Source organism: Acinetobacter sp. C26M, from assembly GCF_023702675.1.
GTDB lineage: Bacteria > Pseudomonadota > Gammaproteobacteria > Pseudomonadales > Moraxellaceae > Acinetobacter.
Map to the genome: position 1 here is coordinate 1,497,307 of NZ_CP098478.1, position 57,671 is coordinate 1,554,977.

Here is a 57,671-nt window from a genome sequence, read left to right on the forward strand (position 1 = left end):
ACTGCTAATAGGATTTCTTTTATCGATTGTGGGCCCAATGATTTAAAAAACTGTGGACCACTTTCAAAACCAACAGCATAAATAAACAATGCAAACAGAATGGCTTTGACCCCATTGTCTACTGGAACACCAATTAGACTGAGTACAACTGCAACAAGTAGGGAACCTGCTACACCACCGAACTGAAATTTTCCGAATTGAAACTGACCGATCCAGAACCCTATTGCCAAGGATAAGAACAATAGAATTTCTGGGCTATGTTTTAATTCGCCTTGTAACCATTCAATCATTTTTCGATCTCACTTTTATTATTCGATCTATCTTTAGGTTTGAAATTTATTTATTTTTCATGTTTTTTTAAGATACCCCCTAGAACTAATCCGTGCAAATTCTTTGATTTTATTGTGTTTTTATTATTTCTTTCTAAGTTGCTAGAAAAACTAAACTTTTTTATTTTAAAATGTTTTTATAAAAACTTAACTTAACGAAATATAAAATAAAGTTACACAAAGAAACAGGTTTAAATTTGAATGATTACTGGTTGTTTGTGTTATTTAATTAATTTTAAAATAATAAATAAGTTTTTATAATGAGTGGTTAGTACTATGATTTAAAATGATTATTTTATTTGTTAATTATAATTAATGACTAGATTTTAAATAATTAAAAAATAAATTGTATTTTTGTAAATTACATTTAAAAAACAAAAGTATAAATAAAGGATTACTTGAAGTTACCAAGGGTTTGGTGGGTTTCTGTTTATATTTTATTCAAACTAAATACTTTAAAAATATACATAAAACCATAAGGTGAAATAATCATGAATAAAGTCTATAAACTGGTGTGGAATGCTTCAATAGGTGTTTGGGTCGCGGTCTCAGAGCTAGCTAAATCCAAAGTAAAATCAAAGACAATTAAAGTTTCAGCTGCTGTCATACTGGTCAATTTTACAGTGGGGATGGGGACAAGCTATGCTGATGACGTGATTCAAGGAAGTAATATACAAGTCGTTACAGATAATAGTGATCCACTGAATATAAAGCATACGATCTCTACATCGGATAATGTTGTATTTAAGAATGTCACCGTGGGTTCGGTGGTGGTTGATAGTACAAGCAATAAAATCTCTGGATTGAGTGATGGGGTAAATAATAATGATGCTGCAACTTTTGGGCAGCTGAAAACGGTTGATGATAAAGTCAGTCAAAATAGTTCAGATATTTCATCATTAAATTCGAGTGTTTCAAAAAACACAGGGGATATCTCTACATTAAACTCGAATGTTTCAAAAAATACGGGTGATATTTCTTCGCTAAATAATCGGGTTACGGTCAATGAGGGAGATATTGCAAACTTACAATCATCGGTCGGTGGAATATCAAATCAGACGTGGAAAATTCAAGCAAATGGTGATGCTGCAAGCTCGGTAAAAGCCTCAGACACGGTTCAGTTTTTAGATGGTACAAATATCGCCATTACCCGATCAGGAAATAATCTGACTGTTGCTACAAAGCCAGAAGTTAGTTTTGACAAAGTTACAGTCGATGGCGTTGTGATCGATAATGGTCAAATTACAGTGACTAAAAATGCCACTGTAGGTTCTGGATCGAAGGAGGTCGTGACTGGTGATCAACTGTATAAAGTTGAGCAAGATCTGTTAAATGCTGGGATTGAACGTGCTAAATACTTTCATGCAACTTCAGTTTTAGATGATTCTGTCGCTGATGGAACAGACTCAGTGGCGGTGGGACCAAAAGCTGTTACCAATAGTGCTGCAACAGATGCAGTAGCGATTGGCAATAATGCTGTTGTTGGAACAGCAACGGTTGGTGGTACACCTGCTACCGATGGTATTGAGTCAATTGCGATTGGCAAAGATACCAAAGCATTAGGCAATAAAAATACAGTGATTGGGCAAGCGGCAACAACTGATACGAAGGAAATTACCAGTTCAATTGCGATTGGTGATGGAGCAAAAATTAGTGGCACTAACACTAAAAATGCCATAGCTGTAGGTTCTAACTCTATTGCCAGTGCCGAAAATGCGAGTGCATTCGGTACAAGTGCGGAAGCTTCTGCATCGAATGCCACAGCGGTTGGTAAAGGGGCGAAAGCAGCATCTGGTTCAGCCACGGCTTTGGGCGATAGTGCAATTGCGAGTGGTGCAAATTCAACTGCACTTGGTTCAGGTGCACAAGCGAATAGTACCAGTGCAATTTCTTTAGGTGCAAATGCGGGTGTGGGTACAGTCAATAATGCAGGAAATAGTAATCAAAACCATATTGCAATTGGTACCAGTGCAGGACAAAACATCAAAGGCAATGAAAATATTGCCATTGGTTTAGAAGCATCCAATGGGACTTCAGGCAATTATAATATTGCGATTGGTTCGAAGTCGGGGCAAGCTTCCACGGGTGAAGAAAATGTCAGTATTGGTTATTTATCCAATCAAAATGCTAAAGAAACTGACCATACTACAGCGATCGGTGGGCGCTCAATCTCTGGTCAAGCTGCTGTTGCTGTCGGTTATTTAGCGAGTGCTGACAATCAAGGTGCAGTTGCGATTGGAGCTGCTTCAAAAGTAGAAGGTATTGATGATGGTTCAGGCACAGGAACCAAGAAAAATGCAGATAATGGTGTTGCTGTCGGGATTAATGCGTGGTCTAAAGACAACAGTATTGCATTGGGTTCTAACTCAGTCGCTTCAAAAGATTTAGCGGAAACACAAACAGGCTATTTGACCTCATCTAAAACCAGTAATCAAGGTGTCATCTCAGTTGGTTCGGATGGGTCAGGAGGGGTGGCTGCATTTAACCGCCGAATTGCTCATGTGGATGATGGTGCGGATGGTTATGATGCAGTTAACGTCAGACAGTTAAAAATTGCTCAAGAAAAAGTAGGTAATTTAATTGGTGGTGATGTCAGTGTAGACAACAACGGCAATTATTCACAAATCACACTGAAAGATAATAATGGCAAGGAATATAAATACAACACCGTGGTTGACGCTTTAGGCGCAATCTCAAGTGGTGCGGTGCTTCCAAGCGTCGACAATGCTGTGACTTATACAGATGCAACCTCTAAGCAAATTAATCTAAGACCAAATACGGTAATTAGTGGTTTGGCACCAGGTAAAGTGGGTACAGATGCGGTGAATCTGGCTCAAATGCAAGAAGCCGTTGAGGCAAGCCGAGTTAAATATATCAGTGTTAAATCTGAGGCGATTGGTAACAAAAATAATGAAGGTGCTTCTGGGGTCGATGCGGTTGCAATTGGGCCTGAAGCCATTGCCCAGAATAAAAACAGTACCGCCATTGGTTCGCAGGTCTATGCGCTTGGTGATAATGCGACCACGATTGGTTCAACAGGAACGATTGCATATGATGCAGCAGGTGTTGCGATCGGCCAGCATGCAATTAGCCGTGGTGAGAACAGTATTGTGATTGGTAAAGATGCGAAATCTGAACCACAAACCAGCAATGATAAAGTAAATGATGCGATTGCTGTAGGTACCAATGCATTGGTGACCAACAATAAAGGAATTGCGATTGGTAAAGAAACGATTGCTCGCGGGGAGGAAAGTATTGCGCAAGGTTATGATGCTCGGGCTAGTGCAGATCGTGCGCTTGCTGTTGGGGTCAGCAGTCGTTCCTCAAGTACAGATGCACTGGCTTTGGGTACGCAAGCATCGGCATCTGGAACCAATGCTTTAGCGACAGGTAAACAAGCCAATGCAAATGCCCGTGACTCAATTGCAACTGGGACTCAAGCCACAAGCTATGCGACTAATGCGATTGCATTAGGAAATAATGCCATCTCAGGGAAAGCCAATCCGACCAAAGATGAAATTGATAATAATCTCAATTCAAATACCATCGCTATTGGTACAGATAGTTTTGCCAAGATCCAAAGTGCGATTGCTTTAGGAAATACAGCTCGAGCAACTGAAGAAAATACTATTGCAGTAGGTAAAAACAGTAAGGTAGAAGCAAAAGATGCGATTGCAATTGGTCTCGATGCTCAGACGATTGGAGCGAATGGGGTTGCTTTAGGTAAACAAGCAAAAGCAGATGGGGAAAATGCGCTTGCCCAAGGTGTTTCGGCCAAGGCACTAAATACCAATGCAATTGCACAAGGGAATAATGCCCAAGCGATTGCGGATAATGCAACTGCAATTGGTGCAAATGCTTTGGCGACAGGTAGTGCAGCAATTTCACAAGGTTTCAATGCCAAAGCGTTAAATACCAATACCATTGCTCAAGGGACCAATGCACAAGCAACAGCCGAAGGTGCGACTGCCATAGGTGCAAATACAGTTGTTAATCATAATAATGCGGTTGCCCTTGGTAATGGTTCGCAATCTGCCGATTATGTACAAACAACCAGTACGGTAATTAATGGCAAGACCTATAATTTTGCTGGTACACCTACCAATTCTTCAAGTGTAAGTGTGGGCAGTGCAGGGAATGAACGTACCATCGTCAATGTCGCTGCAGGTCGAATCAGTTCCACCAGTACGGATGCGATTAATGGTAGTCAGTTGCATCAAACCAATACTGCAATTGAAGATTTAGCTAATACAGCACTGACCTTTCAAGTAGATAGCGGTACCAATGTACAGCGTAAACTTGGAGAAACACTAAATGTCGTTGGTGGCGTAACAGATGCGAGCAAATTGACAGATAACAATATTGGCGTTATTGCCGATGGAAATAATAAGCTCACGGTTAAATTAGCCAAAGATGTAAAAGTCGATAGCGTCAACGCAGCAGGCACATTGATCAATAGTAATGGTCTTAGCTTTGTCGATGGTAGCGGGAATGCGATCGCAAACAGCCCAAGTATTAGCAAGAATGGAATTAGTGCAGGAAATCAAAAGATCACCAATGTCGCCAAAGGTGATGTAAATGCGACATCAACCGATGCGGTGAATGGCAGCCAGTTGAATGAAGTCCAGCAAATTGCCAATAAGGGTTGGAATCTCACTACCAATAACAATGCGGCAAGTAAGAGCAATGTTGCACCTGACGGCACTGTAGATATTTCCAATGCAGACAGCAACCTTGTGATCAGCAACCAAGGTAATAATGTAGATATCCGTCTCGCCAATCAAGTTACGATTGGATCAGGCACAGGCAGCAACCCTGTAACAGTGAATGGTGTAACAGGTCGAATCAATGGTTTGACCAATACCACATGGGATCCAAATACCACCTATAACAGTAAACAGGCTGCGACCGAGGAACAGTTAAAGTCAGTCAGTGATGTTGCACAGAATGCCAACAAGGGCTGGAATGTAAGATCAGACAGTAACTTAGCCGCAACGCAAGTGAAGCCAACGGATACGGTAGATATTGGTTTGGCGACAGGTGAAAGCAATCTTAAATCGACTGCGGTGAATGATGGTAAAGGTACCACCACGATTGATTTTAGCTTAAGCCGAGACCTGAATATTGATACGGTCACTGCGGGTACTGGAACAAATAAAACGGTGTTGAGTCAGACGGGCGTGAATATTGAAAATGGAACGACTCAAACGCAGCTTGAAGCAGGTAAAGTGGTTGTTAAAAACACAGCGAATACCCTGACTTTAGATGCAGGTAAAGGCACGCTTGAGGGTCTAAGCAATAAAGATATCAGCAGTGCCGACTTTGCCACTCAAGGTCGTGCAGCGACGGAAGAGCAATTGAAACAAATCCAGACGGGTTTGACGGATAGTGGCTTTGGTTTAACTGCGGCAGATGGTAATTCAGTACAGAAGAAACTGGGACAAACGGTCGATGTGGTGGGAGCCGACAGCAATATCACTACGAAGGTGGATCAAGGTAAGCTTGCCATAGAGTTATCCAAAGACTTGGCAGTGAATAGCGTCAACGCAGCTGGCACATTAATTAATAGCAATGGTCTCAGCTTTGTAGATGGCAGTGGTAATGCAATCGCAAATAGCCCAAGTATCAGCAAGAATGGAATTAGTGCAGGCAATCAAAAGATCACCAATGTGGCCAAAGGTGATGTAAATGCGACATCAACCGATGCGGTGAATGGCAGCCAGTTGAATGAAGTCCAGCAAATTGCCAATAAGGGTTGGAATCTCACCACCAATAACAATGCGGCAAGTAAGAGCAATGTTGCACCTGACGGCACTGTAGATATTTCCAATGCAGACAGCAACCTTGTGATCAGCAATCAAGGTAATAATGTAGATATCCGTCTCGCCAATCAGGTCACGATTGGATCAGGCACAGGCAGCAACCCTGTAACAGTGAATGGTGTAACAGGTCGAATCAATGGCTTGACCAATACCACATGGGATCCGAACGCAAGCTATAACAATAAACAGGCTGCGACCGAGGAACAATTAAAATCAGTGAGTGATGTTGCACAGAATGCGAATAAGGGCTGGAATGTAAAATCAGACAGTAACCTAGCCGCAACGCAAGTGAAGCCAACAGATACGGTCGATATTGGTTTGGCGACAGGTGAAAGCAATCTTAAATCGACTGCGGTGAATGATGGTAAAGGTACCACCACGATTGACTTTAGTTTAAGTAAAGATCTGAAAGTCGACAGCGTTAACGCAGCGGGCACATTAATCAATAGCAATGGTCTTAGCTTTGTCGATGGTAGCGGGAATGCGATCGCAAACAGCCCAAGTATTAGCAAGAATGGAATCAGTGCGGGCAATCAAAAGATCACCAATGTTGCCAAAGGTGATGTAAATGCGACGTCGACTGATGCGGTGAATGGTAGTCAGTTGAATGAAGTCCAGCAAATTGCCAATAAGGGTTGGAATCTCACCACCAATAACAATGCGGCAAGCAAGAGTAATGTTGCACCTGACGGCACTGTAGATATTTCCAATGCAGACAGCAACCTTGTGATCAGCAATCAAGGTAATAATGTAGATATCCGTCTCGCCAATCAAGTTACGATTGGATCAGGCACAGGCAGCAACCCTGTAACGGTGAATGGTGTAACAGGTCGAATCAATGGTTTGACCAACACCACATGGGATCCGAACGCGACTTATAACAGTAAACAGGCTGCGACAGAGGAACAGTTAAAATCAGTCAGTGATGTTGCACAGAATGCGAATAAGGGCTGGAATGTAAAATCAGACAGTAACCTAGCCGCAACGCAAGTGAAGCCAACGGATACGGTAGATATTGGCTTAGCCACAGGTGAAAGCAATCTTAAATCGACTGCGGTGAATGATGGTAAAGGCACGACTACGATTGATTTTAGTTTAAGCCGAGACCTGAATATTGATACGGTCACTGCGGGTACTGGAGCAAATAAAACCGTGTTGCGCCAGGCGGGCGTGAATATTGAAAATGGAACGACTCAAACGCAGCTTGAAGCAGGTAAAGTGGTTGTTAAAAACACAGCGAATACTCTGACTTTAGATGCAGGCAAAGGCACACTTGAAGGTCTAAGCAATAAAGATATCAGTAGTGCCGACTTTGCAACCCAAGGTCGTGCAGCGACAGAAGAGCAATTGAAACAAATCCAGACGGGTTTGACAGATAGTGGCTTTGGTTTAACTGCGGCAGATGGTAATTCAGTACAGAAGAAACTGGGACAAACGGTGGATGTAGTTGGTGCCGACAGCAACATCACCACGAAGGTGGATCAAGGTAAGCTTGCCATAGAGTTATCCAAAGACTTGGCAGTGAATAGCGTTAACGCAGCAGGCACATTGATCAATAGTAATGGTCTTAGCTTTGTCGATGGCAGTGGTAATACGATCGCAAACAGCCCAAGTATCAGCAAGAATGGAATCAGTGCAGGCAATCAAAAGATCACCAATGTGGCCAAAGGTGATGTAAATGCGACTTCAACTGAGGCAGTGAATGGTAGTCAATTATTTGCAGTTGGTGATGGAGTGAAAAACATCATTGGTGGCACAACGACTTATGATCCAAATACAGGCACATTTATCAATAACAATATTGGGAACACTGGTGAAAGTACTATCCATGATGCGATTAAATCAGTCAACAATACTGTGCAAACAGTGAGTAAAGGTTGGAACTTAACCACCAATGGGCAAAACTCAAGCCAAGTAAAACCAACAGATACCGTTGATTTTGCAAATAAAGATGGAAATATCAAAGTCAATAATACGGGGAATAACGTCACAGTTGATTTGGCGAAAGATATTAAAGTCGATAGTGTCCAAGCTGGAAATAGCACGCTTAATAATAATGGTCTAACCATTAAAGATGGGCCAAGTGTCACTCAGAACGGAATTGATGCAGGGAATAAAAAAATCACCAACGTTGCAGAGGGTAGTATTGCTAAAAACAGTAAAGATGCTGTGAATGGTAGTCAATTGCATGACATGTTGGGGGATGGGGCTTTTGTTGGTGGTGATGGAAATACCATTACTAATATTGGCGGGACAGGTGCGACCAATATCAATGATGCGATTAGTTCAATTAACCAAAAAGCGGGACAGCATTCTACAGTCGTTGCAGGTCAGAATATGACGGTCACACAAACTACAAATAGTTCAGGTGGTAAAGAGTTCAAAGTTGCAACAAATGATGATGTCACTTTTAAAACAGTCACTACTCAGAAAGTAACTGCGGATAATGTAACAGTAGGTGATGTTCAGATTACTAAAGCAGGGATTAATGCGGGCAACAAAGTCATTAGCAATGTTGCAGATGGAGCAGTCAATAGCACCTCAAAAGAAGCAGTGAATGGCTCGCAATTGAATACATCGAACCAATATATTACCAAATCACTTGGTGGTGGTGCGAAGTATGAAAATGGCAAATTTACTGAACCAACCTACAATGTAAATAATGGTTCTTATAACAACGTGGGAGATGCGCTAGGTGCATTGAATCAAGCTAACATTAACATAGGGAATCAAATTAATAACTTGGGTGATCGAATAGAGCAGGTTTTCTATGAAACCAACGGTCGTATCGATAATTTAGAAGAGAAAATGTCAGCGGGTATCGCTGCAAATGCGGCATTAGAACAAGCCCCATATGTAGCTGGTAAAGTCACCTTAGCCGTTGGTGCTGGTTATTATAATAATCAGAATGCTGTTGGTGTGACCTTAAGAAAAACAGCAGATAATGGTCGTTGGTCACTCACTAGTGGTGCTGCGCTTGGCAGTCAAGGTGGGGCATTGGTTCGTGTTGGCGTAAGCACCGTGCTTGATTAAAATAATGAAAAAAGGGAGAGCTGGGCTCTCCCAACATAAATTTATAATAATTTGGAGCAAGAAATGAAAAAAAATACATTATTGATGATCAGTATATTGGCGATAGGATTTTCTTCATTCTATTCACAAGCCGATGATATGAAACAGGTTCAGCAGGGTGAAGTTACTTTTCCTAATGTAGATAAAAGCTATCTAAAGCAAGTGAAGCGCTATGAATATGACAGCGTTGCTCGTTTAGATACAGGTTTAACCAAAGATCAAATCCGTCATTTATTGGGAAATCCACAATTTAGTGAAGGGATTTTTGCGGTTAAAACATGGAATTATGTACTTGATATCCGTATTCCCAAAACACAAAAATATCAACGTTGTCAGCTAAGAGTTGATTTTGATAAACAATATATTGCGGAAAAACTTTTCTGGAAAGGAGAAGCATGTGAAGGTTTGATTGCGTGGGGAGAGAATAATCAATTACCTGAAAAACCTGTCGTTGCTCCAGTATCTGCAACGAAGGCAGCCAGTATATTCTTTGCTTTTGATCGCTTTGATGAAACTGCAATTGAGATGGGTACAACCTCGATTGCGGAGATTGCTCAAAGAATAAAAGCAGAAAGTTCAAATACACCGATTATTGTCGCAGGCTTTACCGATCCTTTGGGTAAGTTCGCCTACAACTATCGTTTATCTTCGCAACGTGCCAATACAGTTGCGAAGTTATTGGTTGCTCAAGGTATTGATGGAAATCGTATTCAAATACAGGCCAATAGCAAAACCGATGTATATCAGCAATGTACAGGTGATCAGCATAATCAACAATTGATCGGCTGTCTTGCACCCAATCGACGTGTCAATGTGAGTTGGTAATCATGGGTCTGATTAAAGCAATCAGCTCGACTCCTGTTTACACACAGAGACACAAAACATAATGATCGTTAAAAACTTTAATGTTCATTTAAGCAAGGGTGGTTAATTTAAAGATACGGACATAAGCTGTAGCAGCAATACACCTTTCGCCACATTTCCAGATGTGGCTTTTTTTTGTCTGATTAAATGATTTGGCGTAAATCGCGAGCTGTTTCTTGTAGCAAAGGTAAAATATGGGCAATTAAATAATCCTTGGTGGTACGCATGGTTGGAGACACGATATTTAAGGCCGCAACAACGGCTGCATTGGAATCATAAATCGGTACAGCCACAGCATGCACCCCTAATTCATGTTCTTCGCAGGAATAACACCAATCTTGTTCTTTAATTTCATGCAGTAATTCTAAAAATAGATCAGTTTCGGTATGGGTATATTTGGTTAGACGTTTTAACGGGTATTTTTCTAACCATCGCTTTTGTTGTTCAGGTGTTAAATGTGCCAGCAGAATTTTGCCAGCAGAGGTGGCATGGGCAGGGAGTCGATTACCTAAATGTAAGCCATAAGGATTGACCCGATCGGTCTGTTGGTGAGCTGCACTACGGGCAATGGTAATCGCTTCATAACCATCTAAAACCATCACCGAATAAATCAACGAGGTTTGATTGGTTAAAAGATTTAATAAAGGCTGACATATTTTTGGAAGTGTGGAACCATCCAGATAAGCCCCAGAAAATTTAAGAATCTTGGGTGATAGATAATAATAATGCCCATCAAAATCTAAATAGCCTAAGTATTCTAAAGTGAGTAAATGGCGTCGCGCAGCCGCGCGGGTCATGCCCGTTTTTTCAGCGGCGGTACTCATATTTAAGCGATGTCGTTCAGGGCCGAAGCATTCCAAAATTGCTAAGCCTTTCGCGATTCCTGCAATAAAATCTTCATGCCGAATGGTCTTTTTATTTTCGTTATGATGAATCAAACGCGGATTCTTTTCCTGATCATTTTCCATAATTTAGACATCCTTGCTAAAACAGTTCCTTTATAAAAACATTCTAAGCGAAAGATGACTATTTTACTTGGAAAATGTTCGATGATCGAACTTATAAAATAATCATCGAACAAAATGCACTTCAAAGCCTAGAAGTGAGCGCAGAATTTATCAAGAATGAATAGAAGAAATCCGAACAAAGCACTCGACTTAATTTCATCGGTTTTCAGGATGAAAATACGAGTGATGCATCGTACAGGAAGTAGTCAGATGATTGATAAAAGTACCCTCACATTGACTGAGGCACTGTCACAGATCAAGGATGGCGCAACCATCATGATTGGTGGCTTTGGCACCGCAGGACAACCCGCTGAACTGATTGACGGATTGATCGAACTTGGCATCAAAGACCTTATCATTGTCAATAATAATGCCGGTAATGGTGATTATGGTTTGGCCAAACTGCTTAAAACAGGTGCGGTACGTAAAATCATCTGTTCCTTCCCCCGTCAGTCTGACTCATGGGTGTTCGATGAACTGTATCGTGCTGGCAAGATCGAACTGGAACTGGTGCCACAAGGTAATCTAGCGTGCCGTATTCAAGCTGCAGGTATGGGCTTAGGTGCTGTATTTACCCCAACTGGCTTTGGTACTTTATTGGCAGAAGGCAAGGAAACCCGTCATATCGAGGGTAAAGATTACGTGCTTGAATATCCGATCAAAGCCGACTTTGCCTTGATCAAAGCTCATCAAGGCGATCGTTGGGGCAATCTGGTTTATAACAAATCTGCACGTAATTTTGGCCCAATCATGTCCATGGCTGCGGATGTCACTATTGCTCAAGTTTCTGAACTGGTCGAACTGGGTCAGCTTGATCCTGAACACATTATTACCCCTGGGATTTTTGTACAGCATGTGGTCGCTGTCGATGCAGCCAATGGCATAGGAGCAGAGCAATGAGCTATCAAAAACTAAGCCGTGACCAAATTGCTGAACGTGTCGCACAAGATATTCCCGATGGTGCTTATGTCAATTTAGGCATTGGCCTACCAACCAAGATTTCCAATTATCTTCCTGCCGATAAAGATGTGTTCTTACATTCTGAAAATGGCTTGCTGGCATTCGGTCCACCGCCTGCCAAAGGTGAAGAAGATCCTGAACTGATCAATGCCGGTAAAGAGTATGTGACCATGCTGACGGGTGGCAGCTTTTTCCATCATGGTGATTCCTTTGCCATGATGCGTGGCGGGCATTTGGATATTGCAGTGCTTGGTGCCTTTCAAGTGGCAGCCAATGGTGATCTGGCCAATTGGCATACCGGTGCAGCAGATGCGATTCCTGCGGTGGGTGGTGCAATGGATTTGGCGGTAGGTGCCAAGAAAGTATTTATCACCACCGATCACAATACCAAGCAAGGTGAACCCAAGATTGTTGAAACGCTTTCATATCCAGCAACAGGGTTGAAATGTGTCGATCGTATTTATACCGACTTATGTGTGATTGATGTGACCACAGAAGGTTTAAAAGTGATTGAGAAAGTGGATGGTCTGAGCTTTGATGAGTTACAGGCATTGACGGGTGCGAAACTGATTGATGCGACGCAAGGATAATGAATCCCTCCCAACCTCCCTTTAAGAAAGGGAGGAGTCCCCCTCTTTATAAAGAGGGGTTAGGGGAGATTTTTAAGGATAAAAATTAACAAAAATCCTTTGTTACTCAGACACAACCTCCCTGTTGTGCTGAGTAACGAGGCGGCATCCATGCCGCTGCCGCGAAATATCGACGGAGAATGGCTGAAAGGCCCGAAGTAAAGGACAAGATTTAAAATGAAAAACGCTTATATCATCGATGCCATCCGTACCCCATTCGGTCGCTATGCCGGTGGTCTTGCACCTATACGTGCTGATGACCTGGGAGCCATTCCGATTCAGGCCTTGATGCAACGTAATCCTAGCGTGGATTGGCAACAAGTCGATGATCTGATCTATGGCTGTGCCAATCAGGCAGGTGAAGACAATCGCAATGTTGGACGTATGTCAGCACTATTGGCAGGTTTACCTTATCAAGTGCCTGCTACCACAGTGAACCGTTTATGTGGTTCATCACTGGATGCGATTGCCATGGCGGCACGTGCGATTAAAGCCAATGAAGCTGATTTGATTATTGCAGGCGGGGTCGAAAGCATGAGCCGTGCGCCCTATGTGATGGGCAAATCCGACAGTGCCTTTGGCCGTAGTCAAAAGATTGAAGACACCACCATGGGCTGGCGTTTTATCAATCCAAAACTCAAAGAGCTGCATGGTGTAGATACCATGCCACAAACGGCTGAAAACGTGGCGGAACAATTCAATATTAACCGTGCCGATCAAGACCAATTTGCGCTTAACAGCCAACAACGTACTGCAACCGCGCAAGTCAATGGCTTCTTCGCCAACGAAATTACTCCTGTGACGATTCCACAGCGTAAGGGTGATGCGATTGTGGTGGATACCGATGAGCATCCACGTGCTTCAACCACATTGGAAGCGTTGACTAAACTCAAAGGTGTGGTGAAAGCCGAAGGTACCGTCACAGCAGGTAATGCCTCTGGGATTAATGATGGTGCAGCAGCGTTGCTGATCGCTTCTGATGGAGCGGTAGAAAAATACCAGCTCAAGCCACGTGCCAAAATCATTGCCGCGACTACCGTTGGGGTTGAGCCACGGATTATGGGTTTTGCGCCTGCACCTGCAATCAAGAAATTACTGAAACAGGCCAATCTCACGCTAGAACAAATGGACGTGATTGAACTGAATGAAGCTTTTGCGGCACAGGCTTTAGCCGTGACCCGTGATTTAGGCTTAAGTGATGACGATGCACGAATTAACCCGAATGGTGGTGCAATTGCCTTGGGTCATCCTTTAGGTGCTTCAGGTGCGCGTATAGTCACCACCGCATTGAATCAGCTTGAACAGATCAAAGGTCAATATGCCTTGTGTTCGATGTGTATTGGTGTTGGTCAAGGCATTGCACTGATTATTGAACGTGTTGAGTGAGGTCTGCTATGAGCCAGTTATACGCCAGCTTATTTTACCAGCCTGAAGTCACTGCCATTTTTAGTGATCAAGCTTTATTGAGTTATATGATTCAAGCCGAAGTGGATTTAGCCAAAGCTCAGGCACAGGTTAATGTGATTCCTAGCTCTGCCGCAAGCATCATTGAACAGGTGGGTCAAAATGCTGTAGCACAAATCAATATGGATGCATTGGCTACAGCAGCTGGACTGGCAGGTAATGTGGCGATTCCATTAGTAAAACAATTCACCGCTTTGGTGAAACAGCATGATGAAGACGCTTCACGCTATGTGCATTGGGGTGCGACCAGTCAAGACATCATTGATACAGCAACGATTTTGCAGTGTCGTGATGCTTTGGCTTTGATCGAACAGCAATTACAGCAAGCGTATCAAATCTCCTTAAAGCAAGCTCAGCAATATCGCCATCAAGTCATGATTGGACGGACGTGGTTACAACAAGCTTTGCCGATTACTTTGGGACATAAGTTTGCACGTTGGGCGGCAGCTTTGAAGCGTGATCTTGATCGCTTACAGGCAATGAAAACTCGCGTATTGACTGCACAACTCGGTGGTGCAGTAGGTTCACTGGCATCTTTACAAGATCAAGGTTCGGCGGTGGTCGAAGCTTTTGCAGCACAACTCAAGTTAACAGCACCTGAGTGTACATGGCATGGTGAACGAGACCGTATGGTTGAAATTGCCAGTACCCTTGCTTTGGTTGTTGGCAATGTTGGCAAGATGGCAAAAGACTGGTCATTACTGATGCAAACCGAAATCGCAGAAGTTTTTGAACCAGCAGCAAAAGGGCGTGGTGGTTCATCGACCATGCCGCATAAGCGTAATCCTGTGGCAGCAGCTTCAATTCTTGCAGCAGCCAATCGTGTACCTGCCTTAATGGCGAGCGTCTATCAAAGTATGGTGCAAGAGCATGAACGTGCTTTGGGCGCTTGGCATGCAGAATGGCTGGCAATCCCAGAAATTTTTCAGTTATGTGCAGGTGCTTTAGAACGTAGTTGCGATGTGCTTGAGCACATGCAAGTCAATTCAGACGCGATGCGACGTAATCTTGAATGTACACAGGGTTTAATCATGGCAGAAGCTGTGATGATGGCACTTGCGCCCAAGATTGGTCGTTTAGATGCACACCATTTGGTTGAGCAAGCATGTCAGCAAGCAGTTACTCAACAGCAGCATTTAAAAACTATCTTGTCAGCGATGCATGAAGTTAGCACTCATTTTAATGATCAGGCATTGGATGAATTGTTCATGCCAGCATCTTACCTTGGCAATATTCAAGCCCAAATTGATGCTGTGCTACACGCAGCACAAGGAGAGTAAGCACATGATCACGCATATCAATAATCGTCAAGGACATCCACTTGCAGTTCAAGTGCAAGGGCTAAAAGATGCGCCAGTCATCATGTTCTCCAACTCTTTGGGAACCGATCATGGCATGTGGCAGGCACAAGTTGCAGCTTTGGCTGATCATTATCAAATTATTAGCTATGACACACGTGGGCATGGTGCAAGCGCAGTCATTGCCAATAGCACCCTGCAAAATCTGGCAGAAGATGTGGTTGATATCCTAGATGCCTTAGCCATTGAAAAAGTTCATTTCTGTGGCATTTCAATGGGCGGGATTACCGCATTGGCTTTAGCGATCTATCATGCCGAACGTTTTAACAGTATTAGCGTGGCGAACTCAGCTGCAAAAATTGGTACTGCCGAAGCGTGGAATACCCGTGCAGAGAGTGTTGAACAAAACGGTTTGGCTGACATTGTAAAGACCACGCATACACGTTGGTTTAGTGAACATTTTGATTATGCGCATGATGTTTTAGCGCAAAAGACCATTCAAAGTCTTGCAGTGACACCTGCACAAGGTTATGCCAATGCATGTCGTGCTTTAGCTGATGCAGATGTTCGAGATCAACTGCATCAAATTCAGATTCCAACGTTAATTATTGCAGGGCAGTACGATCCTGTCACAACGGTTCAAGATGCAGAGTTTATGCATCAACTCATTACAACCAGTCAGCTTGAAATCTTGGCAGCGTCGCATCTATCCAATATTGAACAACCACAAGTATTCAATCAGACATTGTCCAAGTTTATTCAAAACATATAACCATAAGGGTTAGAAAGGAATTCGCCTACAAGGAGGCAACTATGGCACAGGAATTTGCTGCCCAAAAAAACAGTATGGATGCACAGGCACTGATTAATGAGGCACCTGTAAGCAAGTATCAATGGATGATCGCAATTATTTGTTTTCTCATTGTATTTGTCGATGGAATCGATACTGCAGCAATGGGTTTTATTGCACCTGCTTTGGCTCAGGATTGGGGCATTGATCGCTCACAACTCGGGCCAGTAATGAGTGCTGCACTCGGTGGCATGATCATTGGAGCATTGGTTTCAGGACCAACAGCAGATCGGTTTGGACGAAAAATTGTTTTAACCATCTCCATGTTGATTTTTGGTGGTTTTACCTTGGCTTCGGCTTATGCGCCAGACTTAAATAGTTTGGTGGTATTGCGCTTTTTAACGGGTATTGGTTTAGGCGCAGCGATGCCGAATGCGACCACCTTGTTTTCAGAATACTGTCCGCAACGGAGTCGCTCTTTACTGGTGACTTGTATGTTCTGTGGTTACAACTTAGGTATGGCTACTGGTGGTTTTATCAGCAGTTGGCTTATTCCGACTTATGGTTGGCATAGTCTGTTTTTGTTGGGTGGATGGACACCATTAATTCTGATGGTGTTGGTAATTTTTTTATTACCTGAGTCTTATCGCTTCCTGATCGTGAAAGGTCAAGACCCTGCAAAAGTCCGCAAAATTTTAAGTCATATTGCACCTGAAAAAGTTCAAACAGTCGAGCATTTCCATATTCCAGAAGAACAGTCTGCTGTTGCAGAAAAGAAAAATGTGTTTGGCATGCTGTTCTCCAAACAATATGCCAAAGGCACGGTTTTATTGTGGTCGACCTATTTTATGGGTTTGGTGGTGATTTATTTGCTGACCAGTTGGTTACCAACCTTGATGCGTGAAACGGGCGCAACCATGGAGCGTGCCGCATTTATCGGTGGATTGTTCCAATTCGGTGGCGTACTCAGTGCCTTGTTCATTGGTTGGGCAATGGATCGCTTTAATCCAAATCGCATTATTTCGGGCTTCTATTTTATTGCAGGTTTATTTGCTGTTGCTGTTGGGCAAAGCCTGAGCAATCCAACTCTATTGGCCGTGTTGGTGCTTTGTGCAGGGATTGCCATTAATGGTGCGCAATCGTCTATGCCAGCCTTAAGTGCGCGCTTCTATCCAACCCAATGTCGTGCAACTGGTATTGCATGGATGACAGGAATTGGTCGTTTTGGTGCCGTGTTTGGTGCATGGATTGGTGCCGTGTTATTGGGCAATGACTGGTCATTTACCGCAATTCTCAGTTTATTGATGATTCCTGCTACGGCAGCGGCCATCGCAATTTTTGTTAAATCGCTAGTTGCTCATACCGATGCAACCTAAGGCTCATATTTTCAAGATGAGGAGCAACGTTCATGAATGATGAACAACGTTATCAACAAGGACTGAAAGTCCGTACCGAAGTGTTGGGTGAAAAACATGTCGGCCGCTCTTTAGCGAACCTCAATGATTTCAATCAGGATTTCCAGAACTTTATTAGTCGTTTTGCTTGGGGCGAAGTGTGGTCACGTGAAGGCTTGCCACGTCATACCCGTAGTTTGGTCACCATTGCCATCTTATTGGCGTTGGGGCGAGAAGATGAACTCAGAATGCATTTGCGTGCTTGCTTCAACAATGGTGTCACCAAGGACGAGCTGAAAGAACTGATTTTGCATAGTTCTTTATATGCAGGTTTGCCAGCAGCTAATGCAGCCATGCATATGGCCGAAGAAGTTTTTAAAGAACTTGGCATTGACGTGCAGCCCGTTGCAGCACAACCACAGGATTAAGGAGACAGGCATGTTAAAGCATACATTAGGTGCATACCCACAACGTAATACCGATGATCATCCACCAGCATATACACCCGGTTATAAGACCAGTGTATTACGCTCGCCAAAGAATGCATTGATCTCAATTAATGAAACCTTGACTGAAGTCACTTCACCACATTTTTCACCGAGTATTTTTGGTCCTAAAGACAATGACTTGATCCTGAACTATGCCAAAGAAGGTCTACCTGTGGGCGAACGTATCATTGTGCATGGTTATGTGCGTGATCAGTTCGGCCGTCCTGTGAAAAATGCCTTATTGGAAGTGTGGCAGGCCAATGCATCAGGTCGTTATCGTCACCCAAATGACAAATTTATTGGTGCGATGGATCCTAACTTTGGTGGTTGTGGCCGTACCTTAACCGATGAAAATGGTTTCTTTATTTTCCGTACCATTAAACCAGGTCCATACCCGTGGCGTAACCGAATTAATGAATGGCGCCCAGCACATATTCATTTTTCCTTGATCGCAGATGGTTGGGCACAGCGTCTGATTTCGCAGTTCTATTTTGAAGGCGATACCTTGATTGATACTTGCCCGATTTTAAAAACCATTCCATCTGAAGATCAGCGTCGTGCCTTGATCGCATTGGAAGATAAAAACAATTTCATTGAAGCAGATAGCCGTTGTTATCGCTTTGATATTCATCTTCGTGGTCGTCGTGCGACTTATTTTGAAAATGATTTGACTTAAGGGAGTCATACGATGAATGCATGGAATTTTCAGGAATTAAAGGAAACCCCATCACAAACGGGTGGCCCTTATGTTCATATCGGTTTACTACCACAACAAGCCAATATCGAAGTATTTGAGCATAACTTTGATAACCAGTTAGTCAATGAGCAAACGCAAGGACAACGTATTCGTCTCGAAGGTCAAGTATTTGATGGTCTTGGTTTGCCATTAAGAGATGTATTGCTGGAAATCTGGCAGGCGGATGCCAATGGGGTTTATCCAAGTCAGGCAGACACCCAAGGTAAAACTGCCGATCCACATTTTCTGGGCTGGGGCCGTACAGGTGCCAATTTTGAAACAGGCTTCTGGAGTTTTAATACGGTAAAACCAGGCGCTGTTGCAGGCCGTAAAGGTTCAATTCAGGCACCGCATATCGCAGTCGCAGTGTTTGCCCGCGGTATCAATATTGGTTTGCATACGCGTATTTATTTTGAAGATGAAGTGGATGCCAATGCCAATGATCCTGTTTTAAACAGCATTGAATGGGCGGTACGTCGCCAGACTTTAATCGCCAAACGCAGTGAAGTGGATGGTGAAGTGGTTTATCGCTTTGATATCCGTATTCAGGGTGATGATGAAACAGTGTTCTTTGATATTTAAATATATTAAAGAAACGTATGTAGAAATTAGCTATTTGGGAATGTCATCTGCAACCTGAGCGAAGATAAACAAAGCAACGCTTTGTCTGAGCGCAAGACGAGTAGCTATGCTACGAATGTGGTATCAGAAGTGAACTTTACGGGATGACAATGCTTTTGCCCTTACGAAGCTTCAAGCGCTTCTCAGGGCGAAACCAAAGTAAGTCCAGCTGAAAGCTTATCCGAAAATTGGATGAGAACCTAGCAAGACGCCGCAGTGTAACAACACAATAATTTCGACTAAGGAAAATATTCATGGATATGAAAACATTGGCAGCGTTAATGCTGCTGGTCAGCCCTTTATTTACGGTTCAAATGACCCAAGCTCAAGTGAATTTGTCAAATTCAGTTGAATTAGCTGAACTGGCAAAGTTGCCTGTGAAAACTATTGTACCAATCACAGCCAAAACCAAAGAACAGGCAATTGCTCAGGCAAAAGTGATTGCAGCGAATGCCGATGCAGATCTCGCGGAGTTTCGGATTGATTTACTGAGCTTTGCCAGTGATAGCAAGCAAGTGATTGCCTTGGGACATGAATTAAAACAGATTCTAGGTACTAAGCCGATGATTGCCACCATTCGTACTCATAACGAAGGTGGGCAATTGACCATTAGCGATGCAAATTATGGCAAGACCTATCAAGCGTATTTACAGCAGCCATTTATGGACATGCTCGATGTGGAAATGTTCCGTGATCAGCACATTGTGAAGAATACCGTCAAATTGGCACATGCGAAAAAAGTGCTGATTGTGATGTCGAATCATGATTTTCAAAAAACACCATCTGAGGCCGAAATCATCAAGCGCTTACTTAAACAGGATGAGTTAGGCGCCGATATTCTTAAAATTGCAGTGATGCCGCAAAGCAAACAGGATGTATTCACCTTAATGAATGCGACTTTAAAAGTGAGTCAGCAATCTAAAAAGCCATTACTCACCATGTCGATGGGGAAACTCGGGACGATTTCTCGAATTGCCACAGCAAATATGGGTGGCAGCTTTAGTTTTGGCATGATTGGTGAAGCATCAGCGCCAGGGCAGATTGATGTAACTCAACTAAAACAGTTTTTAAAAACGGTTCAACCAACACAATAATTTAAAAAGGATTTTTTAAACATGAAATCAATTTATATACGTTTAAGTACTTTAGCCATCGCTATGGCAGTTTCGGGTTGGGCAGCAGCAGAAACTTATATCGTAGATCGTTATCAAGATGATACGGATAAAGGCACTTTACGTTGGGCAATTGAGCAAGCCAATCGCAAACCAACTGAGGCCAGTGAGATTCTGATTCAGGCGGTAGGAAAAGCACCTTATGCCATTAAGGTCAACAGTCCATTACCTGAGATCAAAGCGTCTGTAAAAATCATTGGGACGCAATGGGCGAAGACAGGTGAATTTATCGCGGTCGATGGCTCAAATTATATTAAAGGTACAGGAGTCGAAGCCTGCCCAGGTGCAGTCGAAGGACAATTTGGGACCAATGTGCGGACTACGACTTTGCCGGGCATCGTATTACGCGATATCAATGGGGTCACCATCCAAGGCTTGGAAATTCGTCATTTCTGTATTGGTATTTTGATGAACCGTGCCAGCAATAACTTGATTCAAAACAACCGTATTATGCATAACTACGGTGGTGCAGGGGTGATGTTGACGGGTGATGATGGTAAGGGTAATCCAACAGCGACCACCACCAATAACAACAAAGTATTGAACAACTATTTTCAGGACAATGGTGACGGGCTTGAACTAACTCGTGGTGCAGCATTTAACTTGGTCGCCAATAACCATTTTATTTCAACGGCAGCAAATCCTGAACCTTCACAAGGGATTGAAATCTTGTGGGGCAATGACAATGCGGTCGTCGGCAATAAATTTGAAAACTATTCAGATGGCTTACAGATCAACTGGGGCAAGCGTAACTACATTGCCTATAACGAACTGACCAATAACTCCAATGGTTTTAACCTGACGGGTGATGGCAACATTTTTGACAGCAATAAAGTACATGGTAATCGGGTGGGGATTGCGATCCGTTCTGAAAAAGATGCCAATGCCCACATTACCCTGACCAAAAACTTAATTTGGAATAACGGCAAAGACATTAAACGTTGTGAGGCAGGTGGAAGTTGCGTACCGAATCAACGCGTCGGCGCGATTATCTTTGATATTCTAGGATTAGAGCATGCACATTTTGTAGGTTCACGTGGTCATGGCGTCAAAATTGATCCTGCAAACTTGCAAAAAACCTGCAACAAACCAGATGAGCAAGGCTGTAATGCACAACCGAACCAGAATATTCAGGCACCAAAATTAAGTGTGTCCAAAGGACAAATTACCGCTGAGGTCAAAGCGCAACCGAATCAGCGTTATCAGGTCGAGTTTTTTGGCAACACATCGGCAAATTCAAATGAGGCCGAGTTTTATTTAGGTTCAGCGGTTGCCGCAACCAATGCACAAGGAACCGCAGCGCTGACTTGGAAATCAACAACCCAAGTGGCTTCAGTGACAGCAACGATCACTGACCGTGTAGGTGCAACATCTGAACTCAGTTCAGCTGTAAAACTGAAATAAACGGCAAGGAGGCCGAATATGAAGTCGAATGCATTATTGCTCAAAATGAGCTGTCTGGCAGTGGCTGTATGTGCTGCTCAATCCAGTTTTGCTGATCAGCCATGGTCACAGGATCGCCAATGGTTACTGGATGATTGGAATGGCCAGCGTCAGCAACTGGAAAAAGAAGGCTATAAATTTACGGCCTCGATCATGAGTCAAGCTGCGACAAATCTGGATGGTGGTTATAACGATGACAATACTTTTAAAAATGCAGCGCAATTGTCGCTCGGTGCCAATTTTGATTTAGAGAAAATTGCAGGCTGGAAAGATACCAGTGCCAGCCTTTTAATCACTAAACGTGATGGTAATGCCTTAACTTTGGATCGAATTAAAGATCCTCGTTCTAGTGCACTCGGCAATTCACAGGAAATCTATGGTCGCGGCAAAATCTGGCGTTTGAGTCAGGCATGGGTGAAAAAGGGCTTTGTTGATAACACGGTACAGTTCAAGATTGGCCGTATGGGCATGTCAGAAGATTTTAATGGCTCGCAATGTGAATTCCAGAATTTATTATTGTGTGGTGGACAGCTTGGGAAGTCGATTGGTTCAATCTGGTACAACTTACCTGTTGGATTATGGGGTGCCAATGTTAAGTATCAATTCGCACCTGAATGGACTTTAGGTGTCGGTGTCTACGAAGTCAATCCAGACAATATTAAAACTGATCGCAATCGTGATGGTTTTAATCTGGATATGGATCATGTCAAAGGCGCAACCATTCCAGTTGAATTAGCATGGCGACCAAAACTTGCTGCCTTCAATAGCTTGTCTGGTGAATATAAAGTCGGGGCACTCTATTCGACAGCCGAAGCCAATGATATTGCGACAGTAGGCAAAGTACATGATGGCAAACATAGTTTTTGGTTGAATGCACAACAACAACTCAGCCAAAAAGGCGACGATCCAAAACGTGGTTTGTACGTCAGTTTCAATGCCGTAGTTAATGATAAAGCGACCACGGCAGTCAACAGTACCCAGCAACTGGCACTTTGGTACAAAGGGCCTTTTGATCGTCGTCCAAATGATTCAATTGGTTTTGGTATTGCCAATTATCTGGTCAATGATCGCTATAAAGATCGTCAAATTACACTGAATGAAACTCGCGGTTATCAGCAATACGATGCGCTTGCTACAGATTATGTACCCGTCCAGCGTGATGAACTCAATATCGAATTGAACTATAGCTATCAGTGGTCACCTGCGGTGATGTTAAGACCTAACCTGCAATATATCCATCAACCTGCGGGTGTTAAAGAAGTGGATGATGCATGGGTTGCAGGCCTGAGCATGCGCGTGAATTTCTAATACTGGAGGATGAGCGATGACTGAATCTTCAAGCTCACATACCATACTCAAAATATGGTGCTTTATTTTAGCGTTGGTTTTATTGCTTACAGGTCTGTTTTTTACAGTCGGTGGCTTTCAACTCGCAGCGCTGGGTGGATCATGGTATTTCATGATCTCAGGTGTACTTACGCTCATCTCAGCTGTTTTTATTTTTAAGAAAAAAGCATTGGGTGTCTGGTTATTCAGTCTGGTTTTTGCAGGAACGATCTTCTGGTCATTGATTGATGCAGGTTGGGAGTTCTGGCCTTTATTTTCAAGACTGATGTTCCCAGCAGGCTTATTTGCCGCGCTGATGTTTACTTTACCTGCCATCCGTCGTTATCAATATCAACCGAGTGCAGATTTACCTGCTTATGGTTTGGGAATATTGACGGTTATTGGCATGGTAATCGGTTTTTATCAAATGTTTCAGCCGCATCCAACGGTTGCGGCCTCTGGGCAGGTCTTGCCTTTGATTCCTGTAAAAACCGATATGAAGCAGAGCAACTGGCAGCATTATGGTCAGGATGCAGGTGGAAGTCGTTTTGCTGCATTGGATCAGATCACACGGGACAATGTACATCAATTAAAAGAGGTTTGGCGTTTCCGTACGGGTGATTTCACCACAGGTTCGGGAAATGGTGCAGAAGATCAAATGACACCATTACAAGTAGGCAATAAGATTTTCCTATGTACCCCGCATAACAATATTTTTGCGTTGGAAGCGGATTCAGGTAAACAACTTTGGAAAGCGGAAGTCAACTCCAAGTCGGATGCTTGGGAGCGTTGTCGAGGAGTTGCTTATTTTGATTCTACCCAAACCTTGGTTCAGCCAACTTTGGCTGGAGCAACTCCTGTCAAAGCGGTGGAAAACAACACCTCATGTCTGCGCCGTGTTTATACCAATACACCTGATGGTCGCTTAATTGCCGTTAATGCAGATACAGGTGAACGTTGTAAAGACTTTGGTGTGGAAGGTACGGTTGACCTATTGAAAGGCTTAGGTGAGGGCACAACCGCACCACGTTTTGAGGTAACTTCTGCGCCAACCATTGCGGGTACGGTAATTGTGGTGGGTAGTCGTATCGCGGATAACTTTGCCGCAGATATGCCGGGTGGGGTGATTCGTGCATACGATGTCATTACAGGTGAATTACGTTGGGCCTTTGATCCACGCAATCCAGATCCAAACTATGTGTTGAAGGATGGAGAAACCTATAAACGTAGTTCAGCAAACTCTTGGGCAGCCATGTCTTATGATCCACAAATGAACACGGTATTCTTGCCAATGGGCAGCTCATCTGTCGATGTCTGGGGCGGTAATCGTCAACCTTTAGACCATAAATATAATTCTTCTGTTCTGGCTTTAGATGCAACCACAGGTAAGGAAAAGTGGGTTTATCAGACAGTTCATAATGATTTATGGGATTTTGATTTACCAATGCAGCCCAGCTTGATAGATTTCCCTATGCAAGATGGCAGCAATAAACCTGCTGTAGTGATTGGTACCAAATCTGGTCAGTTCTTTGTATTGGATCGTGTAACGGGTCAACCACTGACTAAAGTGATTGAACAGCCCGTTAAACCTGCCGATATTAAAGGTGAGCAATACAGCCCAACCCAACCACGTTCGGTGGAAATGCCACAGATTGGCAATCAAACCTTAACTGAGTCGGATATGTGGGGCGCAACGCCATTTGACCAGTTGATGTGCCGTATCAACTTCAAATCAATGCGTTATGAAGGCTTGTTTACTGCACCGGGCACTGATAAATCCTTAAGTTTTCCAGGTTCTTTGGGCGGCATGAACTGGGGTAGTATCGCCTTTGATCCAAGTCATCAATATATGTTCGTCAATGATATGCGTTTAGGACTGTGGATTCAGTTGATTGAACAAACGCCAGAAGACTTGGCTGTTCAAGCCAATGGCGGAGAGAAAGTCAATACAGGAATGGGTGCAGTACCAATGAAGGGCACACCTTATAAAGTCAACAAAGATCGCTTCTGGTCGAAGTTGAATATCCCATGCCAAAAACCACCCTATGGCACCATGACCGCAATTGATATGAAAACCCGCCAAATTGCATGGCAGGTGCCAATGGGAACCGTGCAAGATACTGGTCCAATGGGTATCAAAATGGGGCTTAAAGCACCGATTGGAATGCCAACCATTGGTGGACCAATGGCAACACAAGGTGGGGTGGTATTCTTTGCTGCAACTCAGGATTATTACTTGCGTGCATTGGATTCATCTTCGGGTAAGGAACTGTGGAAAGCGCGTTTACCAGTAGGTAGTCAAGCGACGCCGATCAGCTATGTGTCTCCAAAAAATGGCAAGCAGTATGTGCTGATTACCGCGGGCGGTGCACGTCAATCGCCTGATCATGGTGACTATGTAATTGCGTATAGCTTGAACTAAGTTCTTTTAAATTTTTAAGATGAAAAACGGTGATCCTCGTGGTTGCCGTTTTTTATTTCAATCTGAGTCTTATAGCTTATTGATGATGTTTGTGGTTTAAGCACAAGAATTGGCATATTCATTGCTTAATTTATGCTATCTGGTCTGACCAGTCAGACAATGCAATAAATTGGAGCAGCGATGCAACTCGAAACATTCAATCAGTTGAACTCTGTAGAGGCAAGCCAAGTCTTACAGAACTGTGTGCATATCCCAACTTGGATGTTTGAACTGGTACAGCAACGGCCTTATCAGTTTAAACAACAGCTATACCAAGCTGCACTCGCGCAAGCCCAAACCTGGCAATGGCCTGAAATTTATTCAGCCTTGGCGCAACATCCGCGCATTGGTGAGAAAAAAGCGGCAGCAGTTTTATCTGAAAAAGAACAGCAATTTTCACAGCGTGAGCAAGGGCAAATTCAAACTGATGCGGTACTGCAACTGGCACTCTATCAGGGCAATTTAGATTATGAGCACAAATTTGGGCATATTTTTCTGATCCGTGCTGCTGGTCGCTCAGGGCAACAGATCTTGTCTGAGTTGCAACGACGTTTAGAAAATACAGTAGAGCAGGAGCAAGTCGAAGTGAAGCAGCAATTGAGTGAAATTGCATTACTTCGTTTACAACAGGAGATTCAATAATGGCAGGTATTAGTACACATATTTTAAATGCCGCATTGGGGCAGCCAGCTCGTCAGGTATTGGTGAAATTACGTCAGGAAATCAATCATCAATATATTTTGCTGGATGAGCAATTCACAGATGCAGATGGTCGTATTCCTGCATTCAAAATCGAATCATTTATCCAAGCCAATTATCAGTTAATTTTTGAAGTGGCAGATTATTTTCACACTTTACATGTCGATAGTTTTTATCCGCGTGTGTGTATTGATTTTAAGGTCGCTGATATTCAACAGCACTATCACGTGCCGTTATTAATTAGTCCTTTTTCCTATTCAACTTATCGCGGCAGCTAAAACTTAACAATGTGGACATCATGAACTTAATTTGAGGAATTAACCCATGCAGCAAGACAATATACGTTCAGAATCAAATACAAATACATCCGCAGAACAACAATATTTAGGCATGAGTAAAAATCTGATGTATGGATTACAGCATGTCTTGACCATGTATGGGGGCATTATCGCACCACCTTTAATTATCGGGGCAGCAGCAGGATTGCAAGCTTCTGAAATTGGATTATTGGTTGCAGCCGCGCTATTTGTCGGAGGAATTGCAACGGTCTTGCAAACCATCGGTTTCAAGCATTTTGGCGCAAAACTGCCGATTGTACAGGGGGTGTCATTTGCAGGTGTTGCCACTATTCTCGCGATTGTCAGTACAGGTGGGGGATTGGCATCTGCTTTTGGCGCGGTGATTGTGGCGTCCTTGATTGGCTTATTGCTCACACCATTCTTTGCAAAAATCATTCGGTTTTTCCCGCCAGTGGTGACAGGTTGTGTCATTACCATGATTGGTATTTCGCTAATGCCTGTGGCAATCCGTTGGATTATGGGTGGCAATCCGAAAGCAGAAAACTGGGGTGATCCAGCCAATGTAGGTTTGGCGGTGATGACGTTGGCGATTGTGATTATCTTTAGTATGTTGCGTAGTCAGATGCTCCGTCGTTTGGCAATTCTAGTCGCGATTGTATTGGGAACCATCCTTGCTTATTTTGCTGGCTTTGCAGATTTCTCTAAAGTTACGTCAGGCTCCATATTTGCCTTACCCAGCTTTTTTCACTTCGGTTCTCCTGTATTTGAGTTTTCTGCCATTCTCTCCATGACAATTGTGACCCTGGTGATCATGACAGAAACCACTGCCGATATTATTGCGATTGGTGAAATTGTTGGAACCAAAGTTGATTCCAAACGTATTGGCGATGGTTTGCGCGCGGATATGTTATCGAGTGCTATTTCACCGATTTTTGGGTCATTTATGCAAACTGCTTTTGCCCAAAATGTAGGCTTGGTTGCCATTACAGGAATTAAGAGTCGTTTTGTGGTGGCAACCGCAGGTGGCATTTTAATCATTTTAGGACTATTACCGATTGTGGGACGCTTGGTTGCTTCAATCCCAATGCCAGTATTAGGTGGGGCAGGCATTGTACTGTTTGGTACTGTCGCTGCAAGTGGTATCCGTACTTTAGCAAAAGTGGATTATAACGATCATAAAAATTTGATCATCGTGGCGACTTCACTGGCAATTGGCATGATCCCAATTGTGAATCAGGAGTTTTATGCACAATTTCCAGTCTGGGTAAAAACCTTGTTGCATTCAGGGATTAGCTCAGCCTGTATCACCGCGATTTTACTCAATATCATTTTCAATCATTTGCCATTTAACAAGAAATCTGTGGATGTTGCGACTTTGCCATTAAATTCAGGGCATTGACCAATATCGAATTAGGTGCGGATTTCTAAAAAACCATTTTTTTAATCAACAAAAATTTAAAAGTCGCTTATTCATTTTTGAATAGGTCTAGGGGAGTTTCTGTCTTGAAAAAGCCAAAAACAGGATTTTAAAGACCTAAAGCGATTTTTAGATCTAACTTTCGGGGAAATATTCATGAGAAATCTTAAATTAAATGCAGTGACCTTAAGTATTGCGATGACTGCCACAATGCAAGCATGGGCGGCAGATACCAGCTTAAATGGGCTGTTTAATTTGCAACAAGACTGTCAGACTCGCAATGATTCAGTTGCGGCTATGTCGACAGTATTGAGTTGCGGCAGTGTGCATGGAGCAGTGAAATCAGCCTATTATTCTTTGAATAATGGCTATTTTGTGAATAATTTAAATCAAGATACAGCTGTGATTGGGGGCTATATCAAATATGAGACCGCTCCTTTTTATGGAGTACAGGCAGCTGTTGGTTATGATATTCAGCGTCGTTTAGACGAGAAGAACAAAAATGATGAAGTTTCCGAGTTAAAAGAAGATCGAGATGGTTTAGCCGAAGCTTATCTGACATGGAAAAATGATTTGGCTCGGGTGACTGTGGGTAATCAGCGTTTAAATTTACCTTTTATGGGAGACTACGCAGACCGCCGTGTATTGATGTTTTTATATCAAGCCGCAGATGTGCAGATCGGCAACCAATATGATTTCCTACGTTTGACCAAGGTCAATAAATATAAAAGCTATGCTGAAGATGAGTTTACTAAAAGCTCACGCCAAAATTCAAAAGTTGAAACGGATGGCGTTTGGTCAATTGGTGTAGGGAAACGTTTTGAGTTAGACGCTAATAAAACCCTCAAAACACAACTGTGGTATCAGGACTATGATGACTATCTCGGGTTAATTTATACCCAAGCGGATCTTGGATTTTCACAACTGAAGTACGCTCCTGAGTTTTCACTACAATATATGTCTGGTAAAGATCAGGGCAAGGCATTTGCAGGTGAGATCAACAGTCAGATCTGGGGTGTACAGGCGGCTTTTAAAGTATTGCCTACTACCAGTATGAAGGTCGCCTATAACTATATTAAGCCAAACCAAAACAGCTATCTAAATGGGGCTTTATTAATGCCATACGCTAGCCAAACCTCATCTGGTGAAATCTTTGCACAACCCTTTTTTACCAGTACCCAGGATTTAGGTGCGGGCAATGCACTAATGTTATCCTTAGAGGGGAAAGTATCTGATCAAGTCATTGCAGGCGCACGCTATTCATATATGGATTTAAAAGAAACCGAGAGTGTTGCTAGTCGTAATCAATCCGAATATATGCTGTTCGGTATTTATAATTTCACAGGTGCTTTAAAAGGTTTCAGTGTCAGTAATTTTGCTGGGATTCAGACTTCGCCACGCTATGACAAGAATTTTTTACAAAACCGTTTTGCGTTGAGTTATAAGTTTTGATTGATTGGGCCATTGTAGCTAATGCATACCTCACAAGAGGTGTGCATTTTTTTATGATAAAAAAGCTAAAAAAAGCCCCCTTGATCGGGGGGAGTTAAAAAGATAAATACTTAATCCAGTGGATTACCAATAATATTGCTAATAATCCCTTGCATGATATGTGAGCCTTGTTCCTGATATAGTGATTGATACCATTCTTGGGTCACTTCTGGATCTTTCATATGAGTGATATCACAACGTTTACGTGCTCTGAGTACCATTTCTTTGGATCGATCATTCCGTTTGTTTTGGTAGCGTTTTAAGGCATCATCTAAACCGAAGGTATTGATTTGCAGGGCACGGGCAAGGTAAATCGCATCTTCCATCGCTTGGCAGCCGCCTTGTCCAATGTCTGGCGTGGTGCTATGTGCTGCATCACCTAACAATACCACTCGTCCTCTATAGAAATCCATAAAAGGTTCAATATCATGGATTTCAACACGATTGGTTTTTTGTTGATCTAAACAGTCTATGAGTTTTTGTACAGGCTGACACCAACCCTGAAAATGTGCTTTTAGCTCTTGTTTATAATATTCACGATCATTTGTCAGTCCTGCAGCTAATGGCACATCGAAGAAAAAATAAAAACGATTTTGTGCAACAGGCATCAGTGATACCCGTTTTCCTTCACCAATATAAGTGGTCCATTGCAAAGCAGGGGCAATCTCTTCATCGACTTCAACAAGCCCATTCCAATTCACATAACCTGCATAGCGACGTTCAACTTGATAGCCGAGCACAAATTTTCGAGTGAGAGAGTGTGTACCATCTGCACCAATCAATAGATCGGCTGTAATTTGAGAACCATCCTGAAAATGAATCGTGACATCATCTTGATGAGTTTCAATTTCAGTCATTTTCATGCCGAGTTTGATATCTTCCAAACCAAATTGCCGCATTAATAGTTGTTGTAAATCTGCTCGTGCAATAGGATAGGCACGTTGGCCAACTTCTTTATATAAAGGTGTTAAACTAAATTGGGTCATGGTTTGTTGGCTCAGTCCATCCATATAAGCCAAAGATTCCATTTGTCCACCTAAAGCCTGAATTTGCTCGGTTAATCCCAGATAATTGAGGCACTTGACCCCATTTGACCAAAGTGAAATCGCTGCTCCAACAGGTAATATTTCGGCTGCTTGTTCGTAAATCGTGACCTGATGACCAAATTTTTTTAAAGCGATACCAGCAGTTAAACCGCCCATACCTGCACCTACAATCGCAATATTCATTGTTCAGACCCTAAATATATAAATAAGTTTCTAAACAGTTCTAAGCGAGAAGTGTGCCAATTCTAATAACTGGTTTTACTGGTCATACCAGATGTTTTGCTTTATTAAAAAGCAGAATTAGAAAGGTTGCTTTGATGTGGTTCAAAGCATGGGGCAAAGTGGTGCGTTAATAAAAGTTCAAGTTTTTAGCTAAAACAAATGTAAGATTTTTCTTCAACTAATGTGATTGTGAAAGGTTACCTATGTTTAAAGCACATCATAAATATTTTGCTTCGGTAGAATTTAAAACGATAATTTTTTACCTTACTTTTGAAGGATCAAAAGTAACAAAAATCCTTTGTTTAGCTGATGGTACTTCCCTGATACCACAGCTAAACAGGCGGTATCCATGCCGCCAGTCACGATAGTGAATAGATGCTTATATTCAAATTAAATAAGGGACTTTTTAAACATTCTCATGTCGAGAAAAGTACACACCCGCCCGTTGCGCAGCCCCAATAATATGCGCTTGCATGGCTTTTTCTGCCGCTGCAGCATCTTGTTTAAATAAGGCTTGTAGAATGACTTCATGTTCCTGAATGGTTTTAAATGCCAAATTAGGTTGTAGGAAAGGCAGAATTTGACTCTTTTTGATCCATTCAGTATGCATTTTAAGTGTCTGAATAATAGATTGATTATGGCTTAATAGGATAATGTGCTGATGAAAAGCATAATCAGCTTCAGAAGCTGCTTGCCAATTCTGTTCTTGAATTGCACTAGTGAGTGCTTGATGATGTTGTTCTAAGATAGATTTATCTTGTGCGGTTAAATATTCACAGGCGAGCAGTGCACAAAAGCCTTCCAGTACATAACGTAATTGGTAGAAATCCTTGAGTGAAATTCGATGCTCACCATCCCATTGTTCTGCCGCTTGGCTATGCTGTGAAATAACGTAAACACCTTTACCAGCCTTGATTTCTAACAGACCTAAGGCTGCAAGACGGGTTAATGCTTCACGTAAAGAAGCACGGCTGATTCCTAATTGAAGAGCAAGATCACGTTGTGATGGTAAGGCAGAACCGACTGCATAAGTATTTTGTTGAATGCGTTGATGAATTACTTCCACCGCTTGCTCAGTCACCTGAGATGATTTTCCATTGAGCATCGCTTGTGGACTCATCAACAACGCACCTTAAATATAAAAATAAACAGTTTGATTCTACACAAAATTTATCTTTGTGTTGGTGTTCTTGATTGAAAATCGCTATATTTTTGACAACAGGTCAGACCAGTTGGACTGGATCTTGCATAATAGAATAGAAATGAAATTTTCAGGAATGATCAATGACAGTGCATATTGCTAAAAGCATAGCCTTACCTAACCATTTTCAAAGCCTAACCAATCTTGCGGATGCCAGAATTGGTGCAGGTATCGTGAGTTGTTCCGATGAGTTTTTTGCAGAAGCTGTAAGAATGTTGCAAAGCACACCCGCTCAATTCATCGAAGGAAAATATGATGATCACGGCAAATGGATGGATGGTTGGGAAACACGGCGCAAGCGTGAAGCAGGTTATGACTGGTGTATTGTTCGTTTAGGTGTGACAGGGGTTGTATCAGGATTTGATATTGATACCTCATTCTTTACAGGCAATTATCCAGCATCTGCTTCCATTAAGGGCTGTTATGCGCCAGATGATCAATTGGAAGGTATAACATGGACGACATTATTAGAAAATACCGTTCTATCTCCAGATCAGCATCATTTTTTTGATTGCTCAGCACAGAAAATTACTCATATTCGGATCAATATTTTCCCTGATGGTGGTATCGCCCGTTTACGTGTGTATGGCCGTGTGGTGCTCGAAAATATTGATACAACTCAGCAGATGGATTTAATTGGTTTAAAAAATGGCGGGCGTATTGTGGCCTTTAGTGATGCGCATTTCGGCCATCCGAATAATTTGCTTAGTCCTCATCGCGGTTTAAACATGGGCGATGGTTGGGAGACAAAACGCCGCCGTGCACCAGGCTTTGATTGGTGCATTATTGCTTTAGGACAAACAGGGCAGATTGAAAAAATTGAAGTGGATACTGCTTACTTTAAAGGCAATTTTCCTGCATTTTGTTCGATTCAAGCCGCTTATGTTGAAGATGCAACCGATGCGCAGCTTATTCCACAGAGTATGTTCTGGCCCTTTTTATTGGAGCAGCAGCCTTTGACCATGGACAATATTCATGAGTATGTTGCGGAAGTACTTCAACATCAAAAAGTGAATTATATCCGTGTCAATATGATTCCTGATGGTGGGATTAGTCGGATTCGTTTATGGGGGAAAGTGGTTAAGTAATTTCTCATGAGTGAATAGCCTCATTGTGATTCAATGGGGCTGATAAGAAATGGAAGAGAATAAACATATGCATGAAAAAAATATTGAAATTCGACCTTTAACTCAAGATAGCTTTGCACCATTTGGCGATGTGATTGAAAAGTGTGGCAAAGACTTTATCCCAATTAATCAGGGGCTCACTGAACGTTATCATGCGCTTTCTTTGGCACAGATTTCAGGAGATCAGGCCGCAGTTGGGATGAGTATTTTTCATAATCTGTTTGCAACATCGGTTCCATTTCAGATTGAGATGCTAGAACGACATCCTCACGGTTCACAGTCCTTTATTCCGCTGCAACAACAGAAATTTATTATTGTTGTGGCACTGCCGTTTGATCAAACACGACCTGATGAGCAGCGAATTTATGCTTTTATCAGCAATGGGCAGCAGGGAATCAGTTACCATCAAGGGGTATGGCACCATCCTTTAATTACCTTAGAGGCAAACAGTGATTTTCTCGTGGTTGATCGGATTGGTGGTGGCAGTAATTGTGATGTCCATCATTTATCTCAACCGTGCTGGATCACTGAGGCTTTAGTGCAGTCAGAGATTGTGAATCTCTGACTGACTTAGTAGTTTTAGTATTTCCCTTTAAAATTCGCACTAATTCGTTGTTTTAAATATTCTTTGGCTGTGATTGCTGGATATTTCTGTTGTGGACTTTCAATCAGCACATCTTCATTGGCTTGACAGAAGAACGCCAGACTATAACGAGCCCCTTGATACTCATTGGCTTCTGGATTTTTGACACGATGGAAATTAGAAGGTAATTGATCATCACTCCAACGCATCAGCATATCGCCAATATTACAGGTGATTACATCATCACGTGGTTCGATACTGGTCCATTGTTGTTGTTCCATATCCTTACCAGGGCAAACTTGCAGACCACCTTGACCTTTACGTTGGAACAATAAGGTCAAACAATCAAAATCGGTATGTGCACCTGCACGCCATAGGCCTAATTGATCTTTTAAAGTAGGATCAATGGCATAGTAGTGCAACATTCTTAAGGTACTTTGATAGCTTTCTTGTTCAGGATCATGGGCAAGGCTAAAGAAATTATCTGTAAAGCCCAGTTTATAGGCAAAACAAGAGAGTATTTTCATACCGACTTGCCAACAGGCATGTTCAAACTCCAGCATAGTATTTTTAAAGTCAGGCAGCTCTTGTTCGGTCGGATAAAGCCCCTCCATTCGTGGGCGGGTAATTTGATAGGATTCTTTTTGGTCTGGGGTACTGGTCGATGGACGAACCTGAGCTTTACTTTCCCAGCCTGCATTTCGATTAAGTGGGTAGCGTGCTTTGACAGGTTCAGGCAGAGAAAAAAACTGTTGTGTCATGTCAAATGCAGTTTGGATTTGCTCAATTGGGATACCATGATGCGAGACTTGAAAAAAGCCAATATCAGTTGCAGCGGCCCAAAGCTGCTCGGCTATTTCATACTTACGTTGTTCGAAGTCAGATAAATCAATCACCCGAACTTCGCGTTCAAAGGTTTCTTGACCCAAAGCTCCCATACGAGCTTCTTTTTGTAGTTCTTCTAAGCTGTAGTCATTTTCAGCTAATGCAGTCACGTTGGCGCTATTCATATTTTCAACCTCATCTTTTGGATAAACCGTGACCCAATCAAATAGATTGAAAGAGACGGGGTCACATTCAAAAAAGAGCTGCACTTGTTCCATAAGAGAAAGCTTTATAAAAAAGTGAGCTGATTTCTGAGCAATGACCCACACAGCAGTTGATGTAACTGACTATGCTGAACGCTTCTACTCTGACATAAAGTCATAAGCATTTTTTATACCAGTTTATAGATGAATGAAAATGAACGAATACACAGATAAATTCTAAGGTTCACAAATAGTTTTCTTGCTATCAGCGTACAAATGATTCATTTCTGCGCATAAGTTTGTTTTAAAACAGTGCACTTAATATTCGATTTTATTTTTGATTGCGCACAAAATTGAATAATCGATCTAGATGCTTTAGCTAAGAACGAGTAAAAATAAATCCAACCTAGATTTTGCCGATAAAAAATATGATGAAATCAATCTTGGCACAGAGCTTGCTAAATCATTACTGAGTATAAGCGGTCAGTGTGTTGCGAACACACGGGACATTGCTCTACAGCGTTTGCTGTTCCTCTTTTGGGGACAAAGCCAATTGATTTGGTTTTGAGAGAAATGTGTAACTTATACATTGATTAAACCCCTAAAAAGAATAGCAAGATGAATCCATACAGATTTAGGGGTCTTACTTATGAATATTCAGCACTATGTAGGCAAAGGGCGACGTACTGTTATCGCAAGCACGTTATTGGGTTTAGGAATACTTCTTAGTTCAACCAGTGATGCAGCCGATAAACTTGTTTTACAAACCACATGGTTTGCACAAGCCGAGCAAGGGGGATATTACCAAGCACTGGCACAAGGAATTTATAAAAAATACGGACTCGATGTCGATATTAAAATTGGTGGGCCACAGGTCAATAATATGACCTTATTATTATCAAAACGTGCCGATATTATTATTAATTATGACCTACAGGTTCTAAAAGGCATCGAAAGCAACTTTCCCATCAAAGCGGTGGCAGCTCCATTCCAGTTTGATCCACAAGGTGTTTTAACCCACAGCGATGTAAAGTCTTTGGCCGATCTCAAAGGTAAAACCATTCTGGTCTCGACCAGCGGACAAGCAAGCTGGTGGCCTTGGTTAAAAGGCAAATATAAATTAGATGCTGCACAGGCACGCCCTTATACCTTCAATATGCAGCCATTCTTAGCAGGCAAAAATGTCGTCCAGCAAGCCTATGCCACCTCAGAAGTCTTTCAGGCGAAAAAAGCTGAGCCATCGAGCAATTTCTTTCTATTTGCTGATGCGGGTTACCCTGCTTATGGCGGCATTTTAGTCACACGTAATGATGTCATTCAAAATAAACCTGATGTGCTGCGCCGTTTTGTCCAAGCGTCGATGGAGGGATGGAAAAACTATTTGGCTGATCCACGCTTGGGCAATAGCATCATTAAAAAAGAAAACCCGAATATGAATGATGAATTGCTGACTTTTGCAGTGGGGCAAATGCGAAAATTGAAATTGATTGATGGTGGTGATGCCAAGACCCAAGGCATTGGTGTTATGACGGATGCGCGTTGGAAAGCAACGCGAGATTTTATGGTGAACGCAGGCTTACTCAAAGCTCAAACCAATTGGAAAACCGCTTATACCACGCAGTTTGTTAAAGCTAGCAAATAATCATAGCTCTAAATCATAGTTGAAGGGTTAACAAAATAGCGCATTTGCATCAAGGGGAAACCACATGAATTCTGCTTTATCAATTGAGATACCAATACAAGAATCTTCGAACTTTATTACGCCAATGATCATGGCCAGAGGGGTTGAAAAAACCTATCCCAATGGCACCAATGCCTTACAACGACTGGATTTAAATATTGCACGCGGTGAGATTATTTCATTACTGGGACCATCAGGTTGCGGTAAAAGTACCTTGCTGAAAATGTTTGCCGATCTGGAACAACCTTCTGCTGGGTTAGTACGCTGGAATGGTAAAGCTGATATTCAATCACAATGCAAAATGGCCATGGTGTTTCAGGAAGCCACGCTGATGCCGTGGGCCAATATCGAGGACAATGTACGCTTACCTTTGGATTTGCAGCATATTGCCAAATCAACCAGTACGCCCAAAGTCCAAGCTGCTTTAAAAGCCGTTGGTTTAGAAAAATTCAGCACAGCTTATCCACGTGAACTTTCAGGCGGCATGCAAATGCGTGCCTCATTGGCCAGAGCCTTAGTGACAGAACCTGATCTATTGTTGATGGATGAACCCTTTGGTGCATTAGATGAGTTTAGCCGCCATAAACTGGATAGTGATATTCGTCAATTATGGTCAGAACGAGATCTTACAGTGGTGTTTGTCACACATAGTATTTATGAAGCGGTGTATTTATCTTCGCGCGTCATTGTGATGGGCGCACGGCCAGGGCAGGTGGTGGCGGATCTGAAGATTAAAGGACCATACCAACGTGATGAGTCTTTCCGAAGCTCAGACATCTTTATTCAACAATGTTCGCATCTATCGCAATTATTGGTTGAAGCGAGTGGAGGGCATGCTCATGATTAAACCATTGCTACAACATCCAACGATACAACGTATTGCCGCGCCATTGGGACTCGGTTTGATCTTCCTGCTGTTTTGGCAACTGAGTTTTCAACAACTGGGAGTCCCTGTGTATGTCGTGCCGAAGCCCAGTGATATTGTGATGGCGCTGATTAATCAGTCCAATGTGTTATTCGGTAGTTTATGGGTAACTTTAAAGATCACCTTATTGGCTTTCGCTTGCGCTGTGATGATTGGCACATTAGTGGCCTTTGTGTTTGTACAAAGTCGTGTGGTTGAAGCTTGTTTTATGCCTTATGCCATTTTGTTTCAGGTCACACCGATTGTTGCAATCGCACCCTTAGTCATCATCTGGATTCAAAATACAACCTTGGCTTTAGTGGTCTGTGCCATGTTAGTCGCAGTTTTTCCAATACTGACCAATACTACTCTAGGTCTACGTAGTGTTAATAAAGGTTTGCTCAATCTTTTCCAAATCAATAAAGCCAGTCGTTGGCAGATTCTGATGCGCTTACGCGTACCGAATGCTTTGCCTTATTTCTTTGGTGGTTTACGTATTTCTTGCGGTCTGGCACTGATTGGTGCTGTGGTTTCTGAGTTCGTTGCAGGCGCGGGTGGCACTAGTGCGGGCTTGGCTTATCAAATCTTACAAGCAGGTTTTCAGTTGGATTTACCGTTGATGTTTGCTGCACTATTCCTAATTACCTGCACGGGTTTGGGCTTATTTGTCGTGATGTCTTTATTAAGCCAGTTCTTTTTAAGTAAATGGCATGAGAGTGAGCAAGTATGAGTTCAGTACCTTTAAATAATAGCTATTTAATTCAAAATGCCCATGCCATTTTGACAGGTTTAACTGGAGATGCAGCACGTTGTTCATGCACTGATATCCGCATCCTATCAGGTAAAATTACTGAAATAGGGCGGTTAAGTGCTCAGCCGAATGAACAGGTGATTAATGCCAAAGATTGTGTGATTTACCCAGCATGGGTAAATACCCATCACCATTTATTTCAGTCTTTATTAAAGGGTGAGCCACAAGGTTTGAATCAAAACTTGACCTCGTGGCTTGCCAGTACACCATATCGGTTTCGTGGTGCATTTGATGAAGCGACTTTTAGGATTGCAGTACGTATTGGCTTAATTGAATTATTACGTTCAGGTTGCGCAACGGTGGCAGATCATCATTATTTATATTGGCCACAGATGCCTTTTGATGGTGCAGCAATTTTATTTGATGAAGCTGAAAAATTGGGTATGCGCTTTGTGCTGTGTCGTGGCGGTGCAACCTTAACGCGTGGTTTGGAAAGTGAGTTGCCACAAGCCTTGCGTCCTGAGAAATTTGAAGATTATATGGTGGATATTGAGCGTCTGGTGCAGCAATATCATCAGCCAGATTCAGATGCATTCCGAAAAATCGTGATGGCACCGACTTCAACCTTGCATTCGACCACAGCGCAGCAATTACGCGAAAGTGCCAGAATCGCCAGACAATTGGGGATTCGGATGCATAGTCATTTATCCGAAACAGTGGATTATCTGGATGCAGCTAGAGCCAAGTTTGGTATGACCCCAGTCCAGTTTTGTGCCGAGCAGGATTGGATTGGTAATGATGTCTGGTTTGCTCATCTGGTGAAATTACTACCCGAAGAAATTCGGTTGTTGGGTCAAACTCAAACAGGTATTGCGCATTGTCCTCAGAGTAATGCTCGTTTGGGCAGTGGCATTGCCGATCTTGTTGCTTTGGAACAGGCAGGCATGACCATTTCGATTGGGGTAGATGGTGCGGGTTCCAATGAAGCTGCAGATATGTTGTCTGAGACTCATGCCGCTTGGTTATTACAACGTGCCAGAAAGGGGATGTTGGCGACACCACAATATGAGGGAGGACAATTTGAAGGTGGTGCAGATGCTGCCAGTATTGAGGATGTGATCCGTTGGGGAACAGTGGGTGGGGCCAAGATTTTAGGGCTTGATCAAGTCGGCACAATTGAAGTCGGGCAACAGGCTGACTTGGTCATTTATCAGTTAGATGATCCTCGTTATTTTGGCTTGCATGATATGGCGATTGGACCTGTGGCAAGTGGTGGACGAGCGCATATCAAGGCCATGTTTATAGCAGGGAAAATGGTGATGGAAAATGATCAGCTTCCTGATCTGGATATGATGGAGTTGGCTTGGCAAGCTAAGCAAGCGGTGAAGTTGTTACAACAGCGGAGTATGGATATGGCGAAAATAGCCTAAGCTAAAAGAATGGATTACCTCATGACGGTGGATAGCGCTCTTTCTTAAATAGTGACTATCCAAGAGTTAAAATGAGCGTGTTTATATTCTAGCTAAAAATTCGGTTGCATTTCCGCCTTCACATTTCCAATTTACAAATACACCAATAAGTGAGCAATTTGTACAGAGACAGCCTATGTAATACCAGCGGACATCATTTGATCCATCATAAAGTGCAACTGCAGATTCCAGCTCAAATTTTTGATTGTCACAAATACAAAGATGTTCTTCTAGCTTGGCATTCTCAATATATTCAGCACTATCTCCCATCAAATGTGAATGGTTACATTGAGTACAGATCCGTTTAGCAACTCCTTCATTTTCGTCACTTTCTAAACAGAAAATATGGCTTCCACATCGACAGAAACTTGATGCAAATTCTTTTGCTTCATAACCATTTAGGCGACTAAAACGAGTCATTTCTAAGCGCAAGTCGTCTCGATTTTGACCATACCAATATTTTCCTTTTTGATATAAGGACACGAAACACCTCTAGTTCATTATTAAAAAACATTATTTTTTATCTGTTAAGCTTTATTTTTTTCAGAGAGTTCTTGGTTACTATTTTATTGCTACCTTTCAGCTAATGTATTGGGGTCGACCATCCATGACCCACTTACGATACCTTTCATCAATATGGCTTGCCAATTTGTCGTAATTTTCCCAGGTATCAGCGACTCTATACACGTTGTGAGTATCTACTGAAAAGCTAAGCAAGTAGTCATCAATATATCGACTATCATTATTTAATCCTTCGTAATATGCCAAAGCAAAAGCATTACCTTCTTCGGTAAAATCATTGTCAGTGAGCTTTTCATCAAGTTCATCAATTAGAAAATGTGCTCCTGTAATTTGTCTTGTCTTTAAATGCTCAATGGCATCTTGTGAATCTTCCATTAATTCTTCACTAGCAAAGTTGTGAAAAAGCATCCATGTTAAAAACATTCCAATATGGGTTGCTCCTGCCTCTTGTGGAAGATCAGTAGGGAAGTCACCACCATAATGCCAAGAAGCATCATCGTATTTCATGATTTATATCTCCAAAAACTACATCATTACTCACCATTCAAATAATGACACTGATTTAAATTTTAGTTTTATTGTAGTTAGTTCTTTTTCATTTGAAAATTAAGCGAGGTCTATATAAACGCGTCTTGTCGATTTGCAACTAAATTATAAAATTGCATCAGCTAAAAGATTGGAGAACTCTTCCGAATAACCCATTTTATTTAACAGAATGGGCTATTTAGATTGAGTTGAGTGTTTTACCAGTTTTTACAGGTTAGATAAGGCATTCACATTTGGCTAATTTTGTTTACGATCAACGGTATAATGTAATTCGACCATACCTTCACCCATTTGATGAACAGAGATTAATTTAAGTGCTGGTGCTAATACGCTTCGAGGAAATAGTGCTTTTCCTTTCCCAAGGGTGACTGAACCAATTTGTATAATGAGTTCATCAAGTAAATTGGCATCATAGAACTGACCAGCCAATTCTCCACCACCTACAATCCAGATATTCTTATCCTCAATGATGGATTGTATTTCAGCATAAACTGGAGCTATTTCTCCTTGCACAAAATGGATATCTGCTCCTTCAATTAAGGGCAGTTTACGGCTGGAAAATACCCAAGTTGGCTGAGTATAGGGCCAAGAGGAACCTGTTTCGGCAGCAACTTGCTCTGCGTTATTCAATATCCATTCATAAGTTGCCGATCCCATCACCAAAGCACCAACATTTGCAATAAACGTGGGATAACTTGAGTTATCTAGTTCGCCTAATGCAAATAGCCATTCTAAAGAATCGTCTTCGGTCGCAATAAATCCGTCTAGTGTACTCGCTGCAAAATATTGTACTTTCATCCCATCATCTCCTTATTCTAAAGGAGTAGCTTAAAGCTTATTTTCTTTGGATAAATTGTTTAAATCGGATATACGACACATTATGACGCTTTAATAAACCTAAGCTTGAAAAGGATGATGTGTATACCAATGCTCAGCAATCTGCTGACGCGTGCAAATCCAGACCCGATCATGATTTTGTACATAGTCTAGGAAACGTTGTAATGCCTTAAAGCGGGCAGGACGTCCTAAAATTCGGCAATGCATACCAATCGAAAGCATCTTGGGTGAGGTTGCTCCCTCTGTATAGAGGACATCAAAAGCATCTTTTAAATATTCAAAAAAATCTTCACTACGATTAAAACCCGTAGGAGAAGCAAATTTCATATCATTGGTATCAAGTGTATAGGGAATAATTAAATGCGGACGAGTTGCACCCGCTGCATTGCGGAGTGATGTCCAAAAAGGTAAGTCATCACCGTAATAATCGCTGTCATATTGCACCTGATCATATTCCGCCAATAATTGACGGGTATTGGGGCTATCTCGGCCTGTGTACCAACCTGTCGGCATTTCACCAAACAAATCTTTAAGAATGTGCATGGCTTCAGCCATATGCTGCTTTTCTGTTTCAAGATCCATATTTTGATAATGAATCCAGCGCAAGCCATGCGAGACTACATCATAGTTATTGTTTTTGATCGCTTCGACCACCAATGGATTCCGTTGCAACGCCATCGCTACAGCAAAAATGGTCATAGGCAATTTGCGTTTGGCAAATTCCTGCTGAATGCGCCAGAAACCGACCCGTGAGCCATATTCATAAATTGAGTCCATTGAAAGATGTCGTGCAGGATAACTTTCTGCACCACTGATTTCAGACAAAAACTGTTCCGACCCTTCATCACCATGCAGAATATTTTTTTCACCACCTTCTTCATAATTCAGCACAAACTGCACTGCGATTTTTGCTTGATTGGGCCATTGGGCATGTGGTGGTTGATCGGCATAACCGACCATATCGCGTGGATAATCTGCTGTTAAATGAGTGTCTGTATTGGACCAAACCATAGCAATGCCTGAATCGTGAAAAAGGTGAATCTTCACATCAACTTACCCGATTAAAACTTTGGGTGTCAAATACTATATTGATTTAAATCAATGGTTTGTGTGTTTTATTTTGGTGCGAAAATATAGTTTTATTGATGAATATTCTTTAGCATGCGCGATTTTAGTGCCTCCATCTCTGCAATGATTTGATTCATCATGATTTGCGCAATCCGAGAAAGTTGTCGTTTTGGTGCAACACAAAGTGCAACTGTAATCGGGTGTAGGCCATGGTCATTGATCGCTCTAAATTCAAATTCAGCATTTTCAATATAAGGGGCTGCATCCAGATAACTCATGATGCTGATGCCTAGGTTTTGCCTGAGCAATGAAATCATCATATGGATATCATTGCATTCGATGGTATGGCGTGGGTGAAAGTCCTGTTTTTTATATAAGGCGGTGACATGGTCATGAATAACCAAAGGCTCGGCAGGAATAATATGATTGAATTCCAGCGTATCGGAGAAGTAGATTTTTTCTTTATCGGCTAAAGGGTGCTGTTTAGGAATCACGAAACCTAAGGGCATTTCAATAAAGGCGCTGATCTGCAATTGATGCTGATGTTTGGGATTCAGAATCAAGCCAAAGTCGAGTTCAGCATTGATCACCAAATCAGCGATGCGATCACTGTCCAAGACACGAACCTTAAAATTAATCCATGGATATTGCTGAACTATAGACTGCATCACGGCACTGACAAAGCTTTCACTGAGTGCTGCAATCATCCCAAAATCAATCGAACCGCGTTGTATACCTTGGATTTCATTTAAGCGTTTTTGCGTGATTTGAAACTCTTTTTGCCAGTTGCGTAGATCGGCATAAAGTAATTCACCAGCCAAAGTCAGCTTGAGTCCACTGGGCAAACGTTCAAATAAAGCAACACCGAGTTCTTCTTCTGCCAAAACGATCTGCCGATGTACCGCTGAGACAGAAATAAACAGTTGGTCGGCCGCTTTTCTTAAACTGCCTGTTTTGGCAACGGCAATAAAATAATCGGCAAAACGTGAAAATGGCAGCGCCATTGCAAACTCACTTGAGATAAAGCAGATTGTAATACAAAAGCAATTTTAGTGCCTAGACTGTTCTAATTTTTAGAATGATGCATATAAATCATTCTAATAGACGAGAATATTGATCTATTCCACACTGCTCTTGAAGAGAAAAATCTTAAAAATGAGCACAGGATATGAACGCAATTCCATTCATCAATCTTCCAAATAAGCCATGTCATAGCCAATTTGATGATCAGGATTGGCAGATTCTTGCACAACATTGGTATCCCGTTGCACGTATCGAAGATGTGAGCAGTAAACCGCAGCAAGTCACCTTATTGGATATGAATCTGGCGCTATATAAGACTGAAACAGGGCAGATTCATTTAGCTCGGGATATTTGCCCGCATCGCGGTGTGCCTTTGAGTAAAGGCTGGGTTGAGGGAGACACTTTGATTTGTCCGTATCATGGCTTACATTTTAATGAAGATGGCAAATGCACAAAAATCCCAGCTCAACCTGATTTAACTAAAATCTCAGAGCGCTTTTCGCTGACTAAGTTTCCCGTGGTTTTAAAATATGGATTGGTCTGGACCAGTATTCTCGGCAGAGATGAAAGTTTGGCGAATTTTCCCGTGTTAGATACATGGGAGAGTGCGGCACATCAAGCCATCTTGCCGCCTTTTGTGGATATTGCTGGTTCAAGTGGTCGTCAACTGGAAGGTTTTATTGATGTCGCACACTTTGCTTGGGTGCATCATCAGGCCTTTGCCGATCGAGATAATCCTGTCGTACCTAAATATTCGACTGAACGTACCGATTATGGCTTGCATACAAACTACACCAGTAATGTCAGCAACTATCCGCATGGCATGCAGCATTTAGCGCCTGTGGGTTTTTTATGGGAACGAATCTTTGATGTTTATCCACCATTTTCAGCAGTGTTAACCATTCACTTTCCGAATGATGGGGTGCTCAAGATTTTAAATGCCTGTTGTCCCATCTCGCATAATAAAACTCGCTTATTTGTACCTTTAACCCGTAATTTCGATACCACGGGTGATTTACAAGCGGTCTATGATTTTAATGCGCAGATTTTTGCCGAAGATCAAGAGATGGTAGAGGCGCAAAAGCCAGAAGAGTTACCTTTAGATATTAGTATGGAAGCACATTTTGAAGCAGACCGTTCTTCGACTATGTATCGTCGTATCTTGGCCGAATGGGGTTTAAGCAAAAGATATACGGTATAGCTTGAATAAATTTTGGATATTTGAGTGCTTAAAAATATGAGCTTTATATTCTACTTGGCTTAAAATATTTATTTGTATAGGCTTGTATATACAATTACGTTAAATTCAATATACAATGCCTTATAGTATTTAGTATGAGTTTTAGCCAATGTCAAGAGCGACAAAGCAAAACGATTTAGATTTGTCCTTAGAAGAAGATAGTCCAGTTCCTTTGTATTTGCGTGTGAAACAGATGATTTCACAAAAGATTTATGAAGGAACATGGACCGTCAATAAAAAAATTCCATCAGAAAGTGAATTGGTCAATTTACTCGGCTGTAGCCGCATGACCGTGAATCGTGCCTTGCGGGAGCTCACCAGTGAAGGTTTGTTGGTGCGTATCCAAGGTGTCGGTTCTTTTGTTGCTGAGGGACAAGGGCGTACTGCTTTATTTCATGTCAATAATATTGCCGAAGAAATCATTGCCCGAAATCATAAACATCATGCCGAAGTCTTGGTGCTGGAACAGATTCAGGCCAATGCTGAACAAAGTATGTTGATGCAGATTCGTGAAGGGCAAAAACTATTTCACTCGATCATTGTGCATTATGAAAATGATGTGCCTGTACAGATTGAAGATCGATTGGTCGATCCGATGTTGATTCCAGATTACTTGGCACAAGACTTTAAAAGCATTACACCGAATGCGTATTTAATGTCGAAAGCACCTGTGACTGAAGGTGAACATGTGGTTACCGCAATTCTTGCATCCGCACAGGAATGTAAATGGCTGAAAATTAACAAGACTGAACCCTGTTTATTGATTCGTCGCAGAACTTGGTCGAATAAACAACTGATTTCCAGTGCACGTCTGATCTATCCAGGCAGCCGTTATTATCTGGAAGGTAAGTTTACCCAATGATTCAACACTTAGACACGGCTGACTATAAACAGATGCTGTGGAAGAATGGTGCAGGTTATACCATTGAGCTTGCTCGAAGTGACGGTGACAGTTTGGATACGTTTGATTGGCGTATCTCTATGGCGGATGTCAAAACTTCGGGTGATTTTTCCAAGTTTAATGGCATGCAACGTATCCTCACGGTATTGGAAGGTGCTGGCATCGTATTGAATATTGACGATGATTCCGAGCATCTGAAAACTTTACAATCTGCTCAATTCAGTGGGGATAGCACGACCAGTTGTAGATTAATCGATGGGCCGATTCGAGACTTTAATCTGATTTATAATCCTGAAAAATGGCGATCCCGCTATCAATGGCTTTTTGAGTCAGCAAGCACTGAGATTTTCAGTTCAGCTGATCTGATTTTTATTTTTAATCAGAGTGTAGAACCATTAGAAATTGAAGTAGATCGGCAGGTTTTTCGTTTAGCGCACCATGAGAGTCTTAAAATAGAGCAGCAAAAAGCATTGAAAAAACTGGTTTTAAAATCACAGCATTTAAAGCTAGCTTGTCTGATCGAACTCACAAAAATCTAATTTTTTGCAAATTTTACAAAACACATATAACCACAGGTTGTATGTGTTTTTTATTACCGATCAAAAAATAAATCCATTTATTTCATTAGCTTGTAATTTTTTTTCATAAAAGGATTGAAAAGCATCTTTTCAATATAAAAGTTTTGTGTAGTATATGGATGTATATACAAGTTAATACATTGCTATACAGTGAAGCAGGTTAATTTGCTGATTCAAACTCAATGGAAGGAGTCCGATTGTGACAACAACGACAACAAAATTTCGTGATGTAGAAATTCGCGCACCACGTGGTACAAAGCTCAATGCAAAAAGCTGGTTAACAGAAGCGCCTTTACGCATGCTGATGAACAACCTTGACCCTGATGTTGCAGAGAATCCAAAAGAGCTTGTTGTTTACGGTGGTATCGGTCGTGCTGCACGTAATTGGGAATGTTTTGACAAGATCGTTGAAACGCTTAAAAACTTAGAAACTGATGAAACCTTGTTGGTTCAATCTGGTAAGCCAGTGGGTGTATTTAAAACCCATAAAGACGCACCGCGTGTTTTGATTGCCAACTCGAATCTTGTTCCACATTGGGGGACTTGGGAGCATTTCAATGAATTGGATGCCAAAGGTTTGGCAATGTATGGTCAGATGACGGCGGGTTCTTGGATCTATATTGGTAGCCAAGGCATTGTACAAGGTACCTATGAAACGTTTGTAGAAGCAGGTCGTCAACACTATAACGGTGATTTGACAGGTCGTTGGGTGCTGACTGCTGGTTTAGGTGGTATGGGCGGTGCGCAACCTTTGGCTGCAACATTGGCAGGCGCATGTTCACTCAATATCGAATGCCAACAAAGCAGTATCGATTTCCGTTTACGTACCCGTTATGTCGATGAGCAAGCCATTGATTTAGATGATGCTTTGGCACGTATCGAAAAATATACCAAAGAAGGTAAGGCGGTTTCGATTGCACTACATGGCAATGCAGCAGAAATTTTACCTGAATTGGTTCGTCGCGGTGTACATCCAGATATGGTCACTGACCAAACCAGCGCACATGATCCATTGAATGGCTATTTGCCAATTGGCTGGACATGGGAAGAATACCGTCAGCGCGCTAAAACTGAGCCAGAAGTTGTGGTCAAAGCAGCTAAACAATCGATGGCACAACACGTTCAAGCGATGTTGGATTTCCAAAAAATGGGTGTTCCAACCTTTGACTATGGCAACAACATCCGTCAAATGGCACAAGATGAAGGCGTAGAGAATGCCTTTGATTTCCCTGGCTTCGTTCCTGCTTATATCCGTCCATTGTTCTGTCGTGGCGTTGGTCCATTCCGTTGGGCTGCACTTTCAGGTGATCCAGAAGATATCTATAAGACAGATGCCAAAGTAAAAGAACTCATTCCAGATGATGAACATTTACACCGTTGGTTAGATATGGCGCGTGAACGTATCAGCTTCCAAGGTTTACCAGCGCGTATTTGTTGGGTTGGTTTAGGTTTACGTGCAAAACTCGGTTTGGCATTTAATGAAATGGTTCGTAGTGGTGAACTTTCAGCACCAATCGTAATTGGTCGTGATCACCTAGATTCAGGTTCAGTGTCTAGTCCAAACCGTGAAACAGAATCAATGAAAGATGGTTCAGATGCCGTATCTGACTGGCCGTTATTAAATGCCTTGCTCAATACTGCAGGCGGTGCGACTTGGGTATCACTACATCATGGTGGTGGTGTAGGCATGGGCTTTTCACAACATTCGGGTGTGGTGATTGTATGTGATGGTACAGATGAAGCAGCAGCACGTATTGCACGTGTACTGACCAATGACCCTGCAACAGGGGTGATGCGCCATGCCGATGCGGGTTATGACATCGCGATTGATTGTGCTAAAGAGCAAGGCTTGAACTTGCCGATGATCACACAATAAACAGACATGGACATTACGATGCTTTTTGCAATTGTGCATTGAGCATCGTAAGCGAACAATAGAGTGCAAAACAGGACGCCAATAATGGAACTTCTAATTCAACCCGGCAAACTTAGCTTAGCAGATCTGCGCCACGCTTATTTAAATCCAATCAAAGTGAAACTCGATGACAGCGCTTCTGCTGGCATCAATGCGAGTGTTGCTTGTGTCGAACAAATCGTCAATGAAGGCCGTACTGCTTACGGTATCAATACGGGTTTTGGTTTACTTGCATCAACTAAAATTGCACCAGAAGACTTAGAGCAATTACAGCGTTCTTTGGTGCTGTCACACGCTGCTGGCGTGGGTGAGCCGCTTGATGATGCGATGGTGCGTCTGATTATGTTGCTTAAAGCAAATAGTTTGGCACGTGGCTTTTCAGGTATTCGTCGTAAAGTGATTGATGCCATTCTGGCGTTGATCAATGCAGAAGTTTATCCGCATATTCCATTAAAAGGTTCTGTTGGTGCTTCAGGTGACTTGGCACCACTGGCACATATGTCTTTGGTGTTATTGGGCGAAAGCAAAGCGCGTTATAAAGGTGAGTGGTTACCTGCGGTTGAAGCACTTAAAATCGCGGGTCTAGAGCCAATTTCTTTAGCTGCGAAAGAAGGTTTAGCACTTTTAAACGGGACACAAGTTTCTACAGCATACGCATTACGTGGTTTGTTTGAAGCAGAAGATTTATTTGCTGCTGCAACGGTGTGTGGTGGTTTAAGTGTTGAGGCAATGCTGGGTTCACGCGCACCATTCGATGCACGTATTCATGAAGTTCGCGGTCAACGTGGTCAAATTGATGTTGCTGCTGCATATCGTGATTTATTGACTGAATCGAGTGAAATTTCTCATTCACATGAGGACTGTAGCAAGGTTCAAGACCCATACTCACTTCGTTGCCAACCTCAGGTGATGGGTGCTTGCTTGACTCAAATTCGTCAAGCTGCAGAAGTTTTAGCAATTGAATCAAATGCGGTATCTGATAACCCATTGGTCTTTGCCGCAGAAGGTGATGTGATTTCAGGTGGTAACTTCCACGCTGAACCAGTGGCTATGGCTGCGGACAACATTGCATTGGCGATTGCTGAAATTGGTTCACTGTCAGAACGCCGTATTTCGATGATGATGGACCGTCATATGTCACAGTTGCCACCATTCTTGGTTGCCAATGGTGGAGTCAATTCAGGCTTTATGATTGCTCAAGTAACAGCCGCTGCGTTAGCAAGTGACAATAAAGCACTTGCACATCCTGCCAGTGTTGATAGTTTACCGACCTCTGCAAATCAGGAAGACCATGTTTCCATGGCGCCGAATGCGGGCAAACGTTTGTGGTATATGGCTGACAACGTTCGCGGCATTCTTGCAGTTGAGTGGTTAGGGGCATGTCAGGGTCTTGATTTCCGTGAAGGTTTGAAGAGTTCTCCAAAACTTGAGCGTGCGCGTAAAGTGCTGCGTGACCAAGTGCCTTATTACAGTGAAGATCGTTTCTTTGCGCCAGATATTGAGCAAGCGAGTGAATTGCTTGCAAGTGGCTGCTTGAACGAATTACTCATTCCACAGCTATTACCGAGTTTGTCTGAAGTGTGATCAATAAATCGGTCACATGGAGTGGCCGAATCTAACTAAATTTCCTCAAGGATTGGAGATTATAATGTCACAACACTCCACATTACAGCGGGGGTTAAACACCCGCCACATTCGTTTTTTGGCATTGGGTTCAGCCATTGGGACAGGACTCTTTTACGGTTCTGCAACAGCCATCAAAATGGCAGGTCCATCCGTTTTAATCGCATATATCGTTGCAGGGATTGCAATTTATATCGTGATGCGCGCATTGGGTGAGATGGCTGTACATAACCCAGTATCGGGTTCATTCAGTCACTATGCCTCACAGTATATTGGACCACTTGCAGGCTTTACCACAGGCTGGACCTACGTTTTTGAAATGATCATTGTTGCTTTGGCAGATGTTACCGCCTTCGGGATCTATATGGGCTTCTGGTACCCCGATGTGCCACGCTGGATCTGGATTCTGTCACTGATCATGTTCCTTGGGGCAATTAACCTGATTCATGTCAAAGTCTTTGGCGAACTTGAATTCTGGCTTTCAATTGTCAAAGTGACTGCGATCGTTGCGATGATTGTCGGTGGTTTAGGCCTAATGTTCTATGGTTTTCATGCGGATCATAGTGGTTTTACTACAGGCATTCAAAACTTATGGATTCACGATGGCTTTATGCCAAATGGTATTGCTGGTTTAGTTGCCTGTTTATCTGTAGTGGTATTTGCCTTTGGTGGAATTGAGATCATTGGGATCACTGCAGGTGAATCAAAAGACCCAAAAACCTCGATTCCTAAGGCGATTAATGCAGTACCAGTACGTATCCTGCTGTTCTATGTAATGACGATTTTTGTATTGATGTCGATTTTCCCATGGAATCAAATTGGTAGCCAAGGCAGCCCATTTGTACAGATCTTTGAAAATCTTGGGATTGGATCAGCGGCAACCGTTCTCAATATCGTGGTGATTACCGCGGCGATCTCTGCGATCAATAGTGATGTGTTTGGTGCAGGACGTATGTTGTATGGTATGTCGAGTCGTGGACAAGCACCGCAAGTGTTCCAAAAAATCTCCAAAAATGGTGTGCCTTGGATGACGGTTGTGGTAATGGCAGGGGTGTTATTGATTGGCGTATTGCTGAACTATCTGATTCCTGAAAATGTATTCATCATCATTGCTTCAATTGCGACCTTTGCCACAGTTTGGGTGTGGCTGATGATTTTACTGTCTCAAGTTGCGATGCGTCGTAAGTTATCTAAAGCAGAAATCAAAGCCTTGGATTTCCCAGTCATTGGCTGGCCATATGCACCTGCATTTGCAATTGCATTCATGCTGTTTATCTTGGCAATGATGGGGTATTTCCCAGACTCACGACCTGCGATTTATGTTGGTGCAACCTGGTTAGTTCTACTTTGGATTGCTTATACCATTTGGGTAAAACCTAAGCAAGACACGGTAAAAGAGAACTCAAGCTTGCAACAAAATATCGAAATGGAAAGCTAATGATCAAACTGCTCAGGTGTCATCCCACCTGAGCGGTGAGAGGAACTATGAATGAAAAAGCTCTGGAAAAACTGTCATATCGCCACCATGCAAAATGGGCAATATTCCAGTATTGAACATGCTGCAATGGTCACTGTAGGGCAGCATATCCACTGGATTGGGACATTTGAAGATCTTCCTGCCGATGCTTATTCGGAAACCATCGATTTGAATGGCGCATGGGTCACACCGGGTTTAATTGATTGTCATACCCATAGTGTGTTTGGTGGCAACCGTAGTGTTGAGTTTGAAAAGCGTTTACAAGGTGTCAGCTATGCTGAAATCGCAGCCAGTGGTGGCGGGATTGCCAGTACGGTTCGTGCCACGCGTGAAGCCAGTGAACAAGAGTTGCTCGCATCAGCATTGAAACGAGTTCGCTGCCTGCTTAAAGATGGTGTCACCACCATTGAGATTAAGTCAGGTTACGGTCTGGACTATGCCAATGAGCGGAAAATGCTGCGTGTGATTCGTCAGATTGCAGATACTTTGCCGATGACGGTTCGCAGTACCTGCTTAGCAGCACATGCTTTGCCTCCAGAATATCAAGATCAAAGTGATGCTTATATCGAGCATATCTGCAATGACATGCTGCCAAAACTGCACCAAGAAGGTTTGGTTGATGCAGTCGATGCCTTTTGTGAGTATTTGGCATTTTCGCCAGCTCAAGTCGAACGTCTATTTAAAACAGCACAGTCTTTAAATCTTCCGATCAAGTTACATGCTGAGCAGCTATCTGCATTGGGTGGGTCGAGTTTGGCGGCACGTTATCAGGCCTTATCGGCAGATCATTTGGAATTTATGACTGAGGATGATGTCAAGGCGATGGCAGCTGCTGGGACGGTGGCAGTGCTATTACCAGGTGCATTCTACTTTCTGAGAGAAACCAAATATCCGCCTTTAGACAGTTTGCACCAACATGGGGTACGCATTGCGCTATCCAGTGACTTAAATCCAGGCACATCACCAGCCTTATCTTTACGTTTAATGATGAATATGGGCAGTACCTTATTCCGTCTGACGCCTGAACAGACTTTGGCGGGTGTAACGACGCATGCGGCACATGCACTGGGTCTGCAAGAGACACATGGCACTTTAGAGACAGGTAAAGTTGCAGACTTTATTGCGTGGGATATTGAGCATCCATCCGAGATTGTTTACTGGTTGGGTGGTGATTTAGCAAAGCGGATTATTCAGCATGGCAATGAAATCTCAATCTAACAGCGAAGCTCATTTTTAAAGGACGCTAGACATAATGAATCATTCATTTACATGGCAAGGACGTAAAGATGGTGAGGGTGCTGAACACTTAAGGATTCACCAAGTCATTAATACCACGCCAAGAGCTGATTATGCCCTCATTGGTTTTAGCTCAGATGAGGGTGTTAAGCGCAATAAAGGGCGGTTGGGTGCAGCCGATGCACCTGACAGCATTCGTGCGCAATTGGCCAATTTACCTGTGCATCAACCAGTCACCATTGCAGATATTGGCACAGTGGTATGTGATGGCTCAAAACTGGAACAAGCACAGGCTGAATTGGCTGAACAGGTTGAAAGAAGCCTCAAACAGGGCATGAAGCCGATTGTGTTAGGCGGTGGCCATGAAGTGGCTTTTGGCAGCTTCTCAGGTCTGTTTCAATATCTGCAAAATCATGAGCCGAATAAAAAGATCGGCATTATCAATTTCGATGCACATTTCGACCTACGTGAAGCTGAACAGGTGACTTCTGGCACACCTTTTTTAAATGCAGCAAAACTGTCTGAACAGCATCAACAAGAGTTTCATTATTTGTGCATTGGCGTAGCGAAACATTCAAATACTAAGGTTTTATTTGAAACCGCAGATCGGCTGAATTGTACTTACATTTACGATTATGAGTTGCAGCAACAAAATGTTGAAACTTTAATCGAAAAACTGACAGCTTTTATCGGAAAAGTTGACTATTTGTATATTACAGTTGATCTTGATGTATTTAGTGCTAGCATTGCGCCAGGTGTAAGCGCACCTGCGGTTAAAGGGATTGATTTATCCGTCTTTGACCCATTACTAGAGGCCATTAAGGAAACCGGAAAGATTAAAGTTTTTGATGTGGCGGAATGTAATCCACGGTTTGATTTGGATAGTAGAACTGCCAAATTAGCCGCTTATATAATTTTTAACTACATATTTGATTGATGGATCATGTGAATTCATCAAAAGGTTAAAACATGTCTAATTTATCTTATGTCTCTCAAAATGACGGTCCATGGGCAACTTATCTTGAACAGATCGAGCGTGTTGCTCCATATCTAGATGGTTTAGAAGACTATGTGGACACATTGAAGCGCCCAAAACGTGCTTTGATTGTCGACGTGCCAATTGTTATGGACGATGGCACAATTCGTCATTTTGAAGGTTATCGTGTACAACACAACTTGTCACGTGGTCCGGGTAAAGGCGGTATTCGCTATCACCCAGATGTAGATTTAAATGAAGTAATGGCACTTTCAGCATGGATGACAATTAAAACTGCGGTGGTAAATTTACCATTTGGCGGTGCAAAAGGTGGCATCCGTGTTGACCCGCGTCAACTTTCACCACGTGAATTAGAGCGTTTAACACGTCGTTATACCAGTGAAATCAGCCATATCATTGGCCCACAAAAAGATATTCCTGCACCAGACGTGGGTACCAATCCAAACGTCATGGGTTGGATCATGGATACTTATTCATCTGGTCAAGGCCATACAGTGACTGGTGTTGTAACAGGTAAGCCTGTACATCTTGGTGGCTCTCTTGGTCGTATCAAAGCGACGGGTCGTGGTGTATTTATCACAGGTCAACAAGTTGCTGAAAAAATCAAATTACCTTTAGAAGGCGCGAAAATCGCGGTTCAAGGTTTTGGTAACGTCGGTAGCGAAGCTGCATATTTGTTTGCAGACTCGAAATCGATTATCGTGACGATTCAAGATCACACAGGTACGATTTTCAATCCTGAAGGTATCGATCTTGCTGCATTAAAAACACACATGGAAACTCACCAAGGTGTGGGTGGCTTTGCTGGTGCACAAGTGATCAGTGATGAAGAGTTCTGGAATGTAGAGATGGACATTTTGATCCCTGCTGCATTGGAAAGCCAAATCACAGTTGAACGTGCTCAAAAATTAACTGCGAAGTTAGTGCTTGAAGGCGCGAACGGCCCAACATTCCCTGAAGCGGATGATGTTTTAGTTCAACGTGGCATCACTGTTGTTCCTGACGTGATCTGTAACGCAGGTGGTGTAACCGTATCTTACTTCGAATGGGTTCAAGATATGTCGAGCTATTTCTGGTCTGAAGAAGAAATTAATGAAAGACTAGATAAGTTGATGATTCAAGCCATTAACGATGTATGGCATAAATCAAGCGAAAAAGAATGTACTTTACGTACAGCAGCCTTCATTTTAGGTTGTGAGCGTATCTTAAAAGCACGTAAAGAGCGTGGTATTTTCCCAGGCTAATTTTAGCAGTGTTTTTGAAACGACCTTAAGACGCATGTTTTAAGGTCGTTTTTTTATTGTTGAATCAATCCAGAAAGAAATCTTTCTGTAGCTGGGTGTTGCCACTGACACAGGCATACTGAGCGAAATCAGTGATCCCGATACGCGCCAATGCTTGTTCATCAGTGAGGCTTTGTCCCGTCAGTTCACCTTTCGACGTACTGTAAATCGCAAATGCCGCATCTGCCATAATCTCGGGTTTTCGGCTGAGTTGTTGCGTATTTTCCTCACCTAGGTTCTTCGAAACTGCTGCTGTGGCGATATAAGTTTCAGGCCATAGGGTATTACAGGAAATGCCATAGTGACGAAATTCTTCTGCCATACCTAGCGTTAGAATCGTCATACCATACTTAGATAAGGCATAGGGTGAGAGCATGCCTAACCATTTTGGTGACATATTCACAGGTGGCGATAAGCTTAAAATATGCGGATCTTTTGCTTGTTTGAGATAAGGTAAGGCTGCCTGCGCACAAATAAAGGTTGCACGGTGGTTAATAGTTTGGATCAGGTCATATTGTTTTAATGAGGTGGCTTCGACTCCTGTGAGCGCAATTGCCCCCGCATTATTAATCAGTACATCAATACCACCAAAGTTCTTGGCTGCTTGTTGCATGGCAGCATGGATCTGCTGTTCATCTCGTACATCTAAAAGTAAGGGCAGTGCTTTGCCGCCAGCAGCTTCAATCTCTTCGGCGACACTATAAATTGTGCCTGTTAATTTGGCTGTTTCCACTTCGGTTTTTGCCGCAATGACAACATTTGCCCCAGCTTGAGCAGCTTTCAGCGCAATGGCTCTGCCAATTCCTCGGCTGCCACCAGTAATAAAGATGGTTTTTCCTTGCATATTACTCATCTCGATGTCCTATATTTAATTTTTATCAATATGTCGTTAAATCATAAAAGGATGTGCAAATTTTTCTGGATTGTAGAGTTGTCGTTGTTTAGCAATCTCAACAATGCGATGGCGCAACTGACGCTTGATCACGGCATAGGTTAGACGATGCTTTTGTGACATCTCTTCAGCAAACTTAAAGACTTCAGCATTTAATGATTCGGCAGGATGAATCTGATGTACCACATGTGCGTCTAAGCACTCGATCCCAGTCATGGATTTGCCTGTTAATGACATTTCCCAAATCGCATGTTGATTGGGAAGGAGTTGCACAATTTCTGCGATACAGTCGGTAAAAGGAATGGTCAGTTTGACTTCGGGAAAGCAAAAACGTCCTTTGTCTGCCCGCATCAAGCGGAAGTCGCATGTCGATGCCAAGATTGCACCGCCTGCATAAGCATTGCCATTAATTTCCGCAATGACAGGGAGATTAAGCAAGGCCAAGCGCAGCAGCATATTTTCCAGTTGCGTGGTAAAGGCTTTTTTATCTTGCATGGATTGCTGCATTAACCATGCGAGGTCTAAGCCATTGCAAAAAGTCTTGGGGTGGTCGCTTCGAATGACTAGGCAAGCATTGTGCGGATGACGTTCGATTTCATCAAAGATCTCGATATATTCATTTAGCACATCTTGATTTAAGACATTGTCCTGATCGCCATTGGTTAATGTCAAAACATAAATGGACTGCTGTTGATCAAGCGTCATGGTGGTCATTGAAACGCTTCCTTGTTGTGCCGTTGTTTATTATGAAAGCTATTATTTCGCATAAAATACTCGCACAATAGGTGTGACTATGCCATATTGATGATCATTTTAGGACAGTGGATGTGCGATGCGAGATCCTTTTGGATTGTTTCAGGAAACCATTTCGGTTTCTTATGCACATCTACTATTAGAAATTGTGCGTGATTATGCGATTGATACTGAAACAGTTTTATCTGGCACAGGATTAGTGCTGGCAGAAATGAAACAAGCCGATGCCAAAATGAGTGCACATCAATGGTCAAAACTGGTGGTGAATGCTTTAAGGCTGACGGATAATCCACGGCTTGGGATTGAATATGGTTTTAAATTACGGCCCACTTCACATGGAGCCTTAGGTTTTGCATTTCTGAGCTGTACTGATGTTGAAACTGCATTAAGGCTGTGCCAGCAGTATTTCTGTACACGAATCCAGAACTTTACCCCTGAATCGTACATTGAAGAAGACTTTGTCTATGTCTATTTGGATGGTGTACATCCTGTTAAATTTGGCAATGAACAGCAATCTGATCAATTACGGCACTTTATGATTGAAAGTTTGCTATTTGGCGCAATTCATTTTTTAGCTTTGTTTTCTGAAAAAATTGTTGAACGTTGTGAGGTCTTTGTCGATTGGGCTGATGCACAAAATTATAAAAGTATCGATCTCTCCCAAATCAAGATTCATTTCAATCAGCAACGCAATGGCCTGCGCTTTCCCAAGCAATATCTGCATTGTAAAAATCCAAATGCTGATCATGTCGCATTCCAGCAGGCATTATTGTATTGCGAAAATGACAAATTGAAATTACTCAAAGAGTCGACGCGTGATCTGCAGAAAAGTATTCGTTCTGAGTTGTTATATAAAGCTGGCAATACTTATCCGACATTAGCATTGATTGCACAGCGGTTGAATATGTCTGAACGAACCATCAAGCGACATTTGCAGGCACAAGGAACGACGTTCTTGCAGATTTTGGCTGAGGTTCGTTTTAGTC

Annotated in this window: 47 protein-coding genes (2 of these 47 only partly in view); 35 read left to right on the plus strand and 12 right to left on the minus strand. The window is 42.5% G+C overall.

Annotated elements, in window-relative coordinates; translation table 11 throughout:
- Positions 1-290: the beginning of an aspartate-alanine antiporter gene (gene aspT / locus NDN11_RS06760; protein WP_251111166.1), read on the minus strand. Its footprint begins 1,396 nt before the window's first position; 290 of the gene's 1,686 nt are visible here — the first part of the coding sequence; its start codon is at positions 288-290; its stop codon lies off the left edge, out of view.
- Positions 291-820: 530 nt separating this feature from the next.
- Here aspT and NDN11_RS06765 point away from each other — a divergent pair.
- Together NDN11_RS06765 and tpgA are read left to right on the plus strand one after the other, a co-directional pair.
- Positions 821-9,184 carry an ESPR-type extended signal peptide-containing protein gene (locus NDN11_RS06765; RefSeq protein ID WP_251119301.1) on the plus strand — a complete coding sequence of 2,788 codons (8,364 nt, stop codon included), beginning with the start codon at positions 821-823 and terminating at the stop codon, positions 9,182-9,184.
- 63 nt (positions 9,185-9,247) lie between these two features.
- Complete coding sequence (gene tpgA, locus NDN11_RS06770) at positions 9,248-10,048, plus strand: trimeric autotransporter adhesin/peptidogylcan-associated protein TpgA (protein WP_251111168.1); 801 nt, start codon at positions 9,248-9,250, stop codon at positions 10,046-10,048.
- A 182-nt stretch (positions 10,049-10,230) separates the two neighbouring features.
- Here tpgA and pcaU read toward each other — a convergent pair whose 3' ends face one another.
- Complete coding sequence (gene pcaU, locus NDN11_RS06775; protein ID WP_005312897.1) at positions 10,231-11,055, minus strand: IclR family transcriptional regulator PcaU; 825 nt, start codon at positions 11,053-11,055, stop codon at positions 10,231-10,233.
- A 249-nt stretch (positions 11,056-11,304) separates the two neighbouring features.
- On the opposite strand from pcaU, the gene NDN11_RS06780 reads away from it, so the two are divergent.
- The 17 genes from NDN11_RS06780 (at position 11,305) to NDN11_RS06860 (ending at position 29,743) form a co-directional block, all read left to right on the plus strand.
- Positions 11,305-11,994: a 3-oxoacid CoA-transferase subunit A gene (locus tag NDN11_RS06780; RefSeq protein WP_251111503.1), complete on the plus strand. Its 690-nt coding sequence runs from the start codon at positions 11,305-11,307 to the stop codon at positions 11,992-11,994.
- On the plus strand, positions 11,991-12,644 hold the full coding sequence (locus tag NDN11_RS06785; RefSeq protein WP_251111169.1) for a 3-oxoacid CoA-transferase subunit B: 654 nt from the start codon (positions 11,991-11,993) through the stop codon (positions 12,642-12,644). The genes NDN11_RS06780 and NDN11_RS06785 overlap by 4 nt, the downstream gene beginning before the upstream one ends.
- A 216-nt stretch (positions 12,645-12,860) precedes the next feature.
- On the plus strand, positions 12,861-14,069 hold the full coding sequence (pcaF, locus tag NDN11_RS06790) for a 3-oxoadipyl-CoA thiolase (RefSeq protein WP_251111170.1): 1,209 nt from the start codon (positions 12,861-12,863) through the stop codon (positions 14,067-14,069).
- A gap of 8 nt (positions 14,070-14,077) precedes the next feature.
- Entirely contained in the window at positions 14,078-15,427 is a 1,350-nt protein-coding gene (pcaB, locus tag NDN11_RS06795; RefSeq protein ID WP_251111171.1) for a 3-carboxy-cis,cis-muconate cycloisomerase, read from the plus strand.
- Between the two features lie 4 nt (positions 15,428-15,431).
- A complete protein-coding gene (gene pcaD, locus NDN11_RS06800) occupies positions 15,432-16,217 on the plus strand; it encodes a 3-oxoadipate enol-lactonase (protein ID WP_251111172.1) in 786 nt (261 codons plus the stop codon).
- Positions 16,218-16,258: 41 nt separating this feature from the next.
- Positions 16,259-17,611 carry a 4-hydroxybenzoate transporter PcaK gene (gene pcaK / locus NDN11_RS06805; RefSeq protein ID WP_065342297.1) on the plus strand — a complete coding sequence of 451 codons (1,353 nt, stop codon included), beginning with the start codon at positions 16,259-16,261 and terminating at the stop codon, positions 17,609-17,611.
- Positions 17,612-17,643: 32 nt separating this feature from the next.
- The gene (gene pcaC, locus NDN11_RS06810; protein WP_004772813.1) at positions 17,644-18,057 is read left to right on the plus strand and encodes a 4-carboxymuconolactone decarboxylase; all 414 of its coding nucleotides are present in this window, start codon (positions 17,644-17,646) and stop codon (positions 18,055-18,057) included.
- Between the two features lie 10 nt (positions 18,058-18,067).
- On the plus strand, positions 18,068-18,793 hold the full coding sequence (gene pcaH, locus NDN11_RS06815; protein ID WP_171552481.1) for a protocatechuate 3,4-dioxygenase subunit beta: 726 nt from the start codon (positions 18,068-18,070) through the stop codon (positions 18,791-18,793).
- 12 nt (positions 18,794-18,805) lie between these two features.
- A complete protein-coding gene (gene pcaG / locus NDN11_RS06820) occupies positions 18,806-19,435 on the plus strand; it encodes a protocatechuate 3,4-dioxygenase subunit alpha (RefSeq protein WP_251111173.1) in 630 nt (209 codons plus the stop codon).
- A gap of 293 nt (positions 19,436-19,728) precedes the next feature.
- Positions 19,729-20,568 (plus strand): type I 3-dehydroquinate dehydratase, encoded by an 840-nt coding sequence (aroD, locus tag NDN11_RS06825; RefSeq protein ID WP_251111174.1) that lies wholly within the window; start codon positions 19,729-19,731, stop codon positions 20,566-20,568.
- Between the two features lie 21 nt (positions 20,569-20,589).
- On the plus strand, positions 20,590-22,050 hold the full coding sequence (locus tag NDN11_RS06830) for a right-handed parallel beta-helix repeat-containing protein (RefSeq protein WP_251111175.1): 1,461 nt from the start codon (positions 20,590-20,592) through the stop codon (positions 22,048-22,050).
- Positions 22,051-22,068: 18 nt separating this feature from the next.
- Positions 22,069-23,397, plus strand: a complete 1,329-nt coding sequence (locus NDN11_RS06835) for a carbohydrate porin (RefSeq protein WP_251111176.1) — start codon at positions 22,069-22,071, stop codon at positions 23,395-23,397.
- Between the two features lie 16 nt (positions 23,398-23,413).
- Complete coding sequence (locus tag NDN11_RS06840; RefSeq protein WP_251111177.1) at positions 23,414-25,837, plus strand: glucose/quinate/shikimate family membrane-bound PQQ-dependent dehydrogenase; 2,424 nt, start codon at positions 23,414-23,416, stop codon at positions 25,835-25,837.
- Positions 25,838-26,017: 180 nt separating this feature from the next.
- Complete coding sequence (gene uraD, locus NDN11_RS06845) at positions 26,018-26,518, plus strand: 2-oxo-4-hydroxy-4-carboxy-5-ureidoimidazoline decarboxylase (protein ID WP_251111178.1); 501 nt, start codon at positions 26,018-26,020, stop codon at positions 26,516-26,518.
- Positions 26,518-26,853: a hydroxyisourate hydrolase gene (gene uraH / locus NDN11_RS06850; protein WP_251111179.1), complete on the plus strand. Its 336-nt coding sequence runs from the start codon at positions 26,518-26,520 to the stop codon at positions 26,851-26,853. Before uraD ends, uraH begins: the two co-directional genes overlap by 1 nt.
- Positions 26,854-26,899: 46 nt before the next feature.
- Positions 26,900-28,273, plus strand: coding sequence for a nucleobase:cation symporter-2 family protein (locus NDN11_RS06855; RefSeq protein WP_251111180.1), 1,374 nt, complete (start codon positions 26,900-26,902; stop codon positions 28,271-28,273).
- A 174-nt stretch (positions 28,274-28,447) separates the two neighbouring features.
- Positions 28,448-29,743 carry an OprD family outer membrane porin gene (locus NDN11_RS06860; RefSeq protein ID WP_251111181.1) on the plus strand — a complete coding sequence of 432 codons (1,296 nt, stop codon included), beginning with the start codon at positions 28,448-28,450 and terminating at the stop codon, positions 29,741-29,743.
- Positions 29,744-29,853: 110 nt separating this feature from the next.
- Here the strand turns inward: NDN11_RS06860 and hpxO are convergent, their stop codons facing one another.
- Together hpxO and NDN11_RS06870 are read right to left on the minus strand one after the other, a co-directional pair.
- Positions 29,854-31,011: an FAD-dependent urate hydroxylase HpxO gene (gene hpxO, locus NDN11_RS06865; protein WP_251111182.1), complete on the minus strand. Its 1,158-nt coding sequence runs from the start codon at positions 31,009-31,011 to the stop codon at positions 29,854-29,856.
- Between the two features lie 445 nt (positions 31,012-31,456).
- The gene (locus tag NDN11_RS06870) at positions 31,457-32,170 is read right to left on the minus strand and encodes a FadR/GntR family transcriptional regulator (protein WP_167251391.1); all 714 of its coding nucleotides are present in this window, start codon (positions 32,168-32,170) and stop codon (positions 31,457-31,459) included.
- A gap of 164 nt (positions 32,171-32,334) precedes the next feature.
- Here NDN11_RS06870 and alc point away from each other — a divergent pair, with 164 nt between their 5' ends.
- Positions 32,335-33,339, plus strand: a complete 1,005-nt coding sequence (gene alc / locus NDN11_RS06875) for an allantoicase (RefSeq protein ID WP_251111183.1) — start codon at positions 32,335-32,337, stop codon at positions 33,337-33,339.
- A 67-nt stretch (positions 33,340-33,406) separates the two neighbouring features.
- Positions 33,407-33,943, plus strand: a complete 537-nt coding sequence (locus tag NDN11_RS06880) for an ureidoglycolate lyase (RefSeq protein WP_251111504.1) — start codon at positions 33,407-33,409, stop codon at positions 33,941-33,943.
- Positions 33,944-33,957: 14 nt separating this feature from the next.
- Here NDN11_RS06880 and NDN11_RS06885 read toward each other — a convergent pair whose 3' ends face one another.
- A complete protein-coding gene (locus NDN11_RS06885; protein WP_251111184.1) occupies positions 33,958-34,971 on the minus strand; it encodes an isopenicillin N synthase family dioxygenase in 1,014 nt (337 codons plus the stop codon).
- A gap of 667 nt (positions 34,972-35,638) precedes the next feature.
- On the opposite strand from NDN11_RS06885, the gene NDN11_RS06890 reads away from it, so the two are divergent.
- The 4 genes from NDN11_RS06890 (at position 35,639) to NDN11_RS06905 (ending at position 39,755) form a co-directional block, all read left to right on the plus strand.
- Positions 35,639-36,631, plus strand: a complete 993-nt coding sequence (locus NDN11_RS06890) for an ABC transporter substrate-binding protein (RefSeq protein ID WP_167251401.1) — start codon at positions 35,639-35,641, stop codon at positions 36,629-36,631.
- A gap of 64 nt (positions 36,632-36,695) precedes the next feature.
- A complete protein-coding gene (locus NDN11_RS06895) occupies positions 36,696-37,517 on the plus strand; it encodes an ABC transporter ATP-binding protein (protein ID WP_251111185.1) in 822 nt (273 codons plus the stop codon).
- The gene (locus tag NDN11_RS06900; RefSeq protein WP_251111186.1) at positions 37,510-38,304 is read left to right on the plus strand and encodes an ABC transporter permease; all 795 of its coding nucleotides are present in this window, start codon (positions 37,510-37,512) and stop codon (positions 38,302-38,304) included. The genes NDN11_RS06895 and NDN11_RS06900 overlap by 8 nt, the downstream gene beginning before the upstream one ends.
- Positions 38,301-39,755, plus strand: a complete 1,455-nt coding sequence (locus tag NDN11_RS06905) for an amidohydrolase family protein (RefSeq protein ID WP_251111187.1) — start codon at positions 38,301-38,303, stop codon at positions 39,753-39,755. Before NDN11_RS06900 ends, NDN11_RS06905 begins: the two co-directional genes overlap by 4 nt.
- 81 nt (positions 39,756-39,836) lie before the next feature.
- On the opposite strand, the gene NDN11_RS06910 is transcribed toward NDN11_RS06905, so the two are convergent.
- The 5 genes from NDN11_RS06910 to NDN11_RS06930 form a co-directional block, all read right to left on the minus strand.
- On the minus strand, positions 39,837-40,277 hold the full coding sequence (locus tag NDN11_RS06910; protein WP_251111188.1) for a hypothetical protein: 441 nt from the start codon (positions 40,275-40,277) through the stop codon (positions 39,837-39,839).
- Positions 40,278-40,373: 96 nt separating this feature from the next.
- Positions 40,374-40,823: a DUF7832 domain-containing protein gene (locus NDN11_RS06915; RefSeq protein WP_167251407.1), complete on the minus strand. Its 450-nt coding sequence runs from the start codon at positions 40,821-40,823 to the stop codon at positions 40,374-40,376.
- 276 nt (positions 40,824-41,099) lie between these two features.
- Positions 41,100-41,660 carry a dihydrofolate reductase family protein gene (locus NDN11_RS06920; RefSeq protein ID WP_251111189.1) on the minus strand — a complete coding sequence of 187 codons (561 nt, stop codon included), beginning with the start codon at positions 41,658-41,660 and terminating at the stop codon, positions 41,100-41,102.
- A 99-nt stretch (positions 41,661-41,759) separates the two neighbouring features.
- The gene (gene puuE / locus NDN11_RS06925) at positions 41,760-42,710 is read right to left on the minus strand and encodes an allantoinase PuuE (protein ID WP_251111190.1); all 951 of its coding nucleotides are present in this window, start codon (positions 42,708-42,710) and stop codon (positions 41,760-41,762) included.
- A gap of 128 nt (positions 42,711-42,838) precedes the next feature.
- Positions 42,839-43,771: a LysR family transcriptional regulator gene (locus NDN11_RS06930; protein WP_251111191.1), complete on the minus strand. Its 933-nt coding sequence runs from the start codon at positions 43,769-43,771 to the stop codon at positions 42,839-42,841.
- Positions 43,772-43,935: 164 nt separating this feature from the next.
- On the opposite strand from NDN11_RS06930, the gene NDN11_RS06935 reads away from it, so the two are divergent.
- The 9 genes from NDN11_RS06935 to NDN11_RS06975 all read left to right on the plus strand — a co-directional run bounded on the left by NDN11_RS06935 (position 43,936) and on the right by NDN11_RS06975 (position 55,001).
- Positions 43,936-44,991, plus strand: a complete 1,056-nt coding sequence (locus NDN11_RS06935; RefSeq protein ID WP_251111192.1) for a Rieske 2Fe-2S domain-containing protein — start codon at positions 43,936-43,938, stop codon at positions 44,989-44,991.
- Between the two features lie 148 nt (positions 44,992-45,139).
- Positions 45,140-45,892, plus strand: coding sequence for a histidine utilization transcriptional repressor HutC (gene hutC / locus NDN11_RS06940; RefSeq protein ID WP_004654214.1), 753 nt, complete (start codon positions 45,140-45,142; stop codon positions 45,890-45,892).
- Positions 45,889-46,470 (plus strand): HutD/Ves family protein, encoded by a 582-nt coding sequence (locus NDN11_RS06945; protein WP_251111193.1) that lies wholly within the window; start codon positions 45,889-45,891, stop codon positions 46,468-46,470. The genes hutC and NDN11_RS06945 overlap by 4 nt, the downstream gene beginning before the upstream one ends.
- 238 nt (positions 46,471-46,708) lie before the next feature.
- Entirely contained in the window at positions 46,709-48,385 is a 1,677-nt protein-coding gene (gene hutU / locus NDN11_RS06950; protein ID WP_251111194.1) for a urocanate hydratase, read from the plus strand.
- Between the two features lie 84 nt (positions 48,386-48,469).
- A complete protein-coding gene (hutH, locus tag NDN11_RS06955) occupies positions 48,470-50,008 on the plus strand; it encodes a histidine ammonia-lyase (RefSeq protein ID WP_251111195.1) in 1,539 nt (512 codons plus the stop codon).
- Between the two features lie 64 nt (positions 50,009-50,072).
- A complete protein-coding gene (locus NDN11_RS06960; RefSeq protein ID WP_251111196.1) occupies positions 50,073-51,485 on the plus strand; it encodes an amino acid permease in 1,413 nt (470 codons plus the stop codon).
- A gap of 51 nt (positions 51,486-51,536) precedes the next feature.
- Entirely contained in the window at positions 51,537-52,742 is a 1,206-nt protein-coding gene (gene hutI, locus NDN11_RS06965; protein WP_251111197.1) for an imidazolonepropionase, read from the plus strand.
- Positions 52,743-52,776: 34 nt separating this feature from the next.
- On the plus strand, positions 52,777-53,697 hold the full coding sequence (hutG, locus tag NDN11_RS06970) for a formimidoylglutamase (protein WP_167251421.1): 921 nt from the start codon (positions 52,777-52,779) through the stop codon (positions 53,695-53,697).
- A 32-nt stretch (positions 53,698-53,729) separates the two neighbouring features.
- Complete coding sequence (locus NDN11_RS06975) at positions 53,730-55,001, plus strand: Glu/Leu/Phe/Val family dehydrogenase (RefSeq protein ID WP_171548708.1); 1,272 nt, start codon at positions 53,730-53,732, stop codon at positions 54,999-55,001.
- A gap of 64 nt (positions 55,002-55,065) precedes the next feature.
- On the opposite strand, the gene NDN11_RS06980 is transcribed toward NDN11_RS06975, so the two are convergent.
- Both NDN11_RS06980 and NDN11_RS06985 read right to left on the minus strand, forming a co-directional pair.
- Positions 55,066-55,893, minus strand: coding sequence for an SDR family oxidoreductase (locus tag NDN11_RS06980; protein WP_251111198.1), 828 nt, complete (start codon positions 55,891-55,893; stop codon positions 55,066-55,068).
- A gap of 36 nt (positions 55,894-55,929) precedes the next feature.
- Positions 55,930-56,646 (minus strand): enoyl-CoA hydratase/isomerase family protein, encoded by a 717-nt coding sequence (locus tag NDN11_RS06985; RefSeq protein WP_251111199.1) that lies wholly within the window; start codon positions 56,644-56,646, stop codon positions 55,930-55,932.
- 118 nt (positions 56,647-56,764) lie between these two features.
- On the opposite strand from NDN11_RS06985, the gene NDN11_RS06990 reads away from it, so the two are divergent.
- Positions 56,765-57,671, plus strand: partial view of a helix-turn-helix transcriptional regulator gene (locus NDN11_RS06990; RefSeq protein ID WP_251111200.1) — the 5' portion only. The gene runs 158 nt beyond the window's last position; only the first 907 of its 1,065 coding nucleotides appear in the window; its start codon is at positions 56,765-56,767; its stop codon lies off the right edge, out of view.

Excerpts from the sequence above, each read along its gene's own strand:
- NDN11_RS06765 (WP_251119301.1), top strand. The coding sequence starts at position 821 with ATGAATAAAGTCTATAAACTGGTGTGGAATGCTTCAATAGGTGTTTGG.
- tpgA (WP_251111168.1), top strand. The coding sequence starts at position 9,248 with ATGAAAAAAAATACATTATTGATGATCAGTATATTGGCGATAGGATTT.
- pcaU (WP_005312897.1), bottom strand. The coding sequence starts at position 11,055 with ATGGAAAATGATCAGGAAAAGAATCCGCGTTTGATTCATCATAACGAA.
- NDN11_RS06780 (WP_251111503.1), top strand. The coding sequence starts at position 11,305 with ATGATTGATAAAAGTACCCTCACATTGACTGAGGCACTGTCACAGATC.
- NDN11_RS06785 (WP_251111169.1), top strand. The coding sequence starts at position 11,991 with ATGAGCTATCAAAAACTAAGCCGTGACCAAATTGCTGAACGTGTCGCA.
- pcaF (WP_251111170.1), top strand. The coding sequence starts at position 12,861 with ATGAAAAACGCTTATATCATCGATGCCATCCGTACCCCATTCGGTCGC.
- pcaB (WP_251111171.1), top strand. The coding sequence starts at position 14,078 with ATGAGCCAGTTATACGCCAGCTTATTTTACCAGCCTGAAGTCACTGCC.
- pcaD (WP_251111172.1), top strand. The coding sequence starts at position 15,432 with ATGATCACGCATATCAATAATCGTCAAGGACATCCACTTGCAGTTCAA.
- pcaK (WP_065342297.1), top strand. The coding sequence starts at position 16,259 with ATGGCACAGGAATTTGCTGCCCAAAAAAACAGTATGGATGCACAGGCA.
- pcaC (WP_004772813.1), top strand. The coding sequence starts at position 17,644 with ATGAATGATGAACAACGTTATCAACAAGGACTGAAAGTCCGTACCGAA.
- pcaH (WP_171552481.1), top strand. The coding sequence starts at position 18,068 with ATGTTAAAGCATACATTAGGTGCATACCCACAACGTAATACCGATGAT.
- pcaG (WP_251111173.1), top strand. The coding sequence starts at position 18,806 with ATGAATGCATGGAATTTTCAGGAATTAAAGGAAACCCCATCACAAACG.
- aroD (WP_251111174.1), top strand. The coding sequence starts at position 19,729 with ATGGATATGAAAACATTGGCAGCGTTAATGCTGCTGGTCAGCCCTTTA.
- NDN11_RS06830 (WP_251111175.1), top strand. The coding sequence starts at position 20,590 with ATGAAATCAATTTATATACGTTTAAGTACTTTAGCCATCGCTATGGCA.
- NDN11_RS06835 (WP_251111176.1), top strand. The coding sequence starts at position 22,069 with ATGAAGTCGAATGCATTATTGCTCAAAATGAGCTGTCTGGCAGTGGCT.
- NDN11_RS06840 (WP_251111177.1), top strand. The coding sequence starts at position 23,414 with ATGACTGAATCTTCAAGCTCACATACCATACTCAAAATATGGTGCTTT.
- uraD (WP_251111178.1), top strand. The coding sequence starts at position 26,018 with ATGCAACTCGAAACATTCAATCAGTTGAACTCTGTAGAGGCAAGCCAA.
- uraH (WP_251111179.1), top strand. The coding sequence starts at position 26,518 with ATGGCAGGTATTAGTACACATATTTTAAATGCCGCATTGGGGCAGCCA.
- NDN11_RS06855 (WP_251111180.1), top strand. The coding sequence starts at position 26,900 with ATGCAGCAAGACAATATACGTTCAGAATCAAATACAAATACATCCGCA.
- NDN11_RS06860 (WP_251111181.1), top strand. The coding sequence starts at position 28,448 with ATGAGAAATCTTAAATTAAATGCAGTGACCTTAAGTATTGCGATGACT.
- hpxO (WP_251111182.1), bottom strand. The coding sequence starts at position 31,011 with ATGAATATTGCGATTGTAGGTGCAGGTATGGGCGGTTTAACTGCTGGT.
- NDN11_RS06870 (WP_167251391.1), bottom strand. The coding sequence starts at position 32,170 with ATGAGTCCACAAGCGATGCTCAATGGAAAATCATCTCAGGTGACTGAG.
- alc (WP_251111183.1), top strand. The coding sequence starts at position 32,335 with ATGACAGTGCATATTGCTAAAAGCATAGCCTTACCTAACCATTTTCAA.
- NDN11_RS06880 (WP_251111504.1), top strand. The coding sequence starts at position 33,407 with ATGCATGAAAAAAATATTGAAATTCGACCTTTAACTCAAGATAGCTTT.
- NDN11_RS06885 (WP_251111184.1), bottom strand. The coding sequence starts at position 34,971 with ATGAATAGCGCCAACGTGACTGCATTAGCTGAAAATGACTACAGCTTA.
- NDN11_RS06890 (WP_167251401.1), top strand. The coding sequence starts at position 35,639 with ATGAATATTCAGCACTATGTAGGCAAAGGGCGACGTACTGTTATCGCA.
- NDN11_RS06895 (WP_251111185.1), top strand. The coding sequence starts at position 36,696 with ATGAATTCTGCTTTATCAATTGAGATACCAATACAAGAATCTTCGAAC.
- NDN11_RS06900 (WP_251111186.1), top strand. The coding sequence starts at position 37,510 with ATGATTAAACCATTGCTACAACATCCAACGATACAACGTATTGCCGCG.
- NDN11_RS06905 (WP_251111187.1), top strand. The coding sequence starts at position 38,301 with ATGAGTTCAGTACCTTTAAATAATAGCTATTTAATTCAAAATGCCCAT.
- NDN11_RS06915 (WP_167251407.1), bottom strand. The coding sequence starts at position 40,823 with ATGAAATACGATGATGCTTCTTGGCATTATGGTGGTGACTTCCCTACT.
- NDN11_RS06920 (WP_251111189.1), bottom strand. The coding sequence starts at position 41,660 with ATGAAAGTACAATATTTTGCAGCGAGTACACTAGACGGATTTATTGCG.
- puuE (WP_251111190.1), bottom strand. The coding sequence starts at position 42,710 with ATGGTTTGGTCCAATACAGACACTCATTTAACAGCAGATTATCCACGC.
- NDN11_RS06930 (WP_251111191.1), bottom strand. The coding sequence starts at position 43,771 with ATGGCGCTGCCATTTTCACGTTTTGCCGATTATTTTATTGCCGTTGCC.
- NDN11_RS06935 (WP_251111192.1), top strand. The coding sequence starts at position 43,936 with ATGAACGCAATTCCATTCATCAATCTTCCAAATAAGCCATGTCATAGC.
- hutC (WP_004654214.1), top strand. The coding sequence starts at position 45,140 with ATGTCAAGAGCGACAAAGCAAAACGATTTAGATTTGTCCTTAGAAGAA.
- NDN11_RS06945 (WP_251111193.1), top strand. The coding sequence starts at position 45,889 with ATGATTCAACACTTAGACACGGCTGACTATAAACAGATGCTGTGGAAG.
- hutH (WP_251111195.1), top strand. The coding sequence starts at position 48,470 with ATGGAACTTCTAATTCAACCCGGCAAACTTAGCTTAGCAGATCTGCGC.
- NDN11_RS06960 (WP_251111196.1), top strand. The coding sequence starts at position 50,073 with ATGTCACAACACTCCACATTACAGCGGGGGTTAAACACCCGCCACATT.
- hutI (WP_251111197.1), top strand. The coding sequence starts at position 51,537 with ATGAAAAAGCTCTGGAAAAACTGTCATATCGCCACCATGCAAAATGGG.
- hutG (WP_167251421.1), top strand. The coding sequence starts at position 52,777 with ATGAATCATTCATTTACATGGCAAGGACGTAAAGATGGTGAGGGTGCT.
- NDN11_RS06975 (WP_171548708.1), top strand. The coding sequence starts at position 53,730 with ATGTCTAATTTATCTTATGTCTCTCAAAATGACGGTCCATGGGCAACT.
- NDN11_RS06980 (WP_251111198.1), bottom strand. The coding sequence starts at position 55,893 with ATGAGTAATATGCAAGGAAAAACCATCTTTATTACTGGTGGCAGCCGA.
- NDN11_RS06985 (WP_251111199.1), bottom strand. The coding sequence starts at position 56,646 with ATGACCACCATGACGCTTGATCAACAGCAGTCCATTTATGTTTTGACA.